This is a genomic window from Nonomuraea sp. bgisy101, from assembly GCF_057708945.1.
The window spans coordinates 1-46446 of sequence record NZ_JBYITD010000056.1; the positions used below are offsets into that span (position 1 = coordinate 1).

Here is a 46446-nt window from a genome sequence, read left to right on the forward strand (position 1 = left end):
GGGCCCCCGCCCCCAGTACCGATCACCGACGAACAAGGAGGATCGCCGTCCGCGCCGAGCTCGGCACCGAGGGCGACGTCGACGCGCTGTTCGGCGCGCTCGACGGCCAGGGCCTCGACATCCTGGTGAACAACGCGGCGATCGGCGGGGGCTCCATCGAGGACACCACGCCCGAGTCGTTCGACAGGGTCTTCGCGGTCAACGTGAAGGCGCCGTTCTTCATCATCCAGCGCGCGCTTCCGCTCATGCGCGACGGCGGCAGGATCGTCAACATCTCCTCCGCCGACACGCGGATCGCGCTCGCTCACGAGCTGGCCTACTCGATGACCAAGGGCGCCATCAACGTCATGAGCCGCACGCTGGCCAACGCGGTCGGCGACCGCGGCATCACCGTGAACACCGTCGCCCCCGGCCCGACCAGGACCGACATGACCGCATGGCTGTTCGCCACGCAGGGCATGGAGGAGGCCACCGCCGCGGGGGCCGCGCTCGGCAGGGTGGGGGAGCCCGCCGACATCGCCGACGTCGTCGCCTTCCTCGCCTCGGACGACGCCAGGTGGATCACCGGCAACCTCATCGACGCCACAGGCGGGATGTTCCTCGGCCCCCGGTTCTGATCTGATCACGCAGGCCCGGCTGTATCGCGGTATAGTCGGCCCGTCATGCGATACGAGGAGGTGAGCCCGATGACGATATCTCGTCCTGTCCGGGCCCTCCTGGGAGTTTCGTCGGTCTGAGCCGCGCCCAGGAGTGCCCATGTCGAGCACTTCTGAACGAAGGAACCATGGCAGTCAAGCCTTTTCAGATCACCGTTTCCGATGACATCCTGATCGATCTGCGCGCCCGCCTGGCCCGCACCCTGTACACGACCGCCTCCGACTCCGCCTACTGGGCCGCCGGCGTCGACCCCGGCTACCTGCGCGAGCTCGTCACGTACTGGGCCGACGGCTTCGACTGGCACGCGGCCGAGGCGGCGCTCAACGCCTTTCCCCACTACGTCGCCGACGTCGACGGCCGGCGGGTGCACTTCGTGCACGTCCGCGCGGAGCGCGTGGAAGGCGCGCCTGAGCCGCTGCCGCTGGTGCTGACACACGGCTGGCCGAGCAGCTTCGTGGAGATGCTGCGCGTCACGCGGCTGCTGGCCGATCCCGCCGCCCACGGCGGCGATCCCGCGGACGCGTTCGACGTGGTCGTCCCCTCCTTGCCCGGCTTCCTGTTCTCCGACCTGCCGCGCGATCTCTTCACCCGCAGGGGCGTCGCGCGGACCTGGCACACGCTCATGACGGAGACCCTCGGCTACCGGCGCTTCGGCGCCTTCGGGGGCGACATCGGGGGAGGGGTGACGCAGTGGCTCGGCGCCCTCTACCCGGGGGAGGTCGCCGGCGTCCACATCACCTCCGCGGTGGTGACGAGCAACTTCGGGGAGAACCCGGCGACCCCGGAGGAGCGGACGTTCCTCGACGCGCTCGACGCCTACGACGTCACCGACCAGGGCTACAGCGAGATCATGTGCACCAGGCCCGACACGATCGCCGCGGCCCTCATGGACTCTCCCGCCGGTCTGGTGGCCTGGATCGTCGACAAGTACCGCGACTGGAGTGACTGCGACGGCGACCTGGAGAAGAGCTGGGACAAGGACACGATCCTGACGGTGGCGACCCTCTACTGGGTGACCGGCACCATCGGCTCGTCCTTCAGGCAGTACTACGACTACGCCAACAACCGGCCGGTTCCCACGATCGGTGTGCCCGCCGCCGTCACGCTGAGCCATGAGCCGGCGTTCGCGAACTTCCCCAGGAGTCTCGCCGAGCGCATCTTCGCCGACCTGCGCCACTGGAGCGTCCCCCGGCGCGGGGGCCACTTCATGGCGCACGAGGAGCCCGAGCAGGTGGCAAGGGAACTGCGGGAGTTCTTCCGCCCCCTGAGGTCCGCCGGCTGATCACGGTGAGGCCGCTTCCCGACAGGGGGAAGCGGCCTTCCGGTTCAGCGGGCGACGCCGTTCAGGATCGCGACCAGCTGCTCCTCCTCGTAGTCGAGGTGAGCCTCGAGCTCCGTGGTGAGCAGGTCGACCTCGGCGACGAGGGCGGCGTGGTCGAGTTCGTCGCCCGCGAGAAGGGCCTGCAGCCTGGCCAGCAACCGCGCGACCACCTCGTGCTCGTCGCGCAGCCGCTTCATGGCGGGGGCGAGCTCGGGGTGACGCTCCTCCAGCGAGGGGAACATCATGCCGTCCTCGTTGGAGTGATGATGGTGCAGCCCCTGGCACAGGGTCAGGCAGTTGACGCGCAGCTGCGCCCCGATCCCCGGCCCCGACGCGGCGATCTCCTTGCGGATCAGCGCGAGCTCCCTGCGGAACGCGCCGTGAATCGTCTTGAGCGCCTCGCCCATCGGACCCGCGGGCGGCCCGCCGTGGATGGGGTGGAGTGCGACGACCGGGATGAGCCTGCTCGTCCTGGCCTGGTAGTCCCCCCATCCGGGGTCCGCCTCCACGGCGCGGGCGAACAGCCTGTCCCGCTCCTCGCCCTCCAGCACCACCGCGTCCGCCTCGTAGGTGAAGCTCCCGTCCTCGACGGTGACGCGCGGGTGGGCGACCAGGTTGTGGTACCAACCCGGGTGAACGGGCGCCCCCATGGCGGAGGCGATGACCAGCAGCCGGTCGCCGTCGGGCAGGTAGCCGACAGGGGTCGTACGGCTCGCGCCGGTCCTGGCCCCCTTCGTCGTCAGCAGGAGCAGCCTGCCTCCGTCGAACATGGCGACCTGGCCGGAGTTGGCGCGGAACTCGTCGATGATCTGCTGGTTGAAGTCATTGGTCATGCTTGTGTCTGCTCCAGGCGTGGACGAGAAGAAGAGAAGAAGGGAGAAAGCCCGTCAGGGCACGAAACGTCGGCGCGTCGACATGGAAAGACGCCTCGACAGGAAAGAAGGCCGTCGGGAACGGCGGCGCAGGGGAGGGCGCGGAAGCGCTACGCGGTCAGCCGCGTCCTGTGAGCTGAGAAGCCACGACATCATCCCCCTGATACGGCGCCTCCATGCCACCGCCGTCCTCCGGGCCGGTGGCACGCGACATGAAGGTCATTAGAGGCCCATCCGGCGAATCTTGTCAAGGCGGTCGTCCGCCGCCTTCGCCGTCACCCGAGCGGCCCGCCGCCTTCGCCGTCACCCGAGGGGCCCGCGGCCGACGACAGGTACGCGGGCGGCCACGGATCCGTGGGCGGCGACGGATCCGCGGCGACGGCCCGCGGGCGTGCGGGCCGCTGTTCCGCCGGCCTTCCGGGGCGTGTGAGGATCGGCAGATGACACGATCGTTCGATGACCTGGTGGCCGAGGCGAACGCCGTGCCGGTCGAGGGTTGGGACTTCTCCTGGCTCGACGGGCGCGCCACCGAGCAGCGCCCGTCATGGGGATACCAGCGCCTGATGAGCGACCGGCTCGCCAGGGCCACGGCCGCGCTCGACATCCAGACCGGCGGAGGCGAGGTCCTGGCCGGAGCGGCGAAACTGCCGCCGACGATGGTCGCCACCGAGTCGTGGCCGCCGAACGTCGTCAAGGCGACCCGCCTGCTGCACCCGCTGGGCGCGGTCGTCGTCGCCGACCCCGACGAGCCGCCGCTGCCGTTCGCCGACGAAGCGTTCGACCTGGTGATCAGCCGCCATCCCGTGACCGTCTGGTGGCGGGAGATCGCGAGGGTCCTCAGGCCAGGTGGCACGTACTTCGCCCAGCACGTCGGGCCCGGCAGCGTCTTCGGGGTGAGCGAGTACTTCCTCGGCCCGCAGCCCGAGGAGAGGGACGGACGGCATCCCGACATCGAGAGCGCCGACGCGGTCGCCGCCGGTCTCGAACTCGCCGACGTGCGCATGGAGCGGCTGCGGATGGAGTTCTCCGACATCGGCGCGGTCGTCTACTTCCTGCGCAAGGTGATCTGGATCGTCCCGGGCTTCACCGTCGACGCCTACCGCGACAGGCTGCGCGACCTGCACGAGTTGATCGAGGAGGAGGGCCCGTTCGTCGCCCACTCCTCACGCGTCCTCATCGAGGCCCGCAAGCCGGGATGACGGGGCCGGGCGCCCGCCCGGCCGATGCCGATCCACCGTCGAGTCCCACCGCGCGAGGTAGAGAAACCTCTACCGGTGATCGGTAACCAGCCCCACTGCCTGCCACGAAGCCGACTACGATCATCGAAGGCATGGACAGAAGGACAATGTGGCCGCGGGCCCGCGCGGTCGGCGCGGTGGTGGCAGCAGTGGCGCTCGGTGTGGTCATCGGCGGCGGCGGGCCGGCCGTCGCCCAGAACGGCGCCAAGGGCGGCGGCAAGGCGACATTCGAGGAGATAGACGTCCAGCGGATCAACGTGGTCGAACCGCATGGCAAGCCACGTCTGGTGCTGACCAACAAGGTGAGGTCGCCCGCGGCCGTCGTGGACGGCGTCGACCTGGGCAACGCGGGACAACGGGCCGGAATGATCTTCTACAACGCCGAAGGCGACGAGGCGGGCGGCATGGGCGTCGACAGCAGTGTCGTCGACGGGAAGCCGGGGGCGGGTGGGCAACTGGCCTTCGACCAGTACAAGCAGGACCAGACCCTGGTCCTGAGGTACGCGGAGGACCAGGGCAGGCGCGGCGTCGGCCTGACGGTTCAGGATCGGCCCGACACGCCTCTCTCCGGCATGTTCGAGGAGTACACGAAGATCCAGCAGATGCCGCCTGGCCCCGAGCGGGACCAGGCGATGGCGGAGCTGGAGAAGAAGTACCCCAGTCCAAAACGGGCCTTCTTCGGCAAGAATCCGGACAAGTCGGTGGGTCTGACGCTCGCCGACGGCAAGGGCAAGCCGCGCATCGTCGTGCGCGTCGACGAGAAGGGCGACCCGCAGATCCAGTTCTTGGACGCCAGGGGCAAGGTCACCAGGACGATCAAGGGCTGATGAGACGAGCCACGACCCCATGGCAGGCGATCCGAGGAAACCCGCTGCGGTTCCTCGGGTCGCCGTGGCCATGGCGAGCGCTCGCCTACCTGCTGACCGGGCTGCCGGGCGTCGCCGGTGTGGCTTACCTGTCATTCCTTGGGCGGCAGACGGCCGTGGTGGTGGGGACGACCATCCTGCTGGCCGTCGCGGGAGCGCTGAGCGGCCCGATCGCGGCCATGGAACGCAGGCGGCTGAGGCTGATCGATCCGGTCAAGGCGTCCGCGCCGTACCCGAAGTCGCCGGCCTTCCTCTGGCGGGAGATCGGCTACGGGCTGCTGTGGGTGACGATCCTGCCCGTGGTCGACGTCCTGGCCATCGTGCTGGCCGCGGTGACGGTCGTCTCGCTCGTCGAGAGATTCCATTCCTGGGTGGCCGGATGGCTTCCCGCCGCGTGGCAGGCGGCCGGGCTCAGCGCCCTCGTCACTCTGGTCTGGCTGGCCGGGTGCGCCTACCTGTTCACGCTGCTCGCCGCGGCGCAGGGGGCGCTGGCGCGCAGCCTGCTCACCGCGCCCGCCGAGGCGCGGATGATCGAGCTGACCAGGTCGAGGGCCAGGCTGGTCGACGCGTTCGAGGCCGAACGGCGGCGCATCGAGCGGGACCTGCACGACGGCGCCCAGCACCGGCTCACCGCCGTGCTCATGCAACTCGGCCTCGCGCGGCTCGACGTCGCGAGCGACCCCGCAGGCACGGCGAAGGCCATCGATCTGGCCTACGGGCACACCCAGGCCGCGCTGGACGAGCTGCGCAAGGTCATCAGAGGTATGCATCCGCCCGCGCTCACCGACAGGGGGCTCGGCGTCGCGGTCGCCGAGCTGGCCCGCCACTGTCCCGTCCCTGTGACGCTCGACCTCGACCTGCCGTACCGGCCGCCGCCAGGGGTGGAGGCGGCGGCCTACTTCTGCGTCTCGGAGGCCCTCACCAACGTGATCAGACACAGCGACGCGCGGAAGGCCGCCATCAGCGCCGCGCTGGCGGGCGGGCGGCTCGTCATCGAGGTGACCGACGACGGCGTCGGCGGCGCCGATCCCTCGCTGGGCAGCGGGATCAGCGGGCTGGCCGACAGGATCGGCGTCCTCGACGGGACGCTGTCGCTCAGCAGCCCGCCTGGAGGGCCGACGATGCTCAGAGTGGGCATCCCGTGCGACTGATGATCGCCGAAGACTCGGTTCTCCTCAGGGAGGGGCTCAGCGGGATCTTCGCCAGGTTCGGCCACGAGGTGGTCGCCGCCGTCGGCAGCGCCGTCGAGCTGGTGCACGCCGTCGGCCGCGAGGTGCCCGATCTCGTGGTCGTCGACGTGCGCATGCCGCCGACCTTCCGCGACGAGGGGCTGCGGGCGGCCATCGCACTGCGCCGCGACCACCCGGGCCTCGGCGTCCTGGTCCTGTCGCAGGTCGTCGAGGAGGCCGCGGCGGGCGAGCTCATGCAGGCGGGCACGCGCGGCATCGGCTACCTGCTCAAGGACAGGATCGGCGCGATCGCCCAGTTCGTCGAGGACGCCCGCGCGGTCGCGGCGGGCGGCACGGTCATCGACCCCGACGTGATCCACCAGCTGCTCGTCCACCGTCGCGCGCACGACCCGCTCGAAGCGCTGTCGCCCCGCGAACGCGAGGTGCTCGCGCTCGTGGCCGAGGGCCGCTCGAACAGCGCGATCGCCCAGCGGCTGCACGTGTCGGAGGCCGCCGTGGCCAAACACGTCACCAGCGTCTACCTCAAGCTCGACCTCGGGCCCGACGCCGACGACCACCGCAGGGTGCTGGCCGCCCTCACCTTCCTCCGCTCCCGCTGACCACGTTCGGCGGGAGCGCGTGAAGAGGATCCGGCCAACGGTGAACAACAGGCGACCGTCGTACCGAAAGGAGCGCCATGGCGGCACCACCTGATGCCCACGGCGTGATGGAGGACGCGGACGTGGTCCTGCGGTCGCTCGACGAGCCGGACACATCGACGGCAAGGAGCGGCCCGATCTCGCGACGGAGTGCCGCGAGGTCGACACGCGCCCCGCGAAGGAGCGGACCGGGCCGCTGGGCGGGTACGCGCGCTCTCATCCCGGTCTCGACGTCACCAGGCTGTCGGCCGACCCGGCGGCGCTCAGGGAGCAGCTGCTGACCTGGACGCGCTCCGGCGGGCTCGGCGGGCCGATCGAGGACGAGACCGCCCAGGTCTGGGCGGCCGCGCTGACCGTGCTCTTCCAGCCCGAAGGGCCCGTCTCGCCCCAGGTGCGGGCGGCCGTCTACCGGGTCATGGCCGACCTGCCGGGCGTCACGTCGCAGGGGGAGGCCCGCGATCCGCACGGCCGTACGGGACAGGCCTTCATCCGTGACGGAGAGGTATGGGAGGGCGCCACGAGCAGCAGCAGGGTCATCATCGACCAGGGCACGGGCCTGCCGCTCGCCGTGCAGGACTTTGAGCGGCCGGGTGGCCCCGTGACCGGCTACACCGTGCTGCTCGCCGCCACCTCGACGGACGGCCCGCCCGCGTAGCCGCCCTGTCCCGCAGGGGGTTTGGCCATGGTGCGGAGGGTGACGTCGTCGAAGTCCACGGTGACGTCGGTGGCGCTGTCCACCAGGAAGATGAGCCGCACCCTGCCGACCTCCTTGCCGCGGGCCGTGGAGGGGATCTCGCAGTCCAGCCGCAGCGGCGTCCACGTCCCCGACGGATCCAGGGCGATGACGGGCGAGCGGACCGAGCTGTTCGGGATCGGCGTGCCGTTCTGTTCCAGCAGGTCGAGCGCGAGCTGCACCGACGCCGACGTGCCTGACGGGGTCCGGTGGACGGCGGTGAGCCGCGCCAGGCCGGGGTCGATGTCGATGACCTGGCTGGGCCCGCCCCAGCCGTGGCCCGTCACCCGCAGCACCGCCTCGCCGGGCGGGCGGGAGATGGCGCGGGTGCCGTTGGAGCGGTCGAGCAGTTCCCACGGGGCGAGCCCGGCCTCGAACGACGGGTTGGCCACGAGGGAGACGGCCGACACCCCGCGCAGGATGAGGGCCGCGTAGGGGTGGTCGGCGGCGAGGGCGCGGGCCCGGTCGGTGACGGGGCCACCGACCGGCTCGTGGACCCGAAGGTGGTCCACCAGGGTCCAGTACTCGCCCGGGTTCCACCCTGTCCAGGTCAGGTTGGGGTAGGAGCCGGGGTTCATCTGCAGCACGAGCACGGGATCGGTGGCGAACTCCTTGATCAGCGCCTGCCGACGGGCGGCCAGGTCGAGGCGGCGCTGGAAGGTGTCGACGCCGTGCTGGAGCAGCGCGAGGGCGGCGGCCTGACCGTCGGGGGCGTCGACGGGGCGGGGATAGCTGAGCGCGGACGCCTCGTAGAACTCGAAGGCCCTCCTCATGATCGTCGCCCTGGCGCGCTGCGCGGGCGTGGCCGTCCTGGAGACGACGGAGTCGAGCAGGGCCCGGCTGCGGGTCAGGTCGGACTCCTCCACCAGGTCGAGGTACTGCGGCAGGTTGAAGGTCTGGTAAGTCGCCTCCGGCAGGAACCATGCCGATCCGGGCACCCGTTCGGCCCAGAAGCGCTCCCACAGGCCGAAGTAGGCGGACAGGTCGTCGGCCGCGGCGGTGCCGACCGCGCGCTCGCACCACTCGCGGTGGAGCCGGTCGACGTCGGCGTCCGCGTTCCACAGCAGCTTGGCGGTGATCCAGGGTTTGGGGCCCTCGCCCCAGTTGGGATACAGCTCGGCGTAGTGGGCGACGACGCCCTTCGCCTTGGCGTACCTGATGGTCTCGGCGTAGCGGCGGGAGAACATCCGGGGTAACAGGTACGGCGCGCCGTACAGGTAGTCGTAGAAGCCGAGCCGCGAGCAGACCGCGAGCCACCGCTCGGTCAGCGCGTGCCCTGCCTCCTGGACCGCAGGGTCGACCCAGGCGTACCTGTCCTGCGTCAGGAACGGCACCACGTGGGGGTGGAGCGGGAAGGCGGGCGGCGTCTCCAGCCTGCGGTAGGCGAGCAGGCCGAAGTCCTTTCCCGGATGGTGGACCAGCACGCGCCGGACGACCTCGTTGACCCAGGCGTAGTAGGCGGGCACGGGGTCGGCCTCGGCGAAGCCCTCGCCGTCGTTGACGCCCAGGGAGAAGGATCGGGCCGCGGGGTTGGCGGCGAAGTACTCGAGGATGCCGGTGACGGCCGCGTCGATGGTGCCGGGCACGGAGAAGGCGGGCTGCCAGCCGGTCAGCTTTCCCGGCGCGGGCGGTCTGCCGCCCGGATAGTACTCGGGGTGGGTCTGGCCGTACCTCTCGACGGGGAACAGGCTGTGCAGGTTGTGGTGGAAGGCGATGGGTTCGGTGGTGACGCCCTGCATCCTGTTGCGCTGCGCCCATTGTTGCTGCAGCGGGTATCTGGCGTCGCGCAGCGGGCTGAGCGAGTGCTGGGCGAAGGCCGGCTGCTCGCGCACCTGGACCAGGGGGACCCGTAGCGTCGCCAGGGCCGGCACGTCGTCGCCGTCGGGGCCCGGCATCAGCCACCGCACCCCGGCGTAGCGCTCGAGGAACTCGCGCACCCCGTTGGCGGTGCCCGTCGCGCTGGGGCCGACGACGGTGACCGTGTCGCGGTAGAGCCTGATCACGAACCCGTCGGGGTCGAGTCCTCGGATCAGTCCCGGCACGGCGGGATCTGGTCCTGGCGAGCCCACGTGGATCGGCGTGAGCCCCGGCGAGGCCGTACGGGGCAGGCGCACGCCGGTGGCGCGCTCGATGTAGGAGACCAGCTCGTCGGCGGCGGCCTGCGCGGCGGGCGGGGCGATGACGGCGGCTCTGGCCGTGCCCGACTCGACGATGGGCAGGCTCGTCTCGGGGCGGAGGGCGGGGACGAAGGGGAGGGCTCCCATGAGGCCGAGCAGCCGGCGGCGGTTCATGTCGTCTCCAATCGAGGACCTAAGACATAGGACATAACTCGATCGGAAAAGCGTCAAGACCTCTTGCGGACGCGTTTCCCTGCGCCGCCCGGCACGCTCCCGTCACGTGGTTCGGAGCGAGACCGGGGTGCGGCCCAGGAAGGCGCGAGAGGTGCGGGTGAGGTGGGCCTGGTCGGCGAATCCCGCCATCGCCGCGGCGGAGGCCACCGACGAGCGGCCGAGGTGGGCGACCGCCGTCCGCAGCCGTGCCCACTGCCGCAGCCGTACGAGCGGGATGCCGACGGACTCGCGGACCAGGGCGCGCAGCCGCGGGGCCGACAGCCCCACCTCCGCGGCGATGGAGTCGAGAGACGCCAGGTCGGCCGCCCGCTCCAGCGCGTGGGCCACCCTCGGGTCGAGAGCGGCACCCACTCCCACGAGCGCGCCGAGCTCGGCCATGGCCGCGTCGGCGCCGGCGGCCATGGCGGCCCGCACCCGCCGTACGGCCCGCGCGTCCAGCGCCGCCACTTCCGGGCGGGACGGCGGCAGCAGCCACGGATCGACGAACAGCGCCGTGTAGGCGGAGGTGACGGCGGCGGTGTGAGCGAGCTGGGGCGGCACGAGCAGCCCCGCGGCCGAGATCCGCCCCGCCTCGGCGGGTCCCCGGTCGGGCAGCACCACCTTCCACGCGGGATGCAGGTGGCGGGCGACGCTCGCGGGCCCGTCCTCCGCGAACACGGTCAGCCCGCCGGAGGCGAACACCAGCCGGCGATCGTTCTGTTCAAGCGTCCGTGAGGGCGCGCGGGTCAGCATCGCGTCATGCACGATATTGCCGCCATCGCACTGGCGCTCTTCCTGGTCGTCACGGGGGTCTCGCACCTCATATTCCCCGGGTACTTCCGCACCCTGGTCCCCGCCTGGTTCCCCTGGGCGGGCGCGGCCGTCGCCTGCAGCGGGGCGGCGGAGATCGTCGTGGGCGCGGTGCTCCTCGTCCCGGGAGGCGGGGCGGCGGGGGGATGGGCCGCGGGAGCGCTCATCACCGCCTACCTCGCCTCGCACCTCGACGCGCTACGGCACGCGCGCCGGGATCGGCCGCGGCTGCTGGACCGGCCGGTCGGCGTCGCGGCGCGGCTGGTGGTCAACGCCGTCTACATCGGTTGGGCGGTCATGGTGGCGCTGTCCGCGCCGTGACCACGCCGTCAGCGGTCGATGGTCGTCATGAGGAACGCGGGATAACGCTCACCCGCGGCGCCGCCCAGGGCGTCGAGCGTCGCCAGCTCCCGCTCGGTGAGGGTGAGGTCCGCGGCGGCCGCGTTCTCCTTGACGCGGGCGGCGCGGGTGGTGCCGGGGATCGTCGCGACGTCGTCGCCGCGCGACAGCACCCAGGCCAGCGCGAGCTGGGCGGGCGTGACGCCCTTCGCGGCTGCCAGCTCGGCGACCGTGCCGGCCAGGGCCCGGTTGCGGGTGACGTTCTCGCCCTGGAAGCGCGGGTCGGCGCGGCGGAAGTCGCCTTCGGACAGCTCGTCGGGGCCGGTGAACGAGCCGCCGAGGAAGCCGCTGCCGAGCGGCCGGTAGGCGACCAGCCGCACGCCCAGCTCGCGCAGCGTGGGCAGGATCTGGGCCTCGACGTGCCGCTCCCACAGCGAGTACTCCGTCTGCAGCGCGGCGATCGGGTGGACCGCGTGCGCCCGTCGCACGGTGGCCGCACTCGCCTCGCACAGCCCGATCTCTCGCACCTTCCCCTCGGTGACCAGTTCGGCCATCGCGCCGACGCTCTCCTCGATCGGCACCCGCGGATCCACCCTTGCCAGGTAGTACAGGTCGACGTGGTCGGTGCCGAGCCTGGTCAGCGAGCCTTCGACGGCCCGCCTGAGGTGGGCGGGGCTGCCGTCGACGCGCATCCCCTCCGGCGTGCGCACGCTGCCGGTCTTGGTGGCGAGTACGGCCTGCGCCCGCCTGCCTTTGACCGCCCTGCCGACGATCTCCTCGCTGACGCCGCCGCCGTAGAAGTCGGCGGTGTCGAGGAGGGTGACGCCGAGGTCCAGTGCGGTGTGGATGGCGTTGACGGATTCCCGCTCGTCGGCGGGGCCGTACGAGCCGCCCATGCCCATGGTGCCAAGCCCGATTCTCATCGCGATCACTCCTTGATTAGCCGTCTAACGAAAAACGATAGACGGCTAATCATTTGCCGTCAAGCTACCCTGAGAGCGTGACCGAGATCCTTGACCTGATGACCATGACCCACAAGGCGCTGCGCGCCGTGGCCGAGGAGAGCATGCGCAGGCACGGGCTCCACCTGGGTCAGAACCTGGTGCTGGCCGCGCTGTGGGAGCGCGACGGACGGACCCCCGGCGAGCTCGCCGCCGCGCTGAACGTCACCACACCGACCATCGTCAAGATGGCCACCCGCATGACCGCCGCCGACCTGCTGGTACGCCGCCGGGACACCGCCGACAACCGGCTGGTCAGGCTCCACCTCACCGAGAAGGGCCGCGCGCTGCGCGAGCCCGTCCTGACGGAGCGTGCTGAGCTCGAACGGCGGATCACCGAGGGCCTCACCGGAGTCGAACGCGACCACCTGGTCTCGGCCCTGGGCAAGATCCTCGGCAACGTACGGGCGCTGGGCGCCGGGCCCGTGGACCACACCGCCGAGGTCTGACGGACCCGGCTCCCGCGCCGCTGCGGTCTGACAGACCCGGCTCCCGCGCCGCCGAGGTCTCGCATCCGGGCCTTCGCGCCCGCGCCGCCAGGGTCTCGCGCCCGCTCCCTGTGACCAAGCCGCCGAGGTTCCCACATCGCGTCGCAGCGGGTTGGTCAGCGCCGGGTAGTGAAGGCCACCGTGGCGGCGGCCAGCGGGAAGACGGCGACCACGGCCAGTGTCCGCACCAGTCCCAACGGACCGGACAGCGCGCCCGTCAGCGCCGACCCCGCGGCGCCGCCGACGAAGAAGGCGAGGTTCAGCAGGCCCATCCCCATCCCGCGGGCCTGCGGAGCGAGCCTGGCCGACATCTCGCCGGTCAGCACGACCTGCGTGACAGCGAACGCGGCCAGCGAGAGCGAGGCGGCGGCCACGAGCAGCCACCCGCCCGCCGCTCCCGTCACCGCCGCCGCTGCCAGGGCGACCCCGGCGGCCAGCGCCGTGCCGACCAGCAGTCCGCGGGCCTTGCCGGCATCGAGCAGGCCGGCCCTGCGGGAGAGCAACGCCCCCACGGCCGCGCCCGGCAGCAGCGCGGCGCCGACGGCGAGCACGCTCCAGCCGTGGGCGCCGGTCAGGATCTGCGGCACCGCGTACATGGTGGCGAACAGCCCGCCGAAGACGCCCACCCCGATGGCGACCGCCACCCAGAACGCGCCCGAGGCGATCACCGTATGGGGGAGGAAGCCCTCGGGCCTGCCGCGGGTCCACCACGCCAGGGCCCCGGCGGCGGCGACCGCCACGACTGCCAGCGCCGCGACGACGGGCGCTTCCAGCCGCAGGCTCCGTCCCTGTATCAGCACCAGCAGCGTGCTCACCGTGACAGTGAGAAGGGCGGCTCCTGTCACGTCGAGCGGCCCGCGCGAGCCCGCCCGCCGTACCAGGGGCAGGCAGGCCGGTACGGCCGGCAGCGACAGCACGGGAAGCACGAGCGTGACACGCCAGCTCAGCCAGGTCGTCACCACCCCGCCGACCAGCGTCGCCCCCGCCGCGAACGTCGCCATGACCATGCCGTAGCCGGCGAGCACCCTGGGCCGCCGCTCCGGCTCCACGCCCGCGAGCAGGGCCACCCCTGCCGCAGCCATCGCGCCCGAGCCCGTGGCCAGCACGAGCCGTCCCGCGACCAGCGCGCCCAAGCCGGGGGCCACGACGCAGACGAACGCGCCTGCGCCCAGCACCGCCGCGCCCGCCAGCAGCGCCGTCCTGATGCCCCGCGTGTCGGCGATCCGGCCGAACACGGCGGTGCCGACGCCGAGCGCGAGCGCGTGAGCGGTGATCACCCAGGCCACGGCCGCGGGCCCGGATCTCAGCGCGGCCGCGACCTCGGGCAGGGCGACGCCCGCGGCCGTCACCCCGAAGACCGAGGGCCCGAACAGCGCTCCCAGCCGCAGCGCGGTCGAGAGCGTGCCGATCTGCCCGCGTGTGGCGGGGTCGGCAAGGGAATGCGACATGTCAGCTCCTTCAAAGATCGGATTCCATTCGAGTCCGGGAAGAAGCGGTGAACCAGAAGCAGTTGTCGCCTCCAGTAATCAGCCGTCGTGATGAACGGGGGAGGGCGATGGAACTCCGGCAACTGCAGTACTTCGTGGCCGTGGCTGAAGAGAGCGGGTTCGGCCGCGCCGCCGAGCGGTTGCACATCGTCCAGTCGGCGGTCAGCCAGCAGGTCCGCCGCCTGGAACGCGAGCTGGGCGTGGCGTTGTTCGACCGCACCACCCGGCACGTGCACCTGTCGGCCGCAGGCGAGCGGCTGCTGCCCGAGGCCCGCGCCGTTCTGGCGGCGGCCGACAGGACACTCAGGGTGGCCGCCGACATCAGGTCGGGCGACGACGGCGTGCTGCGGCTCGGCGCGGTGAACGCACCAGGCGACCGCATCTATCGCATGCTGGGCGAGCTGGCCACCGTGGCGCCCCGGCTCCAGGTCAGACTGCGGCGGCTGAGCCTGGCCGACCGGCTGGCCGCCGTGCGGTCCGGCGAGCTGGACGCCGCGCTCGTGCGGGCGCTGACCGCCGCTCCCGAGCTGGAGCTGCTGCCCGTGTGGACCGACCCTCTGTACGCGGCGCTGCCGGCCGACCACCGGCTGGCGGACGAGCCGGTGCTGCGCCTGGAGCAACTGGCAGGGCTGCCGGTACGGCTCGCCCCGCGCGAGAACAACCCGCCGTTCCACGACCTGGTCATGGACGCGTTCCGGGCGGCGGGCGTCGAGGTGTGCCTCGGGCCGCCGTTCACCGACTTCCAGGAGACCCTTGTCTCGATCGCGTCAGGTCCTCCGTCGTGGACGGTCTTCTACGAGGTGTCGGGCCTGCCCGCCTTCCCCATGGTGGCCATGCGGCCGCTGGCCGAACCCGTGCTCGTCACCTCGCTCGCCGTGAAGCCGGGACCGCCGAGCCCCCACGTACGCCACCTGCTCCACGCGCTCGCCGCGACCGGCCCGACCACCGAGTGACCGCCTGGCTTCGGCAGTCATCGATCGGGTGACGGTCTGGCCTGGGCTGGTCGTCGGTCGGGTGACGGTCTGGCCTGGGCTGGTCGTCGGTCGGGTGACCGTTTGGCCTGGGCCGCCGGAGGAGGCCGGAGCGCTCGCTAGCTCCTCACCCGTTCCAGCGGGTCCAGGCAGAGCCAGAAGCCGTCCCGCCCCACCTCGGCCAGCACCACGTGACGGCCGGCGTCGGAGTCGTGCGCGCGGAACTCCACCGCCACCAGGTCGTCCTCGTCCTGGTCCTCCTCGTCGTCGATCAGGCGGAGCCGCAGGACGGCCTCGCCCTCCATCCGCCAGCGGAAGGTCAGCGTGTCCTCGCCGTGAAGGGCCGAGTGGTGGCGCAGCTCGCCCGTGCCGTCGGCTGAGAAGACGACCTCGTCGCCGAACAGCACCCCCGCCGTCCCGTTCGCCGAACGCCAGCGGCCGACCAGCTCCGTCATGCCGGCAAGGCTACGACGTGACGGGCCGCGATGCCTCCGCCGGCCGGTGTTCGCGGGTTACCCGGTATGGGACGGCTGTGGTGCCGTTGTCGGTGGGTGTTCGCGGTTACCAGGGATGGGTTGGTTGTGGTGCCCTGTCGGTAGGCGTTGACAGGTTGCTGGGACCTGTTGCCTGTGGTGCCGTTGTCGGTGGTGTTCGCGGGTTGTCGGGATGGGATGGCCGCGATGTCCTCGTCGATCGGCGTTGACGGGTTTCGGCGAGACCGCGGCGTGGCAGGTGTCCTGGATGACAACCGTCTGGGACGTGGTGGTCGTCGGCGGAGGGCCCGCAGGCTCGGCGGCGGCCCTGCGCGCCAAGCAGCTCGATCCCGGCGCGCGCGTCCTGCTTCTCGACAGGGACGACTTCCCCCGCGACAAGGCGTGCGGCGACGGCATCGCGGCACACGGCAGGGACGAGCTGGCCCTGCTCGGCCTTCCCGATCTCATCGCCGACTACCGGCCGACACAGCGCCTGTCAGTGGTCTCGCCCGGCGGCGTGCGCGTCTCGGCCACGGTCGCCCGCCCCAACCACGTGGTGCCCCGGCTGGTGTTCGACGCCCGCCTCGTCGAGGCCGCCCGCGCCCGAGGAGTCGAGGTACGCCGCCACCGCGTCCGGTCGCTGGCCGCCCGCGATGGCGAGGTCCTCATCGACGGCGAGGTGCGCGCCCGCACGATCGTCGCGGCGGACGGCGCTCACTCCACCGTGCGCCGCCTGATCGGCGCGCCGCCGGCGCCGGACAGGCACACCGCGATCGCGGTGCGCGGCTACGCGGACATGCCCGACTCCGACGACGCCCAGCTCATCGCCATGCAGCGGGCCGGCTGGCCGGCCTACGCGTGGGTGTTCCCCGTCGGGGACGGCACCGCCAACGTGGGCTTCGGCATGCTGCTGCCGAAGCTGCGCGCGACCGGCCTGCCGGGCAGGCAGGTCCTGCACGGCAGGCTCGCCGAGCTGCTTCCGTGCCTGCCCGCACGCGACCTGCGCGCCCACCACCTGCCGCTGTCGCCTGGCCGTCCTCGTCCGGGCGCCGGCAGGGTGTTGCTCGCGGGTGACGCCGCCGCCCTCATCAACCCGCTCACCGGCGAAGGCATCTACTACGCGCTGCTGTCGGGCAGGCTGGCGGGCGAGGCGGCGGTCACGGCTCCCACCGATCCGCTGGCCGCCTACCGGCGCGGCCTGCGGGGCGCGCTCGGACGGCATCTGCGCACGACCGACCTGCTCGCCCGCGCCGCGCAGTCGTCCGGCTTCATCGACGCGGCGATCGCCACGGCGGCGCGCCGGCCCGAGGTGTTCGACCTGCTGGTGGAGGTGGGTCTCGGCGCGGGGACGGTGCCGGTCCCGCTGGCGTGGGCCGTGATCAGCCGCTGGCTCACAGGCAGCCCGCGCCGGCATCGGTGAGTTGCGGCCGGGTCCGTCGGCACCGGTGAACCTGAGCCCGCGCCGGGACCGGTGAGCCGCCCCCCGGTCCGTCGGCACCGGTGAAGTGCGCCTGGTTCGGCGGAGCCGGCGAACTGAGCCGCAACCGGTGGGCAGTGAACCTATGAGAGGAGCGGGTGCTAGGCGGTGAGGTCGGCGCCGTTGGCGACCAGGAGGGCGACGTCGATCGCGGCCACCACGATCGCGGCGGCGAAGGGTGCCTTCGGGACGCGACCGCCCAGCAGCAGGCCCGCCAGCGCGACGGCGCTCGCCGCGACGAGCGCGCCCCACGAGGCCGCGCCCGGCTCGCCGTACGGGCCGAAGGCGAGCAGCGCCGTCGCCGCCAGCAACGGCAGCGGGACCAGCACGGAGACGAGGACGCGCCCGAGACGCTGCGGCAGGCCGCGTACTCCCGCGGCAAGGTCGGCCTGGATGTCGGGCAGCACGTTGGCCAGGTGCGCGCCGACACCGAGCAGCGCGGCGGCCGAGACGGCCCACCACGCGGGCCACGGCCGTCCGGGCAGTCCGAGGGTCACGAAGGCGGGCAGCACCCCGAAGCCCACCGCGTACGGGAGCCAGGACAGGACGGTGGCCTTGACGCCGAGGTCGTAGGCCCACGCCGCGCCGACGCCCGCCAGGTGCGCGGACCCCGCCGCCCAGCCCGAGGCCAGCGACAGCGGCACGCAGAGCGCCAGCGCGACCACCGCCGCGGCTCGTACGGCCCGCGCGCTCACCTCGCCTGTCACGATCGGCTTGTCGGCCCGCCCCGCGGCCGCGTCGCGGTCGGCGTCGACCGCGTCGTTGCACCAGCCGATCGACAGCTGCCCGGTCAGCACGGCGGCCGCCACCAGAGCGCATCCCGCGGCGTCCCGCCCGCTCGCCACGGCCAGCACGGTGACCAGGACGGTGACCGCGACCGTCGGGCCGGGATGACAGCTGCCTGCCAGCCCCCTGAGCACCCGCGCCGCGCTCAATGCCTGTCGCACCAGCCGATCATTGGCAGCCGAATCCATGCCGTCTCATGGGCATAGTAACCATCGGCCAGGGCAGCCTCCCGGGCAAGCATCTACCGGAGGGGTCCCCATGACCTGGATCGCAGCCGTCCACGGCGTGCTGCCCCCCAACCGTTACCCGCAGAGCGAACTCACCGACCTGGCCGCGCGCACGTTCCTGCCCGAAGGGGCCGACCGCCGCCTGCTGGACCGGCTGCACGCCGGGGCCAGGGTCGAGCAACGTCATCTCGCCCTCCCTCTCGACCAGTACGCCAAGCTGGACGGCTTCGGCGCGGCCAACGACGTGTTCGTCTCGACCGCCGTCGAGCTCGGCGCGGAGGCGGTCGGCGCGGCGTTGGACGAGGCGGGGCTCTCGCCCGCGGACGTCGACCTTTTCATGTTCACCTCGGTCACCGGCGTGGCGGCCCCCTCGGTGGAGGCCAGGGTGGCGGGCCTGCTGGGGATGCGGCCCGACATCAAGCGGATCCCCGTCTTCGGGCTGGGCTGCGTGGCGGGCGCGGCGGGGATCGCCCGGCTGCACGACTACCTGCTCGGCTGGCCCGATCACGTCGCCGTGCTGCTCTCGGTCGAGCTGTGCTCGCTGACGCTGCAGCGCGGCGACGCGTCCACTGCCAGCCTGGTGGCCAGCTCGCTGTTCGGCGACGGCGCGGCCGCCGTGGTGGCCTGCGGGTCGGGACGTGAGGGAAGCGGGCCGAGCGTGGTCGCGACGCGAAGCCACCTGTATCCGGGCTCCGAGCAGGTCATGGGATGGGAGGTGAGGGACAGCGGCTTCGGCGTGGTGCTCGACGCCCGCGTTCCCGAGGTCGTGCGCACCTACCTCGCCGACGACGTGCACGGGTTCCTGGCCGACCATGGCCTGACCGCGGGCGAGGTGACGGCGTGGGTGTGCCACTCGGGCGGCCCGAAGGTTCTGGACGCGGTGGCCGACGCGCTGGACCTGCCGCCGGAGGCGCTGGAGCTGACCTGGCGCTCGCTCGCGGCCAACGGCAACCTGTCGTCGGCCTCCGTGCTGCACGTGCTGCGCGATACGCTGCGCCTCCGTCCGCCGCGGCCCGGTACCGCCGGGCTGCTCATCGCGATGGGCCCCGGATTCTGCTCCGAGCTCGTCCTGCTGCGCTGGTAGCCGCCGATGCCGTGGTATCCGCTTCTCGTTCTGCTCGTGGGCGTGGAACGCCTCGCCGAGCTCGTCGTCGCACGCCGTAACGCCCGCTGGAGCATGGAACGCGGCGGGCGCGTCTACGGCCAGGGCCACTACCCGTGGATGGTGGCGCTGCACACCGGCCTGCTGGCCGGCTGCCTGCTGGAGGTGTACCTGGCAGGCAGGCCCTTCATCCCCGTGCTCGGCTGGCCGATGCTGGTCCTCGTGGTGGCCGCCCAGGCGCTGCGCTGGTGGTGCGTCCGGGCGCTCGGGCCGCGCTGGAACACCCAGGTCATCGTGGTGCCGGGGCTGCCTCTGGTACGCGGCGGGCCGTACCGGTTCGACCGGCTGCGTCACCCCAACTACGTGGCGGTGGTGGTCGAGGGGGTCGCGCTCCCGCTGGTCCACACCGCCTGGATCACCGCGCTGGTCTTCACCGTGTTGAACGCCGTCCTGCTGGCGGTGCGGATCCGCTGCGAGAACGCGGCCCTGGCCACGCTCCCGACGTGATCGACATCATCGTGGCAGGTGGCGGGCCCGCCGGGCTGGCGACCGCGATCCACGCCGCCATGGCGGGGATGAGCGTCGTGGTCGTCGAACCGCGCGCCGCGCCCGTCGACAAGGCGTGCGGCGAGGGACTCATGCCCGGCGGCGTCGCAGCCCTGCGGGCGATGGGCGTGGAGGTCGGCGGCCATCCGCTGCGCGGGATCGACTACGTCCACGCGGCGACCCGCGCACGGGCCGGGTTCGGCGGCGCGCCGGGTCGCGGCGTGCGCCGTACCGAGCTGCACGCTGCCCTGTCCGCGCGCGCCGCCGAGCTGGGCGTCCCCGTGGTGACCGGCAGGATCACGCGCGCCCGCCAGGACGCGCACGGGGTGGAGGCGGGCGGTTGGCGAGCCCGCTGGCTGGTGGCCGCCGACGGGCTGCACTCGCCGCTGCGCGCGTCGCTGCGGCTGGGCCTGCGGGATCCCCGGCCGCACAGGTACGGCCTGCGCAGGCACTACCGCGTCGCGCCATGGTCCGACTTCGTGGAGGTCCACTGGTCGGGGGAGGGGGAGGCCTACGTGACCCCCGTGGGCGAGGATCTGGTGGGCGTGGCGGTCCTCAGCTCCGAACGCCGCCGCTACGACGAGCATCTGGCCGCCTTCCCCGGCCTCCTGCGCAGGCTCACCGGCCCGGCCGCGACGCCGGTGCGCGGGGCGGGACCCCTGCGGCAGCGCGTGCGGAGCAGGGTCGTGGGACGGATCCTGCTCGTCGGCGACGCCGCCGGATACACCGACGCCATCACCGGCGAGGGCATCAGCCTGGCGGCCCTGTCCGCGCGGGCACTCGTGGGCTGCCTGGCCGCAGACCGCCCCCAGGACTACGAGCGCGCGTGGCGGCGGCTCTCCCGTACCCATCGCCTGCTCACCGAGGCGCTGCTCGGCGTCGCCCGCACGCCGCGCGCGGCCCGCCTCATCGTTCCCGCGGCCGCGCGCCTGCCCGCCCTGTTCACCACGGTGGTGCGCACACTCGCCTGATCGAACCCCGGCACTCGGTACCCGCCAGGCCTGAAGATCACCGCATATCCTCACCAGGTATGCGGTTTTCTGAACGAGTTCTCGACCTGTTCGGCGACGATGCGGTCTGGTCGGATGATCATGAGGGTATGAGCGGGCATCTGCTGCGGGTGAGCAGTGCCGCGGGTGTTTTCTACGTCAAGCACGGGCCTGTGGCCGAGGTGGAGTACGAGCGGCTGCGCTGGCTGAAGCACTGGATGGCGGTCCCCGACATCGTCGCCTTCGACGGGGACGTGCTGGTGCTGGCCGATGTGGGCCGGCCCAGCCTGGAACGCAGGGCGCCGGCCGACATCGGCACGATCATGGGCCGGACGCTGCGCGAGCTGCATGCCGTACCGATCGAGGAGTGCCCCTTCGACGAGGGGCTCGACGTACGGCTGGCTCGCGCGCGCGAGCACGTGCGGGAGGGGCTGGTGGACCCGGACGACTTCGACGACGACCACGCGGACCTGACCCCGGAGCAGGTCTACGACCGGTTGCTCGCCGAGCGGCCCGCCCGGGAGGACCTGGTGGTCGCGCACGGCGACTACACGCCCGGCAACGTGCTCGCCTCCAGGACAGGCGGGCCCGTGCTGATCGACGTGGGCGGGCTCGGCGTGGCCGACCGCTACCTGGACCTGTCCATCGCGCTGCGCGATCTGAGCGAGGACTTCGGCGCGTCCGCCGTGGACGACTTCCTCGCCGCCTACGGGCTGGAGGAGGTCGACCAGCGGCTGCTCGGCTACTACCGGCTGCTGGACGAGATGTTCTGAGAGTTAGGGGCGGAACGCCACGTCCATGGGGTCGCGCACGCGTCTGTAGAGGCCACCGGCCACCAGGCGTTCGGGCGGGGCGGCGGAGAGCGGGGTGTCGAGGCCGTCGACGGCGAACCGGACGAACGAGTTCACCGGGACGGCCGCCCCCGCCGGTAACGAGCGCCGCGCCCAGCGCCCTGAGCGGGATCATCGCCCACGCGGGGAACGGAGCACCGGCCCGGCGGCGCGCGGCCGGGCTCGGCTCATCGCCTGATGCCCTGGAAGGTGCCTGCCGGACCACGCCAAGAGGGACCTCTTGCACAAAACCGGTCTTGACATCCGCAATCCACACCCGCACCCTGTTGCGTATAGCGCGAGATGTTTCTCTTTGCGAAACCGAGGGGTGACACGATGATCCCAGCGTGCCCACTTGCATCACTGCCGCGGGGTGAGGCCTTCCGTGTGGAGGCCGATCCGCCCATCGCCGTCTTCCATACCGAGGACGGCGAGCTCCTCGCCATCGATGACACCTGCACGCACCAGGATGCCTCGTTGGCCGATGGCTGGCTCGAGGGCTGCGAGATCGAATGCCCGCTGCACGCCTCGCGGTTCGATCTGCGCACCGGCCAGGTGGACGCCCCTCCGGCCAAGCGTCCCGTCCGCACCCACCAGGTGGTCGTCGAGGACGACGTCATCTACGTCGTGCCCTCCGACGAGGAGCCGAACCTGCCTCCTGGAGTCTCGCTCAAGGGGCAGGCGTGAACACCGTCTGCGTCGTCGGCGCCTCGCTCGCCGGACTCCTGACCGCCAGGGCGCTGCGCAACCAGGGCTACGCGGGCAGGCTGGTCCTCGTGGGCGAGGAGCTCCACCGCCCGTACGACCGGCCGCCGCTGTCCAAGGACTTCCTCAAGGGCGCGATCGGGGAGGCCGACCTCGCCCTGGAGGGCGAAGGCGAGGAACTCGGCATCGAGTGGCGGCTCGGCGTGGCCGCGACCGCGCTCGACGCCGCGGGCCGCAAGGTCACGCTCAGCGACGGCACCTCGATCAGGGCTGACGGCATCGTGATCGCCACCGGCGCCTCCGCCCGCGAGCTGCAGGGCTCGCGGGGGCTGGCGGGGGTGCACACGCTGCGCACGCTGGACGACGCCCGCGCCCTCAGGGGCGACCTGGGCAGCGCCGGGCGGATGGTCGTGATCGGCGGCGGCTTCATCGGCGCCGAGGTGGCCGCGACCGCAAGAGACCTCGGACTGGACGTCACGCTCGTGGAGTCGGGAACCGCGCCGCTGGCGGGCGTTCTCGGTCACTCGATGGCGGAGGCGATCGCCACCCTGCACGAGCGGCGGGGCGTGCGCCTGGTGCGCGGCGCATACGTCACGGAGCTGACGGGAACGGGCAGAGTGGACGGCGTACGGCTGGCCGACGGCACCCACCTGCCCGCCGACGTCGTGGTCGTGGGGATCGGGGCGATCCCCAACATCGCGTGGCTGGAGGGAAGCGGCGTCGAGCTCGGCGACGGTGTGATCTGCGACGAGGGCGGCGGCACCTGCGTGCCCGGCATCGTCGCGGTCGGCGACTGCGCGGCCTGGTTCGACCCCGCTCAGGGCGGCCACCACAGGATCGAGCACTGGACGGGCGCCAGGCAGCGGGCCGCCGTGGCGGCGGCGACGCTGCTGTCGGGCGGCACCGCCCGTCCCGAGCCCGCGCGCCCCGCCTATTTCTGGTCCGATCAGTTCGACATCAAGATCCAGTTCATCGGGCACGCCAGGCATGCCGACTCGGTGACCGTGGAGGAGGGTGACCCCGCCGACCACAGCTTCCTCGCCGTCTACCGGCAGGGCGACCGCCCTGTCGCGGTGCTGGGAGTCAACCAGGTCAGGCTGTTCACCCGCTGGCGCCGCCACTTGGAGACCGCGCCGGTCCAGGCCGGCTGACACAGGAGTGAATCATGGCTCATGAAGTACGCGGCGTGGTCGCGACGGGCAAGGGCAAGCCGGTAAGCCTGGAGACGATCCTGGTTCCGGACCCGGGTCCAGGCGAGGCGCTGGTGAAGGTGCAGGCGTGCGGCGTCTGCCACACCGACCTGCACTACCGTGAGGGCGGCATCAGCGACGACTTCCCCTTCCTGCTCGGACACGAGGCGGCGGGCGTCGTGGAGGCCGTCGGCCCCGACGTCAAGGACGTCGCCGTGGGCGACTTCGTCATCCTCAACTGGCGCGCGGTGTGCGGTTCGTGCCGCGCCTGCCTGCGGGGCCGCCCGCAGTACTGCTTCGCCACGCACAACGCCGTTCAGAAGATGACGCTGAAGGACGGCACCCCGCTCAGCCCGGCGCTCGGGATCGGCGCGTTCGCCGAGAAGACGCTGGTGGCGGCCGGGCAGTGCACCAAGGTCGATCCCGCCGCCAGCCCGGCCGCGGCGGGGCTGCTCGGCTGCGGCGTGATGGCGGGCCTCGGCGCCGCGGTGAACACCGGCGCGGTCAGCCGCGGCGACTCGGTCGCGGTGATCGGCTGCGGTGGCGTGGGCAACGCGGCCATCGCGGGCGCGCGGCTGGTCGGGGCCACCACGATCATCGCGGTGGACGTGGACGATCGTAAGCTCGCCTGGGCGCGCGACTTCGGCGCGACCCACACGGTGAACGCCAAGGAGAGCGACCCCGTCGAGGCCGTCAGGGAGCTCACCGGCGGGTTCGGGGCCGACGTGGTGATCGACGCGGTCGGCCGCCCCGAGACCTTCAAGCAGGCGTTCTACGCGCGCGACCTGGCGGGGACCGCCGTGCTCGTGGGCGTGCCGACCCCGGAGATGACACTCGATCTGCCCCTCCTCGACGTCTTCGGCCGCGGCGGCGCGCTGAAGTCGAGCTGGTACGGCGACTGCCTGCCCAGCCGTGACTTCCCGAGGCTGATCTCGCTCTACCTTCAGGGCCGCTTCGACCTGGACGCCTTCGTCACCGAGACCATCGGCCTCGACGACGTGGAGGACGCCTTCGCCAAGATGCACCACGGCGAGGTGCTGCGCTCGGTGGTGGTGCTGTGATGTACGTCGAGCGCCTGGTCACCTCGGGGACGTTCAGCCTGGACGGCCAGACGTGGGACGTCGACAACAACGTGTGGCTCCTCGGCGACGACGACCAGGTGCTGGTCATCGACGCGGCCCACGACGCGGACGCGATCGCCGAGGCCGTCGGCGACCGCAGGCTCGTGGGCATCGTGTGCACCCACGCCCACGACGACCACGTGAACTCCGCTCCCCGGCTGGCGGCGCGCACCGGCGCGCCGGTCTTCCTGCACCCCGACGACTCGGTGCTGTGGAAGCTCGCGCACCCGGTCGCCGCTCCCGACCGGGCGCTGGCGAACGGCCAGATCATCAGGGTCGGCGACAGCGCCGTCCATGTCCTTCACACCCCTGGGCACGCTCCGGGCGCGGTCTGCCTGTACGTGCCCGAACTGGGCGTCCTGTTCTCCGGCGACACGCTCTTCCAGGGTGGTCCCGGGGCGACGGGCAGGTCGTTCAGCGACTTCCCGACGATCATCTCGTCGATCAGCCGAACGCTGCTCACCTTGCCGGCCGAGACGGTGGTCCACACCGGCCACGGCGACGACACGAGCATCGGAGCCGAGGCTCCGCAGCTCGAGGACTGGATTCGCCGAGGCCACTGACCCGGCACGTATCAGAGGAGTACTCCCGTGACCACCTCCAGCACCGCCCCCACCTCCAGCGTGATCCCCACCCTGCCCGGCCACTACTACACCGACCAGGAGCTGTTCGCGCGGGAGCAGAAGAACATCTTCGAGGCGATGTGGTTCTGCGTGGTGCGCTCGTCCGACCTCCCCAAGCCCGGCTCGTTCAAGACGGTCCAGGTCGGCAGCGAGAGCATCCTGGTCACCAGGGCGCGCGACAAGTCGGTGCGCGCCTTCTTCAACGTCTGCAGGCACCGCGGCGCGCAGCTGTGCACCGAGGAGTCGGGCGAGGTCGCGCGCGCCTTCCAGTGCATGTACCACGCATGGACCTACGGCCTCGACGGCAAGCTGGTCGCCGCGCCCAACCTCACCAAGATGGCCGATCTCGACCGCGTCCAGTACGGCCTGATCAACGTGCACGTCCGGGAGTGGCTCGGCTATGTGTGGGTCTGCCTGGCCGATGAGCCTCCCTCCTTCGAGGAGGACGTGCTGGGCGCCGTGACCGAGCGGCTCGGCGCCCTCGATCTGATCGACAACTACGACGTGGCGGGGCTCGAGGTCGGCCGCAGGATCGTCTACGACGTGAAGGCCAACTGGAAGCTCATCATCGAGAACTTCATGGAGTGCTACCACTGCGCCACGATCCACCCCGAGCTGACGGAGGTGCTGCCGGAGTTCGCCGACGGCTACGCCGCGCAGTACTTCGTCGGGCACGGGGCGGAGTTCGGCGAGGAGATCAGGGGCTTCACCGTGGACGGCTCGGAGGGGCTCGACCGCATCCCCGGCGTGAGCGAGGACCAGGACCGGCGCTACTACGCGATCACGATCAAGCCGCAGGTCTTCATCAACCTGGTGCCCGACCACGTGATCGTGCACCGTATGTTTCCCTTGGCGGTCGACAGGACCGTCGTCGAGTGTGATTGGCTCTATCTTCCCGACGTGGTGGCGAGCGGAAAGGACCTGGACAAGTCCGTGGAGCTCTTCCATCGTGTCAACGAGCAGGACTTCGAGGCGTGCGAGCGCTGCCAGCCCGCCATGGGCTCGCGGACGTACGCCAAGGGCGGCGTGCTCGTGCCGAGCGAGCACCACATCGGCGCCTTCCATGAGTGGGTGCAGGACAGGATCGGCTGACAGTGGTTCGAAAGGCGCCGCACGACGACGTCGGCGACGAGGGCATGCGGGTCCGCCCGCCCAAGGACTGGGCCGGCGGGCTGCCCGCCGTGGCGCACGCGATGGAGACGGCCTACCGCCAGATGGGGGTGGGCCGCACCGCGCTGACCTTGCTGCAGGTCAACCAGAAACGCGGCTTCGACTGCCCTGGCTGCGCCTGGCCCGAGGGCGAGCACCGCAGCCCCGCCGAGTTCTGCGAGAACGGCGCCAAGGCGGTCGCCGAGGAGGCCACCACGCGAAGGGTCGGGCGGGAGTTCTTCGCCGCCCACCCGGTGGGCGAGCTGGCCGTTCGCAGCGATCACTGGCTCGGCCAGCAGGGCAGGCTCACCGAGCCGATGCACAAGCCCGCCGGCTCCGACCACTACGTGCCGATCGGGTGGGACGCCGCCTTCGAGATCATCGCCAGGGAGCTGCGCGCCCTCGACGGTCCCGACGAGGCGGTGTTCTACACCTCGGGACGCACGTCCAACGAGGCCGCCTTCGCCTACCAGCTGCTCGTGCGCCGCTTCGGCACCAACAACCTGCCTGACTGCTCCAACATGTGCCACGAGTCGAGCGGCTCCGCGCTCAACGAGACGCTCGGCATCGGCAAGGGCACGGTGTCGCTGGAGGACCTGCACAGGGCCGAGCTCATCTTCGTGGTGGGTCAGAACCCCGGTACCAATCACCCCCGCATGCTGACGGCGCTGGAGCGCGCCAAGCGCGGAGGGGCGCGGATCGTCGCGGTCAACCCGCTGCCCGAGGCCGGCCTGCTGCGGTTCAAGAACCCGCAGAAGCCCTCAGGCCTCGGCAAGGGCACCTCGCTGGCCGACCGCTTCCTGCAGATCCGCCTGAACGGGGACATGGCGCTGTTCCAGGCCCTGTCCCTGCTGCTGCTCGACTCCGCGGACGAGGAGTTCATCGAGCGGCACACGCACGGGTTCGAGGAGTGGGAGCGGCACCTGCGCGGGCTCGACTGGGACCAGGTGCTGGAGGCCACGGGTCTGACCATGGCCGAGCTGGAGGCGACGGCCGAGGACGTGCGCGCGGCCGGGTCGGTCGTCGTGTGCTGGGCGATGGGGCTGACCCAGCACCGCAACTCCGTCGCCACGATCAGGGAGGTCGTCAACTTCCTGCTGCTGCGCGGCAACGTCGGCAGGAGCGGGGCGGGCGTCTGTCCCGTGCGCGGCCACTCCAACGTCCAGGGCGACAGGACCATGGGCATCTACGAGAAGCCCGCGCGGGCCTTCCTCGACGCGCTGGGCAAGGAGTTCGGCTTCTCCCCGCCCACCCGTCACGGCCTCGACACCGTGGAGGCGATCCGCGCCATGCGCGACGGGGCGGCCAACGTGTTCGTCGGGATGGGCGGCAACTTCGTCAGGGCCACTCCCGACAGCGACGTCACCGAGGCGGCGCTGCGCAGTACCAGGCTGACCGTGCAGGTCTCCACCAAGCTGAACCGCTCACACGCGGTGTGCGGCAGGGAGGCGCTCATCCTGCCCACCCTGGGCCGCACCGAGCGCGACCCGGCAGGGTACGTGACCGTCGAGGACTCGATGGGCCTGGTCCACGCCTCCCACGGCAGGCTCAGGCCGGCCTCGGCCGACCTTCTCTCCGAGGTGGCCATCGTCTGCCGGCTGGCGGGCGCGCTGTTCGGCGAGGACCCGCACGTGCCGTGGGCGGACTTCGAGCACGACTACGGCGCGATCAGGGACCGCGTGTCGCGGGTGATCCCCGGCTTCGAGGACTTCAACGCCCGCGCGCTCGCCGGTTTCGCCTTGCCCAACGCGCCCAGGGACGAGCGCAGGTTCCCCACCGCGACGGGGAAGGCGAACTTCACCGTCAACGAGCTGGAGGTGCTGCGGGTCCCGCAGGGAAGACTGCTGCTGCAGACGGTCAGGAGCCACGACCAGTACAACACCACGATCTACGGGCTCGACGACCGCTACAGGGGGGTCAAGGCGGGCCGCAGGGTCGTCTTCGTCCATCCCGACGACCTGGCCGAGCGCGACCTCGCCGACGGCGACCTGGTGGACCTGATCAGCGAGTGGCCGGACGGCGAGCGCAAGGCCGACGGGTTCAGGGTGATCGCCTACCCGACGGCCCGCGGCTGCTGTGCGGCCTACTTCCCCGAGACCAACGTCCTGGTGCCGCTGGACTCGGTGGCCGAGACGTCCAACACCCCCACCTCCAAGAGCGTGGTGGTACGGCTGGCGAAGGCTAGCCCGCGTAGCCGAGGCGGCGGCTGATCTCGTCGGCGCCGTTCATCAGCACCGGGGCCAGCTCGTGCATGCGTTCGGCGCTGAAGCGGTAGGCGGGGCCCGACGCGCTGACGGCCGCGACCACCTCTCCGTGATAGGAGCGGATGGGCGCGGCCATGGCGTTGAGCCCCTCCTCCAGCTCCTCCAGGCAGAAGGCGTAGCCGACCGCGCGCGTCTGGGTCAGCTGCTGCTCCAGCACCTCGACCCCGGTGATCGTCCTGGGCGTGAAGCTCTGCAGCTCGCCGTCGGCCAGGAGCCTGCCCCGCTGCCTGTCGTCCAGGTAGGCCAGCAGGACCTTTCCGCTGGAGGTGGCGTGGAGCGGGGTGACCTGGCCGACCCAGTTGTAGGCGGTGACCGCCGAGGGCCCCCGTACCTGGTCGAGGTTGACCGCGTAGGAGGAGCGGAGCACGGCGATGTTGACCGTCTCGCCGATCTCCTGCGCCAGCCGCTGACAGACGGCCCGCCCGCGCTGGGTGATGTCCATCTGGGTGCTGACGCCGCCGGCCAGCCTGATGATGCCGAAGCCGAGGCGGTACTTGCCCCTGTCCTCGGCCTGCTCGACGAGGCCGCGTGCCTCCAGGGCGCCGAGCAGCCTGAAGGCGGTCGACTTGTGGACGTCGATCTCGGCGGCCACCTCGCTGACGCCGGCCTCTCCTCGGCGCGAGAGGATCTCCAGCACGCTGATCGCCCGATCGACCGACTGCACGCCCCCGCTGCTCGAGTCGTTGCTCATAGCGAAACTGTAAGTGCTGAATGGAACCGCGTCGAACACAAGACCAAAAGATCTCCTGTTGCGACTAGTGCAACACAATGCGTATAGCGCTACGATTCGGTGAAACGCGCGAGCGAGACGAGGCAACATGACGTCACAGCAGTACGACTTCGTCATCGTCGGAGGCGGCTCGGCGGGCAGTGCCCTGGCCAACCGGCTTTCCGCGGACCCCGCCACGCGGGTGCTGGTCCTCGAGGCCGGCCGGTCCGATTATCCGTGGGACGTCTTCATCCACATGCCGGCCGCGCTGCCCTTCCCGATCGGCAACCGCTTCTACGACTGGAAGTACGAGTCGGAGCCCGAGCCGCACATGAACGGCAGGCGCATCTATCACGCGCGCGGGAAGGTGCTCGGCGGCTCCAGCAGCATCAACGGCATGATCTTCCAGCGCGGCAACCCCCTCGACTACGAGAGGTGGGGCGCCGATCCCGGGATGAAGACGTGGGACTACGCCCACTGCCTGCCGTACTTCAAGCGGATGGAGAACTGCCTGGCCGACCCTGGCACGGCCTTCCGCGGCCATGACGGGCCGCTGGCGCTGGAGAGGGGGGCGGCGAGCACACCGCTCTACAAGGCCTTCTTCGAGGCCGTGCAGGAGGCGGGCTACCCCCTCACCGACGACGTCAACGGCTACCGCCAGGAGGGCTTCGCCCGCTTCGACCGCAACATCAGGCGCGGCCGCAGGCTCAGCGCTGCCCGCGCCTACCTGCACCCGGTCATGAAGCGCCCGAACCTCACGGTGAGGACGCGGACGCTGGTGACACGGATCCTCTTCGAGGGCAGGCGTGCCGTCGGCGTGGAGTTCGACGGCGGCACCGTCCGCGCGGGCGAGGTCATCCTGTGCGGAGGAGCCATCAACTCGCCGCAGCTCCTGCAGCTGTCCGGAGTCGGGAACGCGCGGGAACTGGGCGCCCTCGGCGTCGACGTGGTGCACGACCTTCCTGGCGTGGGGGAGAACCTCCAGGACCACCTGGAGGTCTACATCCAGCACGGCTGCAGCCAGCCCGTCTCCATGCAGCCGAACCTGCAGAAGTGGCGCCATCCCTGGATCGGCGCCCAGTGGCTGTTCCTGCGCAAGGGGCCGGGCGCGACCAACCACTTCGAGGCCGGCGGCTTCGTCCGCAGCAACGACGACGTCGACTACCCCAACCTGATGTTCCACTTCCTGCCCATCGCCGTGCGCTACGACGGTTCGGCGCCCTCAGGAGGGCACGGATACCAGGTGCACGTCGGCCCCATGTACTCCGACGCCCGCGGCTCCATCAAGATCAAGAGCACCGATCCGCGGCAGCATCCGGCCCTGCGCTTCAACTACCTGTCCACCGAACAGGACAGGAGGGAATGGGTGGAGGCCGTCAGGGTGGCCCGCGACATCCTGGGTCAGCCCGCGCTCGGCGCGTACAGCACGGGCGAGATCTCGCCCGGCCCTTCCGTGGAGACCGACGAGGAGATCCTCGACTGGGTGGCGAAGGACGGTGAGACGGCCCTGCACCCCTCCTGCACCGCGAGGATGGGCGTGGACGACATGTCGGTCACCGACCCGGAGACCATGCGGGTGCACGGCGTGGACGGGCTGCGGGTGGTGGACGCCTCGGTCATGCCGTACGTCACCAACGGCAACATCTACGCGCCGGTCATGATGCTGGCGGAGAAGGCGGCCGACCTGATCCTCGGCAACACGCCGCTGCCGCCCGAGACGACGGAGTTCTACCGCCACCGTTCGTGACGGCGGGCGTCCCGCCGGCGCCTGGGCGCGCCGGCGGGACGACGAGAGACGGGACGACAAGAAGAAGGACGCAAAGAAGGCGGTGGGGGACGCAGCACCCCCACCGCCTCATCCTTGGGCGTCGCTCAGCGGAAGACGACCGTCCTGTCCCCGTTGAGCAGCACGCGGTGCTCGCTGTGCCACTTGACGGCCCTGGCGAGCACCTGGGCCTCGACATCCCTGCCCGCCGCGACCAGGTCCTCGGGGTCGAGCTCGTGGTCCACCCTCGCCACGTCCTGCTCGATGATGGGGCCCTCGTCGAGGTCGGCCGTGACGTAGTGCGCGGTCGCGCCGATCAGCTTCACCCCGCGCTCGTGAGCCTGGTGGTACGGCTTCGCGCCCTTGAACCCCGGCAGGAACGAGTGGTGGATGTTGATGGCACGGCCTTCCAGCCGCTTGCACATGTCGTCCGACAGGATCTGCATGTAGCGGGCCAGCACCACCAGGTCCGCCTCGTACTCCGCCACCAGGTCGAGAACCTTGGCCTCGGCCTCGGCCTTCCCGTCCGCGGTGACGGGGACGTGGTGGAAGGGCACGCCGTAGGAGGCCGCGAGAGGCTCCAGGTCGGGATGGTTGGAGACGATCGCGGGGACGTCGATGTTGAGGCCGCCCACCTGTCTGCGGAAGAGCAGGTCGTTCATGCAGTGGCCGAACTTCGACACCATGACGAGCGCCCGCGTGGGCGTCGAGGCGTCGTTGAGCTGCCAGGTCATCTGGAAGGACTCGGCGACGTAGGCGAAGCCCTCACGCAGTTCCTCCAGCCCGTCCTGGGCGGCGAAGTGGACCCGCATGAAGAACCCGCCGCCGAGCCTGTCGTTGAACTGCTTGCTCTGCAACATGTCACCGCGGTGCTGCACGAGAAAGCTGCTCACCGCGTACACGATGCCTGGCTTGTCCGAGCAGGAAACGGTGAGGATGAACTCGCGGCCGGGGCCTGGACGAGGAGACATCACACCTCCTTGTGTTGCGTATTACGCAAAATGGTGATGTATACGCAACAGCGTGGACGTGCGCAGGCCTGCCCGTCAAGAGGGATGACGATGGGTAAACGGAATCACAACGTATGGATTCGCCCAGTGATTCCCTCAAAGCCTTGACGAACGGAGGGTAGCGGGTCAATTCTGTTCCTCACTGAGCATTGCCTTGCGCCATACGCAACGATCAGGGGTGTGCCGATGACCGATCTCTATATCGGCGGCACGTGGACCAAGCCGGTCGCCGGCGGGCAGCGGAGTATCCTTTCGCCCGCCGACGGCAGCCTCGTGACCACGGTCGCAGAAGCAACAGCGGCCGACACCGTGGCCGCCATCAGGGCCGCGCGCCATGCCTTCGACAGCGGCCCGTGGCCCTTCACTCCCGCCAGGGAGCGGGGCGCCCTGCTGTCCGCGGTCGCCGACCTCGTGGAGCGCGACCGTGACGCCTTCGCCCGCGCCGAGTCAGGCGACACGGGCAAGCGCCTGGTCGAGAGCGAGTACGACGTCGACGACTCCGTCGCCTGCCTGCGCTACTTCGCCGGCGTGGCCGGCACCGACGCGGGACGGGTCATCGACACCGGCCGCGACGACGCGATCAGCAGGGTCGTCTACGAGCCCGTCGGCGTCTGCGGCCTGATCACGCCGTGGAACTACCCGCTGCTGCAGACCACCTGGAAGGTGGCGCCCGCGCTCGCCGCGGGCAACACCTTCGTGCTGAAGCCAAGCGAGCTCACGCCGAGCACGGCGATCCTGCTCGTCCGGGCGCTGGAGGAGGCGGGCCTGCCCGAGGGTGTGGCCAACCTCGTGCTCGGCGCGGGCCCCGAGGCGGGCGCGCCGCTCGCCGAGCATCCCGACGTCGACCTGGTGTCGTTCACCGGCGGCCTGGCCACCGGGCGGCGGATCATGGCGGCGGCCTCGGCCACGGTCAAGCGCGTCGCGCTCGAACTCGGCGGCAAGAACCCCAACATCGTCTTCGCCGACGCGGACTTCGAGACCGCGGTCGACTTCGCGCTCACCGCCGTGTTCCTGCACTCCGGGCAGGTCTGCTCGGCGGGCGCGCGGCTGCTGGTCGAGGACTCCCTGCACGACGCCTTCGTCGACGAGGTGGTCAGGAGGGCGGAGCGCATCCGCCTCGGCGGCCCCTTCGACGCCGAGGCACAGGCGGGGCCGCTCATCTCCGCGGCCCACCTGGCGAAGGTGGAGGAGTACGTGGCCGCCGGCCTCGCCGAGGGCGCGACACTCCGCTGCGGCGGACGCAGGCTGGACGGCGAGGGCTTCTTCTTCCCGCCCACGGTGCTCGACGACTGCAAGCAGGGCATGCGCGTGGTGCGGGAGGAATCCTTCGGCCCCGTGCTGACCGTCGAGCGCTTCACCACCGAGGAGGAGGCGATCCTCCTCGCCAACGACACCGAGTACGGCCTGGCCGGCGCGGTCTGGACCCAGGACGCCGGCAAGGCGCAACGGGTCGCGGGACGGCTCCGCCACGGCACGGTGTGGATCAACGACTATCACCCCTACGTGCCGCAGGCCGAATGGGGTGGCTTCAAGCAGTCAGGCATCGGCCGCGAACTCGGGCCGACCGGACTCGACGAGTACCGCGAGATCAAGCATGTGTGGCAGAACACCCGCCCGCGCCCCCAGCGGTGGTTCCCAGCGAACTGACGCTCCGACGACCAAGAGGTGGTCATGACCGTGTCGTCACTGACCGAACGTAGTCAGCTCCACACCGAAGCCCCGCCCATCCTCGATGTCAGAGGGCTGTGGAAGGTGTTCGGTCCCAAGGCCGACGGAGTCGTCGGTTCCACGCTCAGCCGCAAGGAACTCAAGGAGCAGACCGGCTGCGTCGCCGCCGTGCGCGACGTCTCCTTCGAGGTGCGGCGGGGCGAGGTGTTCGTCGTCATGGGCCTGTCGGGCTCGGGCAAGTCCACCCTCGTGCGCTGCCTGACCAGGCTCATCGAGCCCACGGCTGGCGAGGTCGTGCTGGACGGCGAGGACATCCGCAAGGCGGACGCTCGCCGACTGCGCGAGCTGCGCAGGCACCGCATGGCCATGGTCTTCCAGCACTTCGGCCTGCTGCCGCACCGGTGCGTCCTGGACAACGTGGCCTTCGGCCTGGAGATCCGCGGCGTGCCCAAGCAGGACCGCTACGCCCGCGCCCGCGAGGTCGTGGGACTGGTCGGCCTCAACGGCTTCGAGAACTCGTACCCCGACCAGTTGTCCGGTGGCATGCAGCAGCGCGTCGGACTGGCCCGCGCGCTGGCCGCCGACCCCGAGGTGCTGCTGTTCGACGAGCCGTTCTCCGCGCTCGACCCGCTGATCAGGCGGGAGATGCAGAACGAGGTCATCCGCCTGCACCACGAGGTCGGCAAGACGATGATCTTCATCACCCACGACCTCAGCGAGGCGCTGAAGCTCGGCGACCGGATCCTCATCATGCGCGACGGCGAGCTCGTCCAGGTCGGCACCCCCGACCAGGTGGTGGGCGCCCCTGCCGACGACTACGTCAGGGACTTCGTCAGCGACGTCCCTCGCTCGCACGTCCTCACGTTGCGCTGGATCATGCGCCAGCCCCTCATGGACGAGTCGCTCGACGGTCCCGTGCTCGGCCCCGACGTCGTCATCCGCGACGCGGTGCACGCCGTGCTCTCGGCCGACCGCCCCGTGCGCGTCGTCGAAGGGGACAACCTGCTCGGGGTGGTCACCAGCGCGGAGATCCTCGAAGTGATCGCGGGAGGGGAGGAGCGGTGACCTCCGTCGCGGTGGTGGCCGCCAGGCTGCCGGCACGCCGATACCTGCTTCTCGCGGTGCTGGCCGTATGGGTGCTGGGCTGGGCGCTGTTCCACGGCCGGGACACGCTCGAGCTCGGCGGCGCCGAGCTGACGCCCCTGCACACCTCGCTCAACGAGGGCATGGACGCCATCGACGACAGCCGCAACAGCAACCCGTTCTTCCTGTACTTCATCAACTACGTCAGGCTCTTCCTCGACGAGTCGGTGACGTTCGTCCAGGCGCTCATCAGCCAGCCCTCCTTCGGGCGTCCCCTTCCCGTGCTCGGCTGGCTGGGCGTCGTCGGGCTGGCCACGGCCATCGCCTGGCTGTGGGGCAACGGCAGGGTGGCGCTGCTCACCGCCGCGGGCTTCCTCTCCTTCGGCCTGCTGGGGCTGTGGCAGGAGAGCATGGACACGCTCGCGCTCACGCTGACCGCGGTGGCGCTCTCGCTGGCCGTCGGCATCCCGCTCGGGGTGTGGGCGGGGCTGAGCGACCGGTTCAACCGGGTGGTCACGCCGGTGCTCGACTTCATGCAGACGATGCCGACGTTCGTCTACCTGGCGCCGCTGACGCTCTTCTTCCTCATCGGCCCCGCCAGCGCCACGGTCGCCACGATGATCTACGCGATCCCGCCGGCGATCCGCATCACCTCCCACGGCATCAGGCAGGTCTCGCCCGACACGCTGGAGGCGGGCGCCTCGCTGGGCGCCACGGGCGCGCAGGCGCTCCGCCACGTGCGGCTGCCGATGGCGAAGCAGACGATCATCGTCGGCGTCAACCAGACCATCATGGCGGCGCTGTCCATGGCGACCATCGCGGCCCTCATCGACGCGCCGGGCCTGGGCAAGACGGTGCTGAAGGCGCTGCAGACGCTCGACGTCGGCACCGCGTTCAACGCGGGCCTGGCCATCGTCATCATGGCCGTCGTGCTGGACCGGGTCACCTCGGCGGCCAGCAGGAGGGTGGAGGCGGAGCGGCGCGCCGGCAGGCTGCGCACCCCGGGCCGCCGCAGGCTGGAGCTGGCCGGCACGTTCGGCGTCGTGGCCGTGCTCGGCTACCTGTCCTACACCTACGTCTGGGCCGCGGAGTTCCCCATCCAGGCCGAGTTCGGCTCCTACGTGCGTCAGGCCGCCGACGCGGCCAGCGTGTGGGTGCAGGACAACCTCGCCGTCTACACCGACGCGCTCAAGAACGTGCTCACCAACACGCTGCTCAACCCCTTCGAGGCGCTGTTGACGCAGACGCCGTGGTGGCTCGTGCTGGCCGTCGCGGTCGCCGTCGCGCTGCTGGTGGGCAGCGTGCGCGCGGCGCTCGTGACCGCCGTCGGGCTGGCCGTGCTCGTGCTGCTCGGCCTCTGGCAGGACAGCATGGTGACGCTCGCCTCGACGCTCGTCGCGACGATCCTCGTCATGGTGCTCGGCGTGGTCCTGGGCGTGTGGATGGGCCGCAGCGACAGGGTCGACACGGTGCTCAGGCCCGTGCTCGACGCCGGCCAGACCATGCCCGCCTTCGTCTATCTGGTGCCGATCCTCGGCCTGTTCGGCCCGACGCGGTTCACCGCCATCATCGCGGCCGTCGTCTTCGCCGCGCCCATCGCGATCAAGCTGGTCGCGGAGGGCATCAGAAGAGTCTCGCCCACCACCGTGGAGGCCGCCATCTCGGCCGGCACGGGCACGTGGCAGCTCATCTCCAAGGTCCAGCTCCCGATGGCGCGCAGCGGCGTGACGCTGGCGGCCAGCCAGGGGCTCATCTACGTGCTGTCGATGGTGGTCGTCGGCGGCCTGGTGGGAGCGGGGGCCCTCGGCTACGACGTGGTCGCGGGCTTCTCCCAGCACCAGCTCCGCGGCAAGGGGCTGGCGGCGGGGCTCGCGATCGTCGTGCTCGGCATCGTGCTCGACCGCATCATGCGCGCCGCCACACAGCGGGCCGACATGGCCGCGCACGGCGGTGTCACCCACAAGTAACGGAAAACCGGCTCATGAGAACTCAGGAGGACCAGGTGGCTGTGATGAGGAGTGGAAGGGTCAGGGCGATCGCGCTCGTGACCGGCACCGGTCTCCTGCTCACCGCGTGCGGCGGGGCAAAGGTCGGAGAGACGCAGCAGCCCGCCGCCGGCGGCGAGGGCAAGAGCTGTGGCACGTTCAACCTGGCGGTCAACCCGTGGGTCGGCTACGAGGCCAACGCCGCGGTCATCGCGCACGTGGCGGAGAAGAACCTCGGCTGCAAGGTGGTGAAGAAGGACCTCAAGGAGGAGGTGGCGTGGCAGGGCTTCGCCACCGGCGAGGTCGACGCGATCGTGGAGAACTGGGCCCACGACGACCTGAAGAAGAAGTACATCGAGGACCAGAAGGTCGCCGTGTCCGCGGGGCCGACGGGCAACAAGGGTGTCATCGGCTGGTACGTGGCGCCGTGGATGGCTCAGAAGTATCCCGACATCACCGACTGGAACAACCTCAACAAGTACGCCCCGCTGTTCAAGACCTCAGAGTCGGAGGGCAAGGGGCAGCTCCTGGACGGCGACCCCTCGTTCGTCACCAACGACGCGGCCCTGGTGAAGAACCTCAAGCTCGACTACAAGGTCGTCTATGCGGGCAGCGAGACCGCGCTCATCACCGCCTTCCGCCAGTCGGAGAAGCAGCAGAAGCCCATCATCGGCTACTTCTACGAGCCGCAGTGGTTCCTGTCGGAGATCAAGCTGGTCAAGGTCAACCTGCCCCCCTACAAGGAGGGGTGTGACGCGGACGCGGCCAAGGTGGCGTGCGACTATCCGCCGTACGAGCTGGACAAGATCGTGAGCAAGAAGTTCGCCGACTCCGGCAGCCCGGCCTACACGCTGGTCAAGAACTTCACCTGGACGAACGACGACCAGAACCTCGTGGCGAAGTACATCTCCGAGGACAAGATGTCGGCCGAGGACGCGGCCGCCAAGTGGGTGGCCGACAACCCCGACAAGGTCAAGGCCTGGATTCCCCAGAGCTGACGGTCTCACCAGCCCGATCGCCTGACCCCGCGATCGGGCTGGTGTCGTGCGGTCATTGGAACGTTCTAAGTCACCGCAAAGCCGTACGGAATAAGACAGAACACCTATTGACACCCGGAAAGCGGCGAGCGACGCTTGTTGCGGTAAACGCGTTTGGTTGCATATGTCGCAACAACGGAGGTGGGTATGACGGGCCCGAGCGTCGTCATCATCGGGGCGGGCGTGGTCGGCGCGGCCCTCGCCGACGAGTTGTCCGCCCGCGGCTGGACCCAGGTCACCGTGGTCGATCAGGGAGACGTGCCCGCCACCGGCGGCTCCTCCTCCCACGCCCCCGGCCTGGTGTTCCAGACAAACGGGTCGAAGACCATGACCGAAATGGCCCGCTACACGGCCGAGAAGTTCGTCGCCCTCGACAGCTTCCTCCAGGTGGGCGGGCTCGAAGTGGCCACCACCCCCGAACGGCTGGCCGAGCTGCACCGCAGGCACGGCTGGGCGGTCGCGTGGGGGATCGAGGCGCACCTGCTGTCTCCCGAGGAGTGCGTGGCCAAGCACTCGCTCCTCGACCTGTCCAAGGTCCTCGGCGGCCTGTTCCTCCCCGCCGACGGCCTCGCCAAGGCGGTCAAGGCGGTCGACGCCCAGCTCACCAGGGCGCGCGAGCGCGGGGTGCGGGTGCTGCCCAGGCACGAGGTCCTCGACATCACCACCGAGGGCGGCAGGGTCACCTCCGTCGTGACCGACCAGGGCGAGATCCCCGCCGACATCGTGGTCTGCTGCGCCGGCATCTGGGGGCCGAAGGTCGCCCGCATGGTCGGCATGAACCTCCCCCTGACGCCGGTGGCCCACCAGCTCGCGTGGACGGGTCAGGTGCCGGACCTGGCGGGGCAGACCGAGGAGGCCACCAGGCCGATCCTGCGGCACCAGGACGCCGACCTCTACTACCGCGAGCGCTTCGACACGCTGGGCATCGGCTACTACGGCCACCGGCCGATGCCGATCGGCGCCGACGACATCCTGTCGGTCGACGAAGCCGAGGTGATGCCCTCGGTGCTCACCTTCACCCCCGACGACTTCGCCGACGCCTGGTCCGCGACCCAGGACCTGCTGCCCTCCACCCAGTCGGCCAAGGTCGAGGAGGGCATCAACGGACTGTTCTCCTTCACCACCGACCACCTGCCGCTGATGGGCGAGTCGCCGGAGGTCAAGGGCTTCTGGGTGGCCGAGGCCGTCTGGGTCACCCACTCGGCGGGCGTCGGCCTGGCGATGGCCGAGTGGCTGGTCGACGGCCACTGCTCCTCCTTCGACCTGCACGAGTGCGACGTCAACAGGTTCGAGCCGCACCAGCTCGCGCCCGACTACGTGCGGGCCAGGGGCTGCCAGAACTACGTCGAGGTCTACGACATCATCCACCCCCTGCAGCCTATGCAGGAGCCGCGCCCGCTGCGCACCAGCCCCTTCCACCCGCGCCAGCAGGAGCTCGGCGCGGTCTTCCTCGAGGCCTCGGGGTGGGAGCGGCCGCAGTGGTACGGCGGCAACGCCGGACTCCTCAAGGGCAGGGACATCCCCACCCCCGGAGACTGGGCCGCGCAGTACTGGTCCCCGATCGTCGGCGCCGAGGCCCAGGCCACCCGCGAGTCCGTCGCCATGTACGACATGACCGCGCTGAAGCGCCTGGAGGTCAGCGGCCCTGGAGCCGTCCGCTTCCTGCAGTCGCTGACCACGGGAGACATCGACAAGTCGGTCGGCTCGGTGACCTACTGCCTCCTGCTCGACACCGACGGCGGCATCCGCAGCGACGTCACCGTCGCCCGCCTCGGCGCCGAGGAGTTCCAGGTCGGCGCGAACGGCAACCTCGACCTCGACTGGTTCGACCGGCACCGCCCCCGCGACGGCTCCGTGTACGTCCGCGACATCACCGCGGGCACCTGCTGCGTCGGCGTCTGGGGGCCACGGGCCCGCGACCTGGTCCAGCCGCTGACCACCACCGACCTGACGGCACTGCGCTACTTCCGCGGCACCCGCGCCTTCATCGGCAACGTGCCCGTCACGATGCTGCGCCTGTCCTACGTCGGCGAGCTCGGCTGGGAGATCTACACCACCAGCGACATGGGGCTCAAGCTCTGGGACACGCTGTGGGAGGCCGGCCAGGACCACGGCGTCATCGCCGGCGGCAGAGGCGCCTTCACCAGCCTGCGACTGGAGAAGGGGTACCGCTCGTTCGGCACCGACATGACCTACGAGCACGACCCCTACGAGGCGGGCCTCGGCTTCGCCGTGAAGCTGGACAAGGGCGACTTCGTCGGCCGCGAGGCGCTGCTGGCCCGCAAGGAGTCGGTGAAGCGCAGGCTCACCTGCCTGCTCACCGACGAGGTGGTCATGGGCAAGGAGCCGGTCTACGACGGCGAACGCGTCGTCGGCTACGTCACCAGCGCCGCCTATGGTTACACGATCGGCAAGGGGATCGCCTACGCGTGGCTGCCTGCCTCGCTGGCGACCCCAGGACAGACGGTGGACATCGGCTACTTCGACCGCAGGGTCGGGGCCGTGGTCGCCGAGGAGCCCCTGTTCGACCCGGCGATGCAGCGCCTGCGCGGTTAGAAAGGACCCCAGATGATCGACACCCCGCTGGACGTGGTGGACCCCGAGGTGCACGCCGCCATCGGCGCCGAGCTCGCGCGTCAGCGCTCGACGCTGGAGATGATCGCCTCGGAGAACTTCGCGCCCGCCGCCGTCATGGCCGCCCAGGGCTCGGTCCTTACCAACAAGTACGCCGAGGGCTACCCGGGCAGGCGCTACTACGGCGGCTGCGAACACGTCGACGTGATCGAGCAGCTCGCCATCGACAGGGTGAAGGCGCTGTTCGGCGCCGAGGCGGCCAACGTGCAGCCGCACTCGGGCGCCCAGGCCAACGCCGCCGTGATGGCCGCCCTGCTCGAACCCGGCGACACCATCCTCGGCCTCGACCTGGCCCACGGCGGTCACCTCACGCACGGCATGCGCATCAACTTCTCGGGACGCCTGTACAAGGTGGCCGCCTACCACGTGCGCGAGAGCGACCACCTGGTGGACATGGAGGAGGTGGAGCGCCTGGCCCGCGAGCACCGGCCCAGGCTCATCATCGCGGGCTGGTCGGCCTACCCCCGTCAGCTGGACTTCGGGGCCTTCCGCCGGATCGCCGACGAGGTGGGCGCCTACCTCATGGTCGACATGGCGCACTTCGCCGGCCTGGTCGCCGCAGGCCTGCACCCCTCTCCCGTGCCGCACGCCCACGTCGTCACCACCACGACGCACAAGACGCTGGGCGGCCCCAGGGGCGGGGTGATCCTGTCCACCGAGGAACACAGCAAGAAGATCAATTCGGCGGTCTTCCCCGGACAGCAGGGCGGTCCGCTGGAGCACGTCATCGCGGCCAAGGCCGTCGCCTTCAAGATCGCCTCCGAGGAGGCGTTCCGTGACAGGCAGCGGCGCACGCTCGAAGGCTCGCGCATCCTCGCCGAGCGCCTGCTGGCCCCCGACGCCGTCGCGGCCGGCGTGCGGGTGCTGACCGGCGGCACCGACGTCCACCTCGTCCTGGTCGACCTGCGCGACTCGGAGCTGGACGGCAAGCAGGCCGAGGACAGGCTGCACGAGGTCGGCATCACGGTGAACCGCAACGCCGTGCCGTTCGACCCGAGGCCCCCGATGGTCACCTCGGGGCTGCGCATCGGCACCCCCGCCCTCGCGACCCGCGGCTTCGGCGCCGGCGACTTCACCGAGGTGGCCGACATCATCGCCGCGGCGCTGGCGCCGCAGGCGGACCTGTCCTTCCTGCGGGGCAGGGTCGAGGCCCTGGCCGGCAAGCACCCCCTCTACGGAGAGGCCCGATGAGCCCGCGCACGCCAGGCGCCGACCTGCCCGAACACCCCGACCGGCTGTGGAGCGCCGCCGACCCGAAGCCGTCCTACGACGTCGTGATCGTCGGAGGCGGAGGGCACGGCCTGGCCACCGCGTACTACCTGGCCAAGAACCACGGCATCACCAACGTGGCGGTGCTGGAGCGCGGCTGGCTGGCCGGCGGCAACATGGCGCGCAACACCACCATCATCAGGTCCAACTACCTGTGGGACGAGAGCGCGGGGATCTACGAGCACGCGCTCAAACTGTGGGAGGGGCTGGAGGAGGAGCTCGACTACCCGCTGCTGTTCAGCCAGCGCGGCGTCCTCAACCTCGCCCACAGCCTGCAGGACGTCCGCGACAGCGTACGGCGGGTGCACGCCAACAACCTCAACGGCGTCGACGCCGAATGGCTCGACCCCCAGCAGGTGAAGGAGGTCTGCCCGATCGTCAACATCTCGCCCGACGTGCGCTATCCGGTGCTGGGCGCCACCTTCCAGCCCAGGGCCGGCATCGCCAAGCACGACCACGTCGCGTGGGGCCTGGCCAGGGCGGCCTCGGCGCTCGGCGTCGACTTCATCGAGCACTGCGAGGTCACCGGGCTGCAGGTGAGCGGCGGCAGGGTGACCGGCGTGGAGACCACGCGGGGGACGATCGCCGCGGGCAAGGTCGCGCTCTGCGCGGCGGGGCACACCTCGGTCGTGGCCGCCACCGCGGGCATCGACCTGCCGATCCAGAGCCATCCCCTGCAGGCGCTGGTGTCCGAGCTGCTGGAGCCGGTGCACCCGACGGTCGTCATGTCCAACGCCGTGCACGTGTACGTCAGCCAGGCGCACAAGGGCGAGCTGGTCATGGGCGCGGGCATCGACGCGGCCAACTCCTACCGCCAGCGCGGCGCCTTCCACATCATCGAACGGCAGATGGCCGCGGCCCTCGAGCTGTTCCCCGTCTTCGCCAGGGCGCACGTCCTGCGGACCTGGGGAGGGGTGGTCGACGTCTCGCCCGACGCCTCGCCGATCGTCGGGCTGACCCCCGTCGACGGCCTGTACCTCAACTGCGGGTGGGGCACCGGAGGCTTCAAGGCCACTCCCGGCGTGGGCTGGTGCATGGCCCACACGGTGGCCAACGACGAGCCGCACCCGCTCAACGCCCCCTTCTCCCTTGACCGATTCACCACCGGGGCGCTCGTCGACGAGCACGGCGCCGCCGCGGTCGCGCACTGAGGACCACACGATGCTGCTGATCCCATGCCCATGGTGCGGCCCACGCGATGAGGCCGAGTTCCATTACGGCGGGCAGGCGCACGTCGCCTACCCGGACAACCCGTCGGCGCTGTCCGACGAGGAGTGGGCCCGCTACCTGTTCTTCAGGGACAACCCCAAGGGTCGCTTCGCCGAGCGCTGGAGCCACTCGGCGGGCTGCCGCCGCTGGTTCAACGCCGTGCGCGACACCATGACCAACGAGATCCACACCGTCTACCGGGTGGGTGAGGTGGCCTCATGAGGCGCGAGAACGGCGGGCGGATCGACCGCGACACCACGCTGCGTTTCACCTTCGACGGCCGCGAGTACACCGGCCACCCCGGCGACACGCTCGCCTCGGCGCTGCTGGCCAACGGCGTGCGCCAGGTCGCGACGAGCGTCAAGCTCGGCCGCCCGCGCGGCGTCGTCTCCGCGGGCGGCGAGGAGCCGAGCGCGGTCGTGCAGATCGAGGCGCCCTTCCCCGAGCCGATGCTGCCCGCCACCACCGTCGAGCTGTACGACGGTCTGGTGGCCGCGAGCCTGCCAGGACAGGGCAGGCTCGCCACCGAGCCGGACCCCGCCCGGTACGACGCCGTCCACGCGCACTGCGACGTCCTGGTCGTCGGGGCGGGCCCTGCGGGCCTGGCCGCGGCGCGGGCGGCGTCGAGCACCGGCGCGCGGGTGATCGTCGCCGACGAGCGTCCCGAACCGGGCGGCAGCCTGCTCGGCACCCTCGAATCGGTGACCGAGCCCGAGGCGGACGACGTGCTGGGCTCGCAGGAGGTGCGCCCCGGCGCCGGGTGGGCAGGCGCGACGGCGGACCTGCTCGACGGGCTTTCCGAGGTCAGGGTCCTGCGCAGGACCACCGCGATCGGCTACTACGACGACAACTACGTCGTCGCCGTCGAGCGGCGCACCAACCATCTGGGCGCCTCCGCTCCCGCTGACGTCGCCCGCGAACGCGTCTGGCGGATCCGCGCCAAGCGCGTCGTGCTGGCCACCGGCGCCCACGAGCGGTCCATCGCCTTCGCGGGCAACGACCTGCCGGGCGTGATGCTGGCCGGATCGGCCCGCGCGTACGTGAACAGGTTCGGCGTGCTCCCCGGCCGCCGCGCCGTGGTCTTCACCGCCAACGACGGCGCCTACGCCGCCGCCTTCGACCTGGCGGACGCGGGCGTCGAGATCGCCGCCATCGTCGACGTCAGGCCCTCGCCCGGAGCGGCATGGGCGGCGGGGGCGCGCGAGCGCGGCATCGAGGTGCTGGCCGGCCACGTGGTGACCGCGGCCCAGGGCGACGGCCAGGTCTCCGCCGTGCTGGTCGGACGGCACCGGCCCGAGGCCGACGCCGCGGTGGGAGAACGGGAACTCGCCGCCGACCTGCTGCTCGTGTCCGGCGGCTGGAACCCGGTCGTGCACCTGTTCAGCCAGTCGGGCGGGACGCTCCGCTACGACGACGCGCTCGGCACGATCGTGCCGAGCGAGCCGCGCCAGGCCGTCGAGGCGGCGGGCGCGGCCAAGGGCGTCTTCACGCTGACCGGCTGCCTGGCCGACGGCGCCGCCGCCGGCTACCGCGCGCTGGAGGCGGTGCTCGGCAGGGCGGTGGAGCGGGCGGCCGCGCCGCGGGCCACGGCGGAGACGCCGACGTCCGCGGGGCCGGCGTTCTGGCTGGTGCCGGCCTCCGACTACACCTCCCACTTCGTCGACCTCCAGCGGGACGTGACCGCGGCCGACGTGCTGAGGGCGACGGGGGCGGGACTGCGTTCCGTCGAGCACATCAAGCGCTACACGACAGCGGGCACCGCCCACGACCAGGGCAAGACGTCGGGGCTGCTCACCACGGCGGTCGTGGCCCACGCGCTCGGCGCCTCCGTGGGCGAGCTGGGCAGCACCACCTTCCGCGCGCCGTACGCGCCGGTGAGCTTCGCCGCCCTCGCAGGCAGGGACCGCGGGACTCTGCACGACCCGGTCAGGGTGACCGCGCTGCACGAGTGGCACGTCGCCAACGGCGCGCTGTTCGAGAACGTCGGGCAGTGGAAGCGCCCGTGGTACTATCCCCGCGAGGGCGAGGACCTGGAGGCCGCCGTCCTGCGCGAGTGCGCCGCCGCCCGCGAAGGCGTCGCGGCCATGGACGCCTCGACACTCGGCAAGATCGACGTGATCGGCCCCGACGCGGGCGAGTTCCTCGACCGGCTCTACACCAACCTGATGAGCTCGCTGGCGGTCGGCGCCGTCCGCTACGGCGTGATGTGCAAGCCCGACGGCATGGTCTTCGACGACGGCACCGTCATCAGGCTGGCCGAGGAGCACTTCCTGGTCACCACGACGACCGGCAACGCGGCGGCCGTGCTCGACTGGATGGAGGAGTGGCTGCAGACGGAGTGGCCCTCGCTGCGGGTGCATTTCACCTCGGTCACCGAGCAGTGGGCCACGGTCGCGCTGGTCGGGCCGAGGTCGCGCGAGGTGCTCGCGGGGCTCGCCCCCGAGCTCGCCGTGGGTGTCGAGGACTTCCCCTTCATGACCTGGAGGGAGGCCGAGGTCGCCGGCATCCCCGCGCGGGTGTGCAGGATCAGCTTCTCCGGCGAACTGGCCTACGAGATCAACGTGACCTCGTGGGACGGCCTGCGCCTGTGGACCGCGATCATGGACACCGGGCTCGTCACGCCGTACGGGACCGAGACCATGCACGTGCTGCGCGCCGAGAAGGGCTACCCGATCGTCGGCCAGGACACCGACGGCACGGTCACCCCGCAGGACCTGGGCATGTCGTGGGTGGTGTCCAAGAAGAAGCCCGACTTCGTCGGCAAGCGCTCCTTCGCGCGGGCCGACACCTCGAGAACGGATCGCAAGCAGCTCGTCGGCCTGCTGCCGGACGATCCGGGCTTCCTGCTCCCCGAGGGCGCGCACCTGGTCGCGCAGGCCGAACTGCCCGCGCCGCCCGTCCCCATGCTCGGTCACGTGACCTCCAGCTACCGCAGCGCCGCCCTCGGCCGCACGTTCGCGCTGGCGCTGGTCCGCGGCGGGCACGGCCGTACCGGCGAGCGTCTCTACGCACCGATCGGCGGGCGGCTCGTGCCCGTCACCGTCACCTCGCACGTCCTGTACGACCCGGAAGGAGCGCGCCGCGATGGCTGAACGCAGGAGTCCCGCTGCCGCCTTCGCCGGCCGGTTCGAGGCCGCCTCGGCGAGCGGGGCGCTCAAGCTGGCGGAGATCCCGTTTCTCGCCCACGTCAACGTGCGCGTCGACCCGGCGAGCCAGGCCGCGGAGGAGGTGGGTGCCGCCCTCGGCGTCCCGCTTCCCACCGAGCCCTGCACCGCCGCGCGCGCCGGTGACCTGACCGTGGCCTGGCTCGGCCCCGACGAGTGGCTGGTGATCGGCCCCGAGGGGTTCAGGTCCGAGCTGCTGCGCAAGGCCGTGGACGGCGGCCAGGGCTCGGTGGTCGACGTGTCGGCCCAGCGCACCACGCTGCTGGTCGCCGGGCCGAAGGCACGCGACCTGCTGTCCCACGGATGCGCGATCGACCTGCACCCGAGCGTCTTCGGCCCGGGCGGCTGCGCGCAGACCACGCTGGCCAGGACGCAGGTCGTGCTGCTCCCGCGGGAGGACGGCTACCTCGTGCTCGTCCGCTCCTCCTTCGCGGCCTACCTGTCCGAATGGCTGCTCGACGCCGCGACGGAGTACCTGCGATGAGCATCG

42 protein-coding genes are annotated in these 46446 nt (G+C 71.3%); 32 read left to right on the plus strand and 10 right to left on the minus strand.

All coding sequences use genetic code 11. The annotated features are described in order from the left end of the window. Both AC3EO4_RS51635 and AC3EO4_RS51640 read left to right on the plus strand, forming a co-directional pair. On the plus strand, positions 1-617 hold a 617-nt coding region (locus AC3EO4_RS51635; RefSeq protein WP_431903508.1), incomplete at its 5' end, for an SDR family oxidoreductase. A gap of 167 nt (positions 618-784) precedes the next feature. Next, positions 785-1939, plus strand: a complete 1155-nt coding sequence (locus tag AC3EO4_RS51640) for an epoxide hydrolase family protein (protein WP_431903511.1) — start codon at positions 785-787, stop codon at positions 1937-1939. Between the two features lie 44 nt (positions 1940-1983). Here AC3EO4_RS51640 and AC3EO4_RS51645 read toward each other — a convergent pair whose 3' ends face one another. Beyond that, complete coding sequence (locus AC3EO4_RS51645) at positions 1984-2811, minus strand: nitroreductase/quinone reductase family protein (protein WP_379581729.1); 828 nt, start codon at positions 2809-2811, stop codon at positions 1984-1986. Between the two features lie 479 nt (positions 2812-3290). Here AC3EO4_RS51645 and AC3EO4_RS51650 point away from each other — a divergent pair, with 479 nt between their 5' ends. The 5 genes from AC3EO4_RS51650 to AC3EO4_RS51670 all read left to right on the plus strand — a co-directional run bounded on the left by AC3EO4_RS51650 (position 3291) and on the right by AC3EO4_RS51670 (position 7437). Beyond that, on the plus strand, positions 3291-4049 hold the full coding sequence (locus AC3EO4_RS51650) for a class I SAM-dependent methyltransferase (protein WP_431903514.1): 759 nt from the start codon (positions 3291-3293) through the stop codon (positions 4047-4049). A gap of 131 nt (positions 4050-4180) precedes the next feature. Beyond that, complete coding sequence (locus AC3EO4_RS51655; protein ID WP_379581725.1) at positions 4181-4915, plus strand: hypothetical protein; 735 nt, start codon at positions 4181-4183, stop codon at positions 4913-4915. Beyond that, positions 4915-6105 (plus strand): sensor histidine kinase, encoded by a 1191-nt coding sequence (locus AC3EO4_RS51660; protein WP_431903518.1) that lies wholly within the window; start codon positions 4915-4917, stop codon positions 6103-6105. The genes AC3EO4_RS51655 and AC3EO4_RS51660 overlap by 1 nt, the downstream gene beginning before the upstream one ends. Further along, complete coding sequence (locus AC3EO4_RS51665) at positions 6105-6743, plus strand: response regulator (RefSeq protein ID WP_431903520.1); 639 nt, start codon at positions 6105-6107, stop codon at positions 6741-6743. Before AC3EO4_RS51660 ends, AC3EO4_RS51665 begins: the two co-directional genes overlap by 1 nt. Positions 6744-7137: 394 nt before the next feature. Continuing rightward, positions 7138-7437 carry a hypothetical protein gene (locus AC3EO4_RS51670; RefSeq protein ID WP_431903523.1) on the plus strand — a complete coding sequence of 100 codons (300 nt, stop codon included), beginning with the start codon at positions 7138-7140 and terminating at the stop codon, positions 7435-7437. Here the strand turns inward: AC3EO4_RS51670 and AC3EO4_RS51675 are convergent. Together AC3EO4_RS51675 and AC3EO4_RS51680 are read right to left on the minus strand one after the other, a co-directional pair. Next, entirely contained in the window at positions 7389-9806 is a 2418-nt protein-coding gene (locus AC3EO4_RS51675; protein WP_431903526.1) for a DUF4838 domain-containing protein, read from the minus strand. The two genes, AC3EO4_RS51670 and AC3EO4_RS51675, sit on opposite strands and share 49 nt — an antisense overlap. A gap of 102 nt (positions 9807-9908) precedes the next feature. Continuing rightward, a complete protein-coding gene (locus AC3EO4_RS51680) occupies positions 9909-10610 on the minus strand; it encodes a helix-turn-helix domain-containing protein (protein ID WP_431903529.1) in 702 nt (233 codons plus the stop codon). On the opposite strand from AC3EO4_RS51680, the gene AC3EO4_RS51685 reads away from it, so the two are divergent. Next, positions 10605-10976 carry a DoxX family protein gene (locus AC3EO4_RS51685; protein WP_379581711.1) on the plus strand — a complete coding sequence of 124 codons (372 nt, stop codon included), beginning with the start codon at positions 10605-10607 and terminating at the stop codon, positions 10974-10976. The genes AC3EO4_RS51680 and AC3EO4_RS51685 overlap by 6 nt on opposite strands. A gap of 8 nt (positions 10977-10984) precedes the next feature. On the opposite strand, the gene AC3EO4_RS51690 is transcribed toward AC3EO4_RS51685, so the two are convergent. Next, positions 10985-11917, minus strand: coding sequence for an aldo/keto reductase (locus AC3EO4_RS51690; protein WP_431903533.1), 933 nt, complete (start codon positions 11915-11917; stop codon positions 10985-10987). A gap of 77 nt (positions 11918-11994) precedes the next feature. Here AC3EO4_RS51690 and AC3EO4_RS51695 point away from each other — a divergent pair, with 77 nt between their 5' ends. After that, positions 11995-12444, plus strand: a complete 450-nt coding sequence (locus AC3EO4_RS51695; protein ID WP_431903536.1) for a MarR family winged helix-turn-helix transcriptional regulator — start codon at positions 11995-11997, stop codon at positions 12442-12444. 155 nt (positions 12445-12599) lie between these two features. On the opposite strand, the gene AC3EO4_RS51700 is transcribed toward AC3EO4_RS51695, so the two are convergent. Beyond that, positions 12600-13931, minus strand: a complete 1332-nt coding sequence (locus AC3EO4_RS51700) for an MFS transporter (protein ID WP_431903539.1) — start codon at positions 13929-13931, stop codon at positions 12600-12602. Positions 13932-14038: 107 nt separating this feature from the next. Here AC3EO4_RS51700 and AC3EO4_RS51705 point away from each other — a divergent pair, with 107 nt between their 5' ends. Further along, complete coding sequence (locus AC3EO4_RS51705) at positions 14039-14923, plus strand: LysR family transcriptional regulator (RefSeq protein ID WP_379581703.1); 885 nt, start codon at positions 14039-14041, stop codon at positions 14921-14923. A 137-nt stretch (positions 14924-15060) separates the two neighbouring features. Here AC3EO4_RS51705 and AC3EO4_RS51710 read toward each other — a convergent pair whose 3' ends face one another. Then, complete coding sequence (locus tag AC3EO4_RS51710; RefSeq protein WP_379581701.1) at positions 15061-15396, minus strand: hypothetical protein; 336 nt, start codon at positions 15394-15396, stop codon at positions 15061-15063. Positions 15397-15682: 286 nt separating this feature from the next. On the opposite strand from AC3EO4_RS51710, the gene AC3EO4_RS51715 reads away from it, so the two are divergent. Further along, a complete protein-coding gene (locus AC3EO4_RS51715; protein ID WP_379581699.1) occupies positions 15683-16834 on the plus strand; it encodes an NAD(P)/FAD-dependent oxidoreductase in 1152 nt (383 codons plus the stop codon). Positions 16835-16992: 158 nt separating this feature from the next. Here the strand turns inward: AC3EO4_RS51715 and AC3EO4_RS51720 are convergent, their stop codons facing one another. After that, positions 16993-17838, minus strand: a complete 846-nt coding sequence (locus tag AC3EO4_RS51720) for a UbiA family prenyltransferase (protein ID WP_379581697.1) — start codon at positions 17836-17838, stop codon at positions 16993-16995. Between the two features lie 97 nt (positions 17839-17935). On the opposite strand from AC3EO4_RS51720, the gene AC3EO4_RS51725 reads away from it, so the two are divergent. The 4 genes from AC3EO4_RS51725 to AC3EO4_RS51740 are packed head-to-tail and all read left to right on the plus strand — an operon-like array spanning position 17936 to position 21314. Next, positions 17936-18988 carry a type III polyketide synthase gene (locus AC3EO4_RS51725; protein ID WP_379581695.1) on the plus strand — a complete coding sequence of 351 codons (1053 nt, stop codon included), beginning with the start codon at positions 17936-17938 and terminating at the stop codon, positions 18986-18988. A gap of 36 nt (positions 18989-19024) precedes the next feature. Continuing rightward, entirely contained in the window at positions 19025-19513 is a 489-nt protein-coding gene (locus tag AC3EO4_RS51730; protein WP_379581693.1) for an isoprenylcysteine carboxyl methyltransferase family protein, read from the plus strand. Then, a complete protein-coding gene (locus tag AC3EO4_RS51735; RefSeq protein WP_379581691.1) occupies positions 19510-20523 on the plus strand; it encodes an NAD(P)/FAD-dependent oxidoreductase in 1014 nt (337 codons plus the stop codon). The genes AC3EO4_RS51730 and AC3EO4_RS51735 overlap by 4 nt, the downstream gene beginning before the upstream one ends. A 59-nt stretch (positions 20524-20582) precedes the next feature. Continuing rightward, entirely contained in the window at positions 20583-21314 is a 732-nt protein-coding gene (locus AC3EO4_RS51740) for an APH(3') family aminoglycoside O-phosphotransferase (protein ID WP_379581689.1), read from the plus strand. Positions 21315-21317: 3 nt separating this feature from the next. Here AC3EO4_RS51740 and AC3EO4_RS51745 read toward each other — a convergent pair whose 3' ends face one another. Continuing rightward, the gene (locus AC3EO4_RS51745) at positions 21318-21449 is read right to left on the minus strand and encodes a hypothetical protein (protein ID WP_379581687.1); all 132 of its coding nucleotides are present in this window, start codon (positions 21447-21449) and stop codon (positions 21318-21320) included. Positions 21450-21707: 258 nt separating this feature from the next. Between AC3EO4_RS51745 and AC3EO4_RS51750 the strand changes: the two genes are divergently transcribed. From AC3EO4_RS51750 to AC3EO4_RS51775, 6 genes are read left to right on the plus strand one after another with little or no spacing between them, the layout of a single operon-like run. After that, positions 21708-22058 carry a bifunctional 3-phenylpropionate/cinnamic acid dioxygenase ferredoxin subunit gene (locus AC3EO4_RS51750; protein ID WP_431903547.1) on the plus strand — a complete coding sequence of 117 codons (351 nt, stop codon included), beginning with the start codon at positions 21708-21710 and terminating at the stop codon, positions 22056-22058. Next, on the plus strand, positions 22055-23227 hold the full coding sequence (locus tag AC3EO4_RS51755; protein WP_379581683.1) for an NAD(P)/FAD-dependent oxidoreductase: 1173 nt from the start codon (positions 22055-22057) through the stop codon (positions 23225-23227). Before AC3EO4_RS51750 ends, AC3EO4_RS51755 begins: the two co-directional genes overlap by 4 nt. A 14-nt stretch (positions 23228-23241) precedes the next feature. After that, positions 23242-24327: an S-(hydroxymethyl)mycothiol dehydrogenase gene (locus AC3EO4_RS51760; protein WP_431903550.1), complete on the plus strand. Its 1086-nt coding sequence runs from the start codon at positions 23242-23244 to the stop codon at positions 24325-24327. Continuing rightward, the gene (locus AC3EO4_RS51765) at positions 24327-24950 is read left to right on the plus strand and encodes an MBL fold metallo-hydrolase (RefSeq protein ID WP_379581679.1); all 624 of its coding nucleotides are present in this window, start codon (positions 24327-24329) and stop codon (positions 24948-24950) included. The genes AC3EO4_RS51760 and AC3EO4_RS51765 overlap by 1 nt, the downstream gene beginning before the upstream one ends. Positions 24951-24977: 27 nt before the next feature. Further along, positions 24978-26102 (plus strand): aromatic ring-hydroxylating oxygenase subunit alpha, encoded by a 1125-nt coding sequence (locus AC3EO4_RS51770; RefSeq protein ID WP_379581677.1) that lies wholly within the window; start codon positions 24978-24980, stop codon positions 26100-26102. 44 nt (positions 26103-26146) lie between these two features. Beyond that, a complete protein-coding gene (locus AC3EO4_RS51775) occupies positions 26147-28369 on the plus strand; it encodes an FdhF/YdeP family oxidoreductase (protein ID WP_379581979.1) in 2223 nt (740 codons plus the stop codon). Here the strand turns inward: AC3EO4_RS51775 and AC3EO4_RS51780 are convergent. After that, positions 28341-29114, minus strand: coding sequence for an IclR family transcriptional regulator (locus AC3EO4_RS51780; protein ID WP_431903553.1), 774 nt, complete (start codon positions 29112-29114; stop codon positions 28341-28343). The genes AC3EO4_RS51775 and AC3EO4_RS51780 overlap by 29 nt on opposite strands. 127 nt (positions 29115-29241) lie before the next feature. Between AC3EO4_RS51780 and betA the strand changes: the two genes are divergently transcribed. Next, positions 29242-30879, plus strand: coding sequence for a choline dehydrogenase (gene betA / locus AC3EO4_RS51785; RefSeq protein ID WP_379581673.1), 1638 nt, complete (start codon positions 29242-29244; stop codon positions 30877-30879). A 125-nt stretch (positions 30880-31004) separates the two neighbouring features. Here the strand turns inward: betA and purU are convergent, their stop codons facing one another. After that, a complete protein-coding gene (purU, locus tag AC3EO4_RS51790) occupies positions 31005-31868 on the minus strand; it encodes a formyltetrahydrofolate deformylase (RefSeq protein WP_379581671.1) in 864 nt (287 codons plus the stop codon). A 225-nt stretch (positions 31869-32093) separates the two neighbouring features. Here purU and AC3EO4_RS51795 point away from each other — a divergent pair, with 225 nt between their 5' ends. The 10 genes from AC3EO4_RS51795 (at position 32094) to AC3EO4_RS51840 (ending at position 46440) form a co-directional block, all read left to right on the plus strand. After that, positions 32094-33554 carry an aldehyde dehydrogenase family protein gene (locus AC3EO4_RS51795; RefSeq protein ID WP_379581669.1) on the plus strand — a complete coding sequence of 487 codons (1461 nt, stop codon included), beginning with the start codon at positions 32094-32096 and terminating at the stop codon, positions 33552-33554. A 24-nt stretch (positions 33555-33578) separates the two neighbouring features. Continuing rightward, complete coding sequence (locus AC3EO4_RS51800; protein ID WP_379581667.1) at positions 33579-34640, plus strand: quaternary amine ABC transporter ATP-binding protein; 1062 nt, start codon at positions 33579-33581, stop codon at positions 34638-34640. Continuing rightward, positions 34637-36625 (plus strand): ABC transporter permease subunit, encoded by a 1989-nt coding sequence (locus AC3EO4_RS51805; protein WP_379581665.1) that lies wholly within the window; start codon positions 34637-34639, stop codon positions 36623-36625. Before AC3EO4_RS51800 ends, AC3EO4_RS51805 begins: the two co-directional genes overlap by 4 nt. A gap of 44 nt (positions 36626-36669) precedes the next feature. Further along, complete coding sequence (locus AC3EO4_RS51810; RefSeq protein ID WP_379581663.1) at positions 36670-37641, plus strand: ABC transporter substrate-binding protein; 972 nt, start codon at positions 36670-36672, stop codon at positions 37639-37641. Positions 37642-37827: 186 nt separating this feature from the next. Continuing rightward, a complete protein-coding gene (locus AC3EO4_RS51815; RefSeq protein ID WP_431903559.1) occupies positions 37828-40236 on the plus strand; it encodes a GcvT family protein in 2409 nt (802 codons plus the stop codon). Between the two features lie 12 nt (positions 40237-40248). Continuing rightward, a complete protein-coding gene (glyA, locus tag AC3EO4_RS51820) occupies positions 40249-41505 on the plus strand; it encodes a serine hydroxymethyltransferase (RefSeq protein WP_431903562.1) in 1257 nt (418 codons plus the stop codon). Then, positions 41502-42734, plus strand: a complete 1233-nt coding sequence (locus AC3EO4_RS51825) for a sarcosine oxidase subunit beta family protein (RefSeq protein WP_379581657.1) — start codon at positions 41502-41504, stop codon at positions 42732-42734. Before glyA ends, AC3EO4_RS51825 begins: the two co-directional genes overlap by 4 nt. A 10-nt stretch (positions 42735-42744) precedes the next feature. Next, complete coding sequence (locus AC3EO4_RS51830; RefSeq protein ID WP_379581655.1) at positions 42745-43014, plus strand: sarcosine oxidase subunit delta; 270 nt, start codon at positions 42745-42747, stop codon at positions 43012-43014. Continuing rightward, complete coding sequence (locus AC3EO4_RS51835) at positions 43011-45884, plus strand: 2Fe-2S iron-sulfur cluster-binding protein (RefSeq protein ID WP_431903565.1); 2874 nt, start codon at positions 43011-43013, stop codon at positions 45882-45884. The genes AC3EO4_RS51830 and AC3EO4_RS51835 overlap by 4 nt, the downstream gene beginning before the upstream one ends. Continuing rightward, positions 45877-46440 (plus strand): sarcosine oxidase subunit gamma, encoded by a 564-nt coding sequence (locus tag AC3EO4_RS51840; RefSeq protein WP_431903568.1) that lies wholly within the window; start codon positions 45877-45879, stop codon positions 46438-46440. The genes AC3EO4_RS51835 and AC3EO4_RS51840 overlap by 8 nt, the downstream gene beginning before the upstream one ends. Positions 46441-46446: the final 6 nt, after the last annotated feature.

What these genes read in the sequence shown, in the direction of transcription:
- AC3EO4_RS51640 (WP_431903511.1), top strand. Translation starts at nt 785, where the DNA reads ATGGCAGTCAAGCCTTTTCAGATCACCGTTTCCGATGACATCCTGATC.
- AC3EO4_RS51645 (WP_379581729.1), bottom strand. Translation starts at nt 2,811, where the DNA reads ATGACCAATGACTTCAACCAGCAGATCATCGACGAGTTCCGCGCCAAC.
- AC3EO4_RS51650 (WP_431903514.1), top strand. Translation starts at nt 3,291, where the DNA reads ATGACACGATCGTTCGATGACCTGGTGGCCGAGGCGAACGCCGTGCCG.
- AC3EO4_RS51655 (WP_379581725.1), top strand. Translation starts at nt 4,181, where the DNA reads ATGGACAGAAGGACAATGTGGCCGCGGGCCCGCGCGGTCGGCGCGGTG.
- AC3EO4_RS51660 (WP_431903518.1), top strand. Translation starts at nt 4,915, where the DNA reads ATGAGACGAGCCACGACCCCATGGCAGGCGATCCGAGGAAACCCGCTG.
- AC3EO4_RS51665 (WP_431903520.1), top strand. Translation starts at nt 6,105, where the DNA reads ATGATCGCCGAAGACTCGGTTCTCCTCAGGGAGGGGCTCAGCGGGATC.
- AC3EO4_RS51675 (WP_431903526.1), bottom strand. Translation starts at nt 9,806, where the DNA reads ATGAACCGCCGCCGGCTGCTCGGCCTCATGGGAGCCCTCCCCTTCGTC.
- AC3EO4_RS51685 (WP_379581711.1), top strand. Translation starts at nt 10,605, where the DNA reads ATGCACGATATTGCCGCCATCGCACTGGCGCTCTTCCTGGTCGTCACG.
- AC3EO4_RS51690 (WP_431903533.1), bottom strand. Translation starts at nt 11,917, where the DNA reads ATGAGAATCGGGCTTGGCACCATGGGCATGGGCGGCTCGTACGGCCCC.
- AC3EO4_RS51700 (WP_431903539.1), bottom strand. Translation starts at nt 13,931, where the DNA reads ATGTCGCATTCCCTTGCCGACCCCGCCACACGCGGGCAGATCGGCACG.
- AC3EO4_RS51705 (WP_379581703.1), top strand. Translation starts at nt 14,039, where the DNA reads ATGGAACTCCGGCAACTGCAGTACTTCGTGGCCGTGGCTGAAGAGAGC.
- AC3EO4_RS51710 (WP_379581701.1), bottom strand. Translation starts at nt 15,396, where the DNA reads ATGACGGAGCTGGTCGGCCGCTGGCGTTCGGCGAACGGGACGGCGGGG.
- AC3EO4_RS51715 (WP_379581699.1), top strand. Translation starts at nt 15,683, where the DNA reads ATGACAACCGTCTGGGACGTGGTGGTCGTCGGCGGAGGGCCCGCAGGC.
- AC3EO4_RS51725 (WP_379581695.1), top strand. Translation starts at nt 17,936, where the DNA reads ATGACCTGGATCGCAGCCGTCCACGGCGTGCTGCCCCCCAACCGTTAC.
- AC3EO4_RS51740 (WP_379581689.1), top strand. Translation starts at nt 20,583, where the DNA reads ATGCGGTTTTCTGAACGAGTTCTCGACCTGTTCGGCGACGATGCGGTC.
- AC3EO4_RS51750 (WP_431903547.1), top strand. Translation starts at nt 21,708, where the DNA reads ATGATCCCAGCGTGCCCACTTGCATCACTGCCGCGGGGTGAGGCCTTC.
- AC3EO4_RS51760 (WP_431903550.1), top strand. Translation starts at nt 23,242, where the DNA reads ATGGCTCATGAAGTACGCGGCGTGGTCGCGACGGGCAAGGGCAAGCCG.
- AC3EO4_RS51765 (WP_379581679.1), top strand. Translation starts at nt 24,327, where the DNA reads ATGTACGTCGAGCGCCTGGTCACCTCGGGGACGTTCAGCCTGGACGGC.
- AC3EO4_RS51775 (WP_379581979.1), top strand. Translation starts at nt 26,147, where the DNA reads ATGCGGGTCCGCCCGCCCAAGGACTGGGCCGGCGGGCTGCCCGCCGTG.
- AC3EO4_RS51780 (WP_431903553.1), bottom strand. Translation starts at nt 29,114, where the DNA reads ATGAGCAACGACTCGAGCAGCGGGGGCGTGCAGTCGGTCGATCGGGCG.
- betA (WP_379581673.1), top strand. Translation starts at nt 29,242, where the DNA reads ATGACGTCACAGCAGTACGACTTCGTCATCGTCGGAGGCGGCTCGGCG.
- purU (WP_379581671.1), bottom strand. Translation starts at nt 31,868, where the DNA reads ATGTCTCCTCGTCCAGGCCCCGGCCGCGAGTTCATCCTCACCGTTTCC.
- AC3EO4_RS51795 (WP_379581669.1), top strand. Translation starts at nt 32,094, where the DNA reads ATGACCGATCTCTATATCGGCGGCACGTGGACCAAGCCGGTCGCCGGC.
- AC3EO4_RS51800 (WP_379581667.1), top strand. Translation starts at nt 33,579, where the DNA reads ATGACCGTGTCGTCACTGACCGAACGTAGTCAGCTCCACACCGAAGCC.
- AC3EO4_RS51810 (WP_379581663.1), top strand. Translation starts at nt 36,670, where the DNA reads ATGAGGAGTGGAAGGGTCAGGGCGATCGCGCTCGTGACCGGCACCGGT.
- AC3EO4_RS51815 (WP_431903559.1), top strand. Translation starts at nt 37,828, where the DNA reads ATGACGGGCCCGAGCGTCGTCATCATCGGGGCGGGCGTGGTCGGCGCG.
- glyA (WP_431903562.1), top strand. Translation starts at nt 40,249, where the DNA reads ATGATCGACACCCCGCTGGACGTGGTGGACCCCGAGGTGCACGCCGCC.
- AC3EO4_RS51825 (WP_379581657.1), top strand. Translation starts at nt 41,502, where the DNA reads ATGAGCCCGCGCACGCCAGGCGCCGACCTGCCCGAACACCCCGACCGG.
- AC3EO4_RS51830 (WP_379581655.1), top strand. Translation starts at nt 42,745, where the DNA reads ATGCTGCTGATCCCATGCCCATGGTGCGGCCCACGCGATGAGGCCGAG.
- AC3EO4_RS51835 (WP_431903565.1), top strand. Translation starts at nt 43,011, where the DNA reads ATGAGGCGCGAGAACGGCGGGCGGATCGACCGCGACACCACGCTGCGT.
- AC3EO4_RS51840 (WP_431903568.1), top strand. Translation starts at nt 45,877, where the DNA reads ATGGCTGAACGCAGGAGTCCCGCTGCCGCCTTCGCCGGCCGGTTCGAG.